We start from the raw sequence: 57,234 nt of genomic DNA, 5'->3' as shown, positions 1-57,234 counted from the left end.
CCTGGTCGTACATGGGGTCTTTTTCACCCCCTTCACCGCCACCGCCCTCCCCTGACAGATCCCCGTCGCCGTCCACAGTTCCGCCTTCGAGCACGCCCTCTATGTAGTCCGGCTCCCCTTGTTCCTTGAGGTAATGGACGACACGGTGCACTTCTTCGTCCGACACGAAGGCGCCGTGCACGCGGATCGGCAGTCCGGTGCCGCTGGCCATGTAGAGCATGTCGCCCATGCCCAGCAGGGCTTCGGCGCCCATCTGGTCGAGGATGGTGCGGCTGTCGATCTTGCTGCTCACCTGGAAGGCGATGCGGGTCGGGATGTTGGCCTTGATCAGGCCGGTGATCACGTCCACGCTGGGGCGCTGGGTGGCCAGGATCAGGTGGATGCCGGCGGCGCGCGCCTTCTGCGCCAGGCGCGCGATCAGCTCTTCGATCTTCTTGCCCACCACCATCATCAGGTCGGCCAGTTCGTCGATGACGACCACGATGTGCGGCAGGCGCTGCAGCGGCTCGGGCTCCTCGGGCGTGAGGCTGAAGGGGTTGTAGAGGAACTCCTCGCGCGCCTTGGCCTCGTCGATCTTGGTGTTGTAGCCAGCCAGGTTGCGCACGCCGAGCTTGCTCATGAGCTTGTAGCGGCGCTCCATCTCGGCCACACACCAGTTCAGGCCGTGGGCGGCCTGTTTCATGTCGGTGACCACGGGCGCCAGCAGGTGCGGAATGCCTTCGTAGACCGACATTTCCAGCATCTTCGGGTCGATCATCAGCAGGCGCACGTCGCGCGCCTCGGCCTTGTAGAGCAGCGAGAGGATCATGGCGTTGATCCCCACCGACTTGCCCGAGCCCGTGGTACCGGCCACCAGCACGTGCGGCATCTTGGCCAGGTCGGCCACCACCGGGTTGCCCACGATGTCCTTGCCCAGGCCCATGGTGAGCATGCTCTTGGCCTCGTGGTAGACCTGCGAGCCGAGGATCTCGGACAACCGGATCGACTGGCGCTTGGCGTTGGGCAACTCCAGCGCCATGAAGTTCTTGCCGGGGATGGTTTCCACCACGCGGATGGAGACCAGGCTCAGCGAGCGCGCCAGGTCCTTGGCCAGGCCCACGATCTGCGAGCCCTTCACGCCCGTGGCGGGCTCGATCTCGTAGCGTGTGATCACCGGGCCGGGCATGGCCGCGACCACGCGCACTTCTACGCCAAAATCCTTGAGCTTCTTCTCGATCAGGCGGCTGGTCATCTCCAGCGTCTCGGGCGCCACGGTCTCCTGGCGCTGCTGCGGGCCGTCGAGCAGGTCCACCAGCGGCAGCTTGCTGTCGGGCATCTCGGTGAACAGGGGCTTTTGCCGCTCCTTGACCACACGGGTGCTCAGCGGCAGGTCGACCAGCACGGGCTCGATGATCTGCACCGGCTGCGGGTGGTGTTCCTCGCTCTCGGTCTTTTCTTCCAGCACCACCACGGCGCGCTCGCGCGCGGCCTTGCGGCCCACGGCCACATCCTTGGCCACCTCGCGCTGCGTACGGCGCGACTGCACCAGCGCATCGATGCGCCCGCCCAGCACCTCGGCCACATGGCCCCAGGAAAAACGGAACACCAGGGCCGCGCCCAGCACGGCGAGCACGATGCACAACAGGGCCGAGCCGGTGAAGCCCAGCCATTTGACGCTGGCCGGCCCCGTGAGGTAGCCGAGCACGCCGCCGGCATGGCCGGGCAGCAGCGATTCGAAGCGGTACAGGCGCGACCATTCGAGCGCGGTGCTGGCACACATCAGCACCACCAGCCCGCCCCAGAACAAGCCGCGACGCGCCATGGGGCTCACGGCACCGGGCAGCACCTCACCGCCGCGCATCCAGCGCGCCAGCGACGACAGCCACGAGCGCACGCCCGCCGCCACGCACCACCAGACCGAGAAACCGAGGGCAAAGTAGCTGCCATCGGCCAGCCAGGCACCCAAGCGCCCGGCCCAGTTGAGCACGGCACGCGAATCCGAGGGGCCGGAGGACGACCAGGCGGCATCCTGCGCGGAGTAGCTGACCAGCGCCAGCAGCCAGAAGACCAGGGCCAGGAGCCCCAGCACCAGGCCGATTTCATGCCCGAAGCGGGCCGCGCCCGAGCGGGGCGGCGACTTCACGGCGGACGATGCGTTCAATGTATTGAGTGAGTAGGTCATAAGCGTGCCGCGACAAGCTTACCCTATGGACACCTGCGCGCCGCTGCGCAGAAGCCGTCTCAGCCCAGCGCGTCCAGACGGTCCTTGAGCACCGTGGCACCGGTGGGCAGCACCTCGATGAAACCGCGCTCCTCCAGGTCCTTCATGACGCGGCTGACCATCTCGCGCGAGGCACCGACCATCTTGGCCAGGTCCTGGCGCGAGATCTTGTCGCGGATGATGCGCTGGCCCTGCGCGTCGGTGGTCGCAAAATCCAGCAGCGCATGGGCCACGCGGCCGTACACATCGAGCAGGGCCAGGGATTCGATCTTGCGGTCGGCATGGCGCAGGCGCTTGACCAGCCCGCGCATGACCACCAGCGACATCGAGGCGTTTTCCGTCAGGCAGCGTGCGAATTCGGTGCGCCCGAGCATCAGCACGTCGGTCTGCACCTCGGCGCGCACGGTGGCCGAATGGGGTTCGTTGTCGATGATGCTCATCTCGCCCAGGTAGTCCCCCTGCGCCAGGTTGGCCAGGATCACCTCGCGGCCCCGGCTGTCGGTCGTGAGCACGCGCGCCCGCCCGGTGAGCAGGATGAACAGCGCGTTGGATTTTTGCCCCTGCTCGACCAGCGCCTCGCCGCGCTTGAAGCGCTTCTTGACCACGGCACCACTGATCACCTCGGCCTGGGCCACGGTGAGCAGCGAAAACAGCGGTACCCGGCGCAGCAGGTCCAGGTTGGACAACATCGTTGACATGGAAACTTCTCCTCTCTAAAGGCGCGGCTCCACCGGTGCCGCAGCGGGTTATTCAGGGCGCATCCTCGCGCGCCCTGATGGGTTCTTACAATCGCCGTGATTGAAATTGGGGCTGCGTGTGGCGACCGAGCGCGGTTGATACTTGGCGCCCCGCCCCCCAGCTTTCCCAACAGCGCCCCGTGTAGCGGGCGCAAAACACAGGCTTTTACCATGTCTACCACCCAACACGCGAAAGTTCTGATCCTCGGCTCCGGTCCTGCCGGCTACACCGCAGCGGTCTATGCAGCCCGCGCCAACCTCAATCCGGTGCTGATCACCGGCATGTCCCAGGGTGGCCAGCTGATGACCACGACGGAAGTCGACAACTGGCCGGCCGACGTGAACGGCGTGCAGGGGCCGGAGCTGATGCAGCGTTTCCTGGAGCACGCCGAGCGCTTCAAGACCCAGGTCATCTTCGACCACATCAACAAGGTCGACTTCAGCAAGCGCCCCTTCACCCTCACCGGTGACAGCGGCACCTACACCTGCGACGCGCTGATCCTGGCGACCGGCGCATCGGCCAAGTACCTGGGCCTGCCCTCCGAGGAGGCCTTCATGGGCCGGGGCGTCTCGGGCTGCGCCACCTGCGACGGTTTCTTCTACCGCGACAAGCCCGTGGCCGTGGTCGGCGGCGGCAACACGGCCGTCGAAGAGGCGTTGTATCTCTCCAACATCGCCAGCAAGGTCACCATGGTGCACCGCCGCGACAAGTTCAAGGCCGAGCCCATCCTGGTGGACAAGCTCAACGAGAAGGTCGCCGCCGGCAAGATCGAGCTCAAGCTGTTCAACACCCTGGACGAGGTACTGGGCGACGCCACCGGCGTGACCGGCATCCGCATCAAGAGCACCAAGGACGGCAGCACCGAGGACATCACGCTGCATGGCTGCTTCATCGCCATCGGCCACTCGCCCAACACCGATATCTTCAAGGGCCAGCTGGAGATGGAAGGCGGCTACCTCATCACCCAGGGCGGGCTCAAGGGCTTTGCCACGCAGACCAGCGTGCCCGGCGTGTTCGCGGCCGGCGACGTGGCGGACCACGTGTACCGCCAGGCCATCACCAGCGCCGGCACGGGCTGCATGGCCGCACTGGACGCCCAGCGCTTCCTCGAGCAGGAGTGAAAACCGCCGCGCCGGGACGCCATTTGACGCCACTGCGCGCGGGCCGCTATAATCCGAGGCTTTCCTGAATTCAGGCGGGTATCTGCTACCCGTTTTCTTGCAGGCAAAAAATCCAAATCGGGCCTCTTTTTCTGGGATGCCCGGGGTTACCGCCACCCTTTCTGGCGAGGTGAGGCCGCAAGCCAGCCCTTGGGAGATCCCCCAGGAGCACCGGGCGAACGGCCGTTGAACAGTATCGGAGTGTCCTCATGGCACGCGTCTGCGACGTAACGGGCAAGAAGCCCATGGTCGGGAACAACGTTTCCCACGCCAACAACAAAACCAAGCGCCGGTTCCTGCCGAACCTGCAATACCGCCGTTTCTGGGTCGAGACCGAAAACCGCTGGGTTCGCCTGCGCGTTTCGAGCGCCGCCCTGCGTTTGATCGACAAGAACGGTATTGACTCTGTGCTCGCAGACCTGCGCGCACGTGGCCAGGCTTAAGGAGAAACACCATGGCAAGCAAAGGCGGACGCGACAAGATCAAGCTGGAATCCACTGCGGGTACCGGTCACTTCTACACGACGACGAAGAACAAGAAGACCATGCCCGAAAAGATGCTGATCATGAAATTTGATCCCAAGGCACGCAAGCATGTGGAATACAAGGAAATCAAGCTGAAGTAATTCAGCCTTGGTTTACCCCAGAAAAAAGCCGCCCGGCACCCGCCGGGCGGCTTTTTCTTTGGCCGCTGCACACGAACGAAGGCAGAGATCACGCGGCCCGCCGCACCGCGCCCGCCTGCTCATGCAGCAGGCGCCCCAGCTCACCATAGGCCCACTCCACCTCGGGCGAGAACGGCAGGCCGCAGCTCAGGCGCAAAAAGCCCTCGTAGCGCCCCGAATTGGAGAAGATCGGCCCTGGCGCCACGCGGATGCCCAAGGCCAGGGCCTGCTCGAACAGCAGGGATGAAGAGACACCGGCCGGCAGCTCGATCCACAGGCTGAGCCCGCCGCGCGGCACCGACAGGCGCGTGCCCTGCGGAAAATGCCGCGCCACCATCTGCACGCTGCGCTCGCGCTGCACCCTGAGCGCACTGCGAAAGCGGCGCAGGTGGCGCTCGTGCGCGGGTGTGCCCACCGTGCGCGCCGCCAGCAACTGGGCCCATACCTGCATGTTGCGGGTGCGGGCAAACTTCAGGATCTGGATGCGCTCGTGCCAGCGCCCGCCGTTCATCCACCCCTGGCGCAGGCCCGGCGCCAGCGTCTTGTTGAAGGACACGCAGTAGATCACCTGCCCCGTCTCGTCCCAGGCCTTGAGCGGGCGCTGCAGCACGGGCGCATCGACCAGCTCGCGGTAGATGTCGTCCTCGATCAGCGCCAGCTGGTGGCGCCGGCAGAAGGCCACCAGCCGCTCCTTGTGGCTGTCGGGCATGAGCGCGCCATTGGGCATCTGCAGGTGCGGCACCACCACCACGGCCTTCAGGCGCGGTTCGCTCTGCACGGCCAGCTCCAGGGCGTCGAGCGAGATGCCGGTGCGCGAGCTGCTGGGGATCTCCAGCGCGCGCAGGTTCTGGGTCTCCACCGCCTGCAGCACGCCATAGAAGGTGGGCGACTCCACGGCCACCACGTCGCCGCGCTCGGTCACTGCGGCGAGCGCCAGGTTCACCGCATCCGAATTGCCCAGGGTGGCCATCACCTCCTGCGGTGCCACGTTCACGCCGACTTCCAGCGCCTGCCGGGCCATGGCGGCCTGGAACAGGGGGTGGGTGCCGGGCCGTGAATTGCCCTGCACCAGCACCTCGGGAAACTCGCGCAGCAGTGCCGCGCCGACCCGGTTGAGGGTGAGGTGGTCGAACAGCTCGGGCGCGGGCATGGCCGCCCCCAGGTCCACGCGCACCTGGGCCCGGCGCCCCTGCTCAAGCCACAGCGAGATGCGCTCGTTGATGCCCGCGAACTGGGCCCCGTCGATCTGCTGCACCGGGCAGCGGGGGTCGGGTTCGCTGCTGTGGTCCAGCAGGTGCACCCGGTGGTCCTGCACGAAATAGCCGACCCGGGGACGCGCCTGCACGCTGCCCTGCTCCTCCAAGGTGCGCAGCGCCTGCAGCGCGGTCGACAGGCTCACGCCATGGCGCTGCATCAGCTCGCGCACCGACGGCATGCGCGCGCCGGGCAGCAGCACGCCCTGGGCCACCGCCTGCTGGTAGTGGTCGGCCAGTTGGCGGTACAGGGGGAGGTTTTCTTCAGAAGATACAGGCATGGCGGGTCGATGATGCGCTCGAACCGGCAACCAGAACAGATACAGGGTTGCCGAAATCCAACCGAAACAGAGCAGAAATCCTTCCGCTGCTTCGCACCGCGCCACGCATCCCTGTGCCTGTTGCGATGCAGTCTACGGTTCTACGCTCAAGGCATGAAACAGCAGCACCCTACCCCATCCTTCACGGCCAGTGGCGCCTCCTGCCCTGAAGCCCCTGTGCAACCTGTCAGAGCCCAGGACGGCGCTGGCCGGACGCTGCGCCTGCAGCCGGGCCAGGGCCAGCTCGTCTGGCTGGATGCGAGCAGCGAGTTGCGCTGCCTCTCGGGCACTGCCGTCCTGAACAGCGCTCCGGCGCACCACCCTGGCGTCCCCTTCCCGATCCACCTGCTGCCCCACATGGCATGGCGCAGCGCACAAGGCGCCTGGGTGGGCATGCAGGCCGGGATGTCTTCGCCCGCCACGCTCCTGCTGACGCCGCCCGAGATGCCGCAGCAAGGCAGCGTCCATGAAACAAGTCGCCCAGGGCACCAGGCCTTGCAGCGGCTTCGCGATGGCCTGCGGCGGCTGTTCACCAAGAGCGCGCACTCTGCGGGCTGACAGCGCCATTGCGACACACGGCCCCAGGGAACGCACCAGCGCCCATCCTGGTACAGGCCAGTCACTCACAGGCCAGGGAGAGGTGGGCAGCTGACACGCATGAAGCGCAAATCCCCTTGCTCGTGGATGAGGTGCAACGAACCTTCGGCCAGGGACGATTCGATCGTGGGCGACAGAATGAAGCGGTGCAGCAGCAGGTAGCGAACCGGCGCGAACCGCGGCGCGATGGCGACCAATTCGCACCAGGGCCGGCCCCGCTCCAACGCTTGATGCAACGCGCGGGGCAGCACGTTGGGATCGCTCGTGAGCATGACCGTATGGCGCCTCAACTCTTCGATGATCAGCATGGATGAATAGGTCCCCATCAGCACCCCGTCGAAGCCTGGGTTGCGCTCGTAGTCGATCAGATAGCGGTTCAGCACTGGATCACCGGTCTCCCGCTGCAACGCCGACTGGCGCAGCCGCAAGTACTCGGTGCTCCAGGGCGCCACCCATGCCAGCATGGCGAAGGCAGCCAGGGCACCGGCGGGCCCCCATCGGCGCAGCCCGGGATGGATCGAAACCACCAAGGCAACGTCGCCCGCAGCGGCCGGTGGCCGCTTTCTGGAGAATGCACCGAGGATATTGCGCACACCAATACCCAAGGCCCAGGCGACCGGCACCACCACGGGCAGGAAGTTGCGGATGTCGTAGGAAAACAGGCTGGCCCACAGCAGCAGGTAGGGCAGGCACAGGCCGAACACCAGCCGCCTGCCGCCCGGACTTTTGCACGCCGCAGCCAGCAGTGCACCGACGGCACTGGCAGCCACGGCAGCCGAGCCAAAACCGGCGAGCGCGCCCATGAGCGGCCCCTGCAGAGCGTGGCCGATGCGCTGGCCCCAGCTCCGACCCGCGTGGATGGAGCCGACAAGGTAGTCGATGTTCGTGACATCGACCCCCGTCCAGATCCACCAGGCTACCCACAGATACCAGGGCGCGGCGAGCAGCAGAAAAAGCGACGCCTTGGCAAGTACCGACGTCCAGGACAGCTGTCGGCGCAGCAACAGGACGGCCGCCATGACCAGCCACAGCAACCATGCGATACCGCCCGGCTGCTTGGTCAGCAGCGCTGCAGCGGCGGAGATGGCTGCCAGGGTGAAGACCATGCCGCCGTCCATGCCGCGGCAGCCCAGCAACAGCAGATAGGCAGTCACCGCAACGAAGCAGGCCACCGGCACATCGGCATAGCCAGAATCGGCCATGCCCCGGAACGCGAAGCGCAGCAAAACAAGCCAGGCCGCACATCCCCAGAGAAAGGCGTCGTCACGCCAGCGCCGGTATCCATCCACGAACAGCAGGCAGGGCAATGCAGGGAACAACAGCAGGAACAGCCGCGCCACCGGCTCTGCGGCCCGCGGGTCGACCCATCGATACAAACCGGCCAAGGCCGTTGGCAGCAGTTGTGGGTAGCCCGAGGTATTCGTCGGCAGGGTCTGGCGATGCCACTCCATCGCCCAGCGGTTCCAGCTGCTGATGGTGTCCCAGGCATCGAAGACGCCCGGATGGGAAAGGGCCACATCCTGGACGTACAGGGTGAGGGCCACGGCGACAGCGGCCATGCCGATGGCGTCCCGATACCAGGGGTTCGTGACAGGAAGAGATTGCACCGCAGGTTGCACGTGCCGAAAACAGCGCACGAGCCCGCCCCAGGCCAGCAGCGTGAGCGCGGCAGCGCCGGCCGGCAGCACCCAGGCAGGCCATCCTCCCTGGCCTGCCGCCACCGCAGCGAAAAAGACCTGGAAGTTTGCCAGCAAGCCAATGCCCACCCCCACACACAGGGTCGGCAGAAAACCCAGTTGCCGCCCGACCGCCGTAGTGGCCAGCCAGGGCCACAACAAGGGTGTGAACCCCACCCACTGGAGCAGTGCGATGAGTGCCGCAAAGGCGGCGTGGGTGTGCAGGGCGTCTACATCCATCGATGGGACCAGGCAGTGGTCACAGGGTGCCGGAGGTCCCCTGCGGAACGCAGACCCTGCATGGCCTTGCCTTGCGCAAGCCCTGCCAAGACACCGTCAGGCGCGCGCGGCCCGCAGGTTGACGGAGAAATCGCGCAGGGCGGCAATGCCGCTCTCTTCGGCGCGGCGGCACCAGGCCTGCAGGTCGGCCGTGAGCTGCTCGCGCGACTGCGTGGTGTTGAGCCACATCTGGCGCAGTTCCTCGCGCATGGTCACCATCTTGTCCAGGGCCGGGTGGGCAGCGCGCGCCTGGGCCAGCTGGGACTGTGCATTCGCGGGCACCTTTTCGGCGTCGCGGTGCAGCCAGCGCTTGGCGGCCTTGAGCACCGAGGCGTCGGCCTGGCGCGCCTGCAGCGCGGCGATCTCGTCCTTGCAGGCCTGGCGCACGCCGCGGGCATAGCCGGCCATGACCTCGTAGCGGTTGGCGATCAGGGCCTCCAGCGTCTTTTCGTCGGCCACGGGTTTCACGTCGCCGCGCAGCAGCTTGGGCGGTACCTTCTTGACCGTGGCCCAGCCAAGCTTCTTCATCAGGCTGATGTAGGCCCAGCCGATGTCGAACTCATAGGGCTTGACCGAGAACTTGGCCGAGGTCGGGTAGGTGTGGTGGTTGTTGTGCAGCTCTTCGCCACCGATGACCAGGCCCCAGGGCGAGAGGTTGGTGCTGGCGTCCGTCGCCTCGAAGTTGCGGTAGCCCCAGTAGTGGCCCACGCCGTTGACCACGCCCGCGGCCCAGAACGGGATCCAGAGCATCTGCACGGCCCAGACGGCCGCGCCTGCAGCACCGAACAGCGCCAGGTCGAGCACCAGCATCAGGCCCACGCCCTGCCAGCCGAAGCGGGTGTAGACATTGCGCTCCATCCAGTCATCGGGCGTGCCGTGGCCGAACTTCTTCATGGTCTCGAGGTTCTTCGATTCCGCGCGGTACAACTCGGCGCCGCGCCACATCACGGTATCCAGGCCACGCGTCTGCGGGCTGTGCGGGTCATCCGCGGTCTCGCACTTGGCGTGGTGCTTGCGGTGGATGGCGACCCACTCCTTGGTCACCATGCCGGTGCCGACCCACAGCCAGAAACGGAAGAAATGCGAAGGAATCGCATGCAGATCCACCGAACGGTGGGCTTGCGAGCGGTGCAAAAAGATGGTGACGGCCGCGATCGTGATGTGGGTCGTCGCCAGCGTGTACAGCACGATCTGCCACCAGGCGAGGTTCCACAGTCCATGGCCCAGCCAGTCGATGGCCGCGTTCAGTACAACCCAGTCGGGTAACAGCATATTCAGAAAAACCTTGTACAAGATACCCGACCACCAGCGATGGCGGGCAGGCCAATTTTAAAGGGCAGACCCCTTTTTCGATTAGAGGTTATCCACAGTATCCAGAGTGAATTGGCTCCTGCGTCGCCTGCATGACAAAGCCATGCAACCCCTGTGCCAGAACGCGCACGCACCGACATCCGCCGCAACTGGCGCGCCCCAAGCCAGCGCCCCCGCGCAAGGGCCGCCCCGCCGCGCTGGGGGCGTCCCCCTCCCAGATTGCGAAGCAATATGAGAGAGGGGGAAGGCGCGAAGCGACTCAGGGGGTGCTTACTTCCTTGTCCAGCCCGCAGCAAAGAACCCGTCGGTCTGGTGGACATGGGGCCACAGGCGCAGATAACCAGTGCCCGAGGCACCGCCGCTGCACAGTTTTTCGGCACCTTCCACCTTGAGCTGGGTGAGCGCTTCGCCTGCATCCAGCGGCACGAAATCGGGGTGGGCGGCCGTGAAGGCGTCCGCAATCGCCTCGTTTTCCTGCGGCAGGATGCTGCAGGTGGCATACACCAGCCGGCCACCCGACTTGAGCAGGCGTGCTGCGCTGGCCAGGATGGCGGTCTGCTTGGCGACCAGTTCCTCGACCGACTGGGGCGACTGGCGCCACTTGAGATCGGGGTTGCGGCGCAGGGTACCGAGGCCCGAGCAGGGCGCATCGACCAGCACCCGGTCGATCTTGCCGGCCAGGCGCTTGATGCGGTCGTCGCGCTCGTGCGCAATGGCGGCCGGGTGCACATTGGACAGCCCGCTGCGCGCCAGGCGCGGCTTCAGGGCGTCGAGCCGGTGGCCCGACACGTCGAAGGCGTACAGGCGCCCGGTGTTGCGCATGGTGGCACCGATGGCCAGGGTCTTGCCGCCCGCGCCGGCGCAGAAGTCGACCACCATCTCACCGCGCTTGGCGTCCAGCAGCAGGGCCAGCAGCTGCGAGCCTTCGTCCTGCACTTCCACGGCCCCGCGCGTGAACACGTCGAGCTTGGCCAGCGCCGGCTTGCCGTCGATGCGCAGACCCCAGGGGGAGTACGGCGTGGGCACGGCCTTGATGCCCGCCTTGGCGAGTTCCTTTTGCACATCGGCGCGCTTGTCCTGCAGGGCATTCACGCGCAGGTCCAGCGGTGCGGCGTTCGACAGGCTTTCCACCAGCGGCCAGAAGCCCGCGCCCAGCTGGTCCTTGAGCGGCTGAACCAGCCACTCGGGCAGGTTGTGGCGGTGGCGCTCCATGAGGTCGTCGGCGGTCACGCCATCGCACTGTTCGAGCCACTTCCTTTCCTGATCGGTCAGGGCGCCCAGAAGGAAATCGCGCGGGCCGTAGAAACCCAGGATGGCCAGGCGGCGCTCCCGGGGACCGGAGCCCGAGGGCGCCATGTGGTCGAACAGCAGCTTCTTGCGCAGCACGGTGTAGACCGTTTCGGCCAGCGTGGCACGCTCGCGCGGCCCCAGGCCCCGGTTGTCACGGAAAAAGCGCGACACCACCGCATCGGCGGGGTGTTCGAAAGTGAGGGTCAGCCTGACGAGTTCGGCACAGGCGTCGAGAAGAACTTTGGGATGCATATCCCCTCTATTGTCCCACTCTGGCCTGTAAACCCTTGATTTTGGCTTTCGCCGGCCCTTTCAACGGGTGAATACCGGATCGAAAGCAGAACGCTGGATCTCTTTCAGCGTGGGCGATTCGCCGGCCCACAGCACCAGGGCCGGGCCGGGCAGGCTGAGCTGGCGCTCCATGGCGCGGCACAGCTGGTAGCGGCTGCCATCGTCCAGGTCGGGCAGGTCCACGAAGACCAGGTAGGCGCGGCGCTGGGGGTGTTCTCGCAGGTTCTTGCGCACCAGCCAGCAACGCTCCACATCGGAATAGCGCACCAGCTCGGCCTGCAATTCCTCGAGCTCGAAGGGGCTCAGGTCGTGGCGCGTGGTCTGGCTGAAGAAAGAGGCGCCCGAGAGTTCCTCCCAGGCACGCTCCTCGGACTCCTGGGCGCGCTCGAGCCGTTTGCGCCACTGCTTGAAGGCGGCGGCATCGTGGTCGTGGCCCAGGCGCGGGGTTTCCAGCTCGGCCAGCGCGGTGCGCGCGGTCCAGTAGCGGTCGCCGCTGCCGGCCTCCCACAGGCGGTGCAGCAGGGCCATCTTGCCCTCGCGGTCCTCGGGCGCCAGGCACTGCACCAGCCCGCGCAGCGCACCTGGGTAGTCGGTGCTGCGCGCCAGCGCGGTCTCGTAAACGCCGCGCACATCGGCCCGCGGGTCCAGGTGGCGTTGCAGGCGCGCCAGCTCCACCAGTTCCGCGGCACTGGCCTGGGGCATGCCGGCCTGCAGGACCTGGGCACGGTCGCGCACCCTGCCCAGCCAGCCGTGGTGGCGCTTCCACTCGCCCGCGTTGTCGCGGCACCATTGCTTGTCGAAATGCGCCACCCAGCGCTTGGCCTCGGAGCCCAGCAGGGCCAGGGCCCCTCCGCGCGACCACTCGGCCGGCAGGGTGGGCACGGCGTCCAGCGCTTCCAGGCGATCGCGCAGGCCCGGGTGCGTGTCGTCCACATTGCTGATGCGCTTGAGCGCCTGGCGCAGCGCATCGTTGGCAAACGCGGCCTCCGGCACTTCGGACAGGCGCTTGCGCATGGCCCGGTAGGGCCCCACGGGCAAGGGATTGCCAGCAGCCTCGCTCCAGTGACCGCCCCAGAAATTGTCGTGCAGCCACTCGCCGCGCACCTCGATCTCGATCAGCGCGGCGGCGGCAACGTCGCGCCCCAGCAGCTTGCCGGCGATGCGGTCGGCCTCGTATTCGTCCTGGCGCGCCAGTGCGAAGGTCTTGGCCACGAAGCGGGGAAAATACCAGCGCATGAAGGCCTGGGTGGCCACGGCCACGGCGCCTTCGTCGTCCTCCAGGCTGCTGTTCAGGCGCATCCAGGACAGCCGGGTGCGGTAGATCCAGGCCGCAAACCGGCCATGGTCGCCGCGCAGGTGACCGTACTCGTGCGCCAGCACGGCCAGAAAGCGCGGCCGGTCCAGCGCCAGCAGCAGCGGCAGGCCGATGGTCAGGTAGTTCACGGCGCCACCCAGCAGCCCATAGCGCGGCAACTGCTGGATGCTGGCGTTGAATTCGTCGTTCAGGTACACATGGTGGATGGGCGGGCCCTTGATCTTGCGGCGCATGCGCTCCAGGGCCTCGAACAGCTCGGGTGCCTCCAGCGCCGTGATCTCCATGCCCTTGGGCTCGTCCACGCGCACCCAGAGGGCGCGGATACTCACCCACAGCAGGCTGGCCGCACCCAGCAGAACGAACACCAGCACCAGCCGGAACCGGCCATTGAGCAGCTGCGGCAGGACCCAGGCGATCAGACCGGCGCCCACGGCCAGGCAACCGAGCACCCAGGCATAGCCCAGCGCGGCGAACGCAGCCACGCCGAGCCGGTACCGGCGGCTGTTGTCTGCGCTGTCATGCTCGCTCATGCGCACCAGGTGCACAAAATCTGCCTGATCCACTGGATTTCCCCCTCAACCTTGTTTTTTGACCACCTGCCATCCTAAATGACCGACGACGACCTGCCCCAATTCACCCCCACCCCGCCCGGTCTGTACCGCCACTACAAGGGCATGCTCTACGAGGTGATCGACACCGTGCGCCACAGCGAGACCCTGGAGCCCATGACGCTGTACCGCGCGCTGTACGGCCAGCGCGGCCTGTGGGTGCGCCCGGCGGCCATGTTCTCCGAAGAGGTGCTGATCGATGGCCGCATGCGCCCGCGCTTCGAAAAATGCGCCGACGAGGACCTTTCCCGGCCCCCGGCCCACCCCTGAACCGGCGACCTGCACCGACCACCGGGGCCAAACCGCCGAACTGGCAGGCATTGGCCTGCCAGTTCGGCCGATCATGCCCTCCATTGTGTCCCCATGGACACAAACCGTACAAACCGCCTTGACCTGGCCTTTGAAGAATGGACCTGGGCCATGGCCGGCGTTGTTCGCCACCCCGGGGAGCACGGGCCGCGGCCCGCAACCCTTGGAAGGAACGACGATGACGAGCATCACAAGCAGCGTCAGCAGTGCCTGGTCCAGTGCAAGTGTGCAGCGGGCGCAACGCCCTGCGCCCTCGCCGGAGCGGCTGCTGGCCAAGATAGACGCAGACGGCAGCGGCGGCGTGAGCGACACCGAACTGCAGGGACTGCTGGACGATGTCGCCAAGAAGACCGGTGTCAGCAGCCAGGCCAGTGCTGCCGACCTGGTCAAGCAGTACGACAGCGACGGCGACGGCAGCCTCAACGCCGACGAACTGGGCAAGACGCTGCAGAGCGCCATGCCCCCGCCCCCCTCGACCATGGCCTTTGCCCAGTCGCGCAGCGACACCGGCGGAACGGGGGCCACGGGCCAGGCGGGGGACGACCTGTTCGGCAAGGTGGACACCGATGGCGACGGCGGCGTGAGTCAGACCGAGCTGCAGGCCTTGCTCGAGAAGATGTCCGGCGGCACGGCCAGCAAGACCGGCGTCAGCAGCGACGAGCTGTTCAGCCAGCTCGATGCGGATGGCGACGGCAGCCTCTCGGAGGCCGAATTCGACGCGGGGCGGCCTCCGGGCGGGCCTGGCGCGGGCGCTGTGGGCGGCATGCCGCCGCCACCGGGCGGCCCTGGGGGGTCTGCCGGGGCCTCCGCCAGCAGCAGCACGACCTACGACCCGCTCGATACCAACGAGGATGGCGTGGTCTCTGCCGCCGAGCAGGCGGCGGGTGCGGCCCAGACGGATGCGGTCGCGGCGCTGTTCAAGGCCATCGACACCGATGGCGACAACAGCATCGGCAGCGAGGAGGCCCAGGCCTTCGTCGACCAGCTGACCCGCCAGTTCAGCAACGCCAGCGCCAGCAGCCAGTCGCCGGAGGGCGGGCAGAAGACGGACCTGGTGAAGCTGGCCCAGCTGGCGCGCAGCCAGTACGAGGCCGCCGCTGGCGCCTGGTCGCCCTCGGGCAGCACGCTGAGCGCACTGGCCTGACGGCAGGCACGGGGGGCGGCTTGCAGGGCCTGCACTTGCGCCGCCACGCCGCACAGTCCTACAGCCCGGGCACCCGCTCAGGGCTATCTTCAAAGCCATGACCCACTTGCCCCATGCCGCCAACGGCTGACCGCGGGACCCTACCGCCAGCCCCGGACAGGGGCATTGCATGCGCCGCATCGCCGTGTGCACACGACCCGGAGCACACCATGGACTATCTTCTGCAAGGAATGTTCGGCGAAAAATCGCTGACCAAGGTCGTCGGGCTGTTTGCCCGCGAAACGGAGGCGGACATCGCCGTTCGTCGGCTGCTGCGGCTGCCCGGCATGCAGCGGGAGCAAATCCGGCTGCTGGGCCCCGAGCATGCCGACCTGCGCGCCCAGGACCTGCTCAGCGAAGCCCTGGAGCCACAGCCCCGTGGCCTGTTCACCACCCTGGTCCGGGCGCACGCCATCGCCGGGCTCACCGGTGCGGTGCTGGGCCTGCTGGCATTTGCCTACCTGGTGGCCACCAACGAACCCGCGGTGCTCAGCAACCCCCTGCTGGCCTTCATGGCCATCGTGGGTTTCGGCAGCACCTTCGGTCTCATGCTGGGCGCACTGGCCGCGCTGCGGCCCGACCGCATCTGGGTCATCGTCCGGGTGCGGTCCGCCCTGCGCAAGCGCCAATGGGTGGTGGTGGCGCACCCGAGCGACTCGCACCAGACGGCTTTGGCCCAGGACCTGCTGGAAAGCAGCGAGGCCCAGGTGGTGCGCACCCTCTGAAACGCGATCAGGCCAGGGCTGCCACGAACGCCCGCACGGCACGCGGGTAGATCACATGCTCCTGCGCCTGCACCCGGGCCGCCAGCACCTCGGCCGTGTCATACGGCAGCACGGGAACCACCGCCTGGTCCAGGATGGGGCCCACGTCCAGCTCATCGGTGACCTGGTGCACGGTGACCCCGGCGACCTTGCAGCCGGCGTCGATGGCCCGCTGGTGGGTGTTCAGCCCTGTGAACGCCGGCAGCAGCGAGGGGTGGATGTTGATCAGCCGGCCGGCATAGCGCGCCACAAAGCCCGGGGTGAGAATGCGCATGAAGCCGGCCAGCACCACCAGGGCGGGTTGGTACTGGTCGATGGCCTGCGCCAGCGCGGCATCGAACGCCTCCCGGCTCTCGAAGGCCTTGTGGTCGAGCGCCTCGGTGGCAATGCCTTCGCCGCGTGCAAACGCCAGCCCCCCGGCATCGGCCTTGTTGCTCAGCACGGCGGCCACGCGGGCGCCGTGGCGCCGGGCCCAGTCTTCCTGTTGCGCGGTACGCACGATGGCAGCCATGTTGGAACCGCTGCCGGAGATCAAAATCACGATGTTCTTCATAAATTGCACGACGACGCTCAACCCCGGATTATCCCTGCCATGCCCTTCGAACCCGCAAACCGCCCCCTGACCGCGAACGAGGCCCGCGTGCTGGCCACGCTGATGGAAAAGGCCCGCACCGTGCCCGACAGCTACCCGATGTCGCTCAACGGCCTGCTCACGGGCTGCAACCAGAAGACCAGCCGCGAGCCGGTGATGAACCTGAGCGACGCCGAGGCGCAGGAGGCGCTCGACTCCCTGCGCCAGCTCACCCTGGCGTTCGAGACCAGCGGCAACCGCACCACGCGCTGGGAGCACAATTTCCAGCGCGGCGTAGGCGTGCCCGAACAATCGGCCGTGCTGCTGGGCCTGCTCATGCTGCGCGGGCCCCAGACGGCGGGCGAGCTGCGCATCAACGCCGAGCGCTGGTACCGGTTTGCCGACATTTCATCGGTCGAGGCCTTCCTGGACGAACTGCAGGAGCGCAGCGCCGAAAAGGGCGGCCCGCTGGTGGTGCTGCTGCCGCGGGCCCCCGGGGCGCGCGAGCAGCGCTGGGCGCACCTGCTGTGCGGGGCGGTGGACACCAGCAGCAGTGCCGGCGCGCCCACCCCAGGCGGCGGCGCAACGACCGCGCTGCAGGCCCGTGTCCAGGCGCTGGAGACCGAGGTAGCGGGCCTGCGCGCCACGGTCGAGCGGCTGTGCGCCGAGCTGGGCATCGCCCCGGCGGCGCAGGCGATGTCGCCACCCGGACAGGAATAAAACGAACGACCGTGCTACAAACAGGACTTCTCAGGAGACAAGCCGCATGGATCTCGCATTCACCCCCGAAGAACAGGCCTTCCGCGACGAAGTTCGCGCATGGGTCCGCAGCAATCTGCCCCCCGCCATTTCCCACAAGGTGCACAACGCCTTGCGCCTGACCCGAGACGACCTGCAGGGCTGGGCCAAGATACTGGGCAAGAAGGGCTGGCTCGGCTTTGGCTGGCCCAAGGAATTCGGCGGCCCCGGCTGGACCGCCGTGCAAAAGCACCTGTTCGAAGAAGAGTGCGCCCTCGCCGGCGCACCGCGCATCATCCCCTTCGGCCCCGTGATGGTGGCCCCGGTGATCATGGCCTTCGGCAATGCCGAGCAGCAAAAGCGCTTTCTGCCCGGTATCGCCAGCGGCGAAGTCTGGTGGAGCCAGGGCTACAGCGAACCGGGCTCGGGCTCGGACCTGGCCTCGGTCAAGACCCGCGCCGAGCGCGTGGGCGACAAGTACATCGTCAACGGCCAGAAGACCTGGACCACGCTGGGCCAGTACGGCGACTGGATGTTCAACCTGGTGCGCACCAGCACCGAGGGCAAGCCGCAGACGGGCATCTCCTTCCTGCTGCTGGACATGAAGTCGCCCGGCGTGACCGTGCGCCCGATCAAGCTGCTGGACGGCGAGTGCGAGGTCAACGAGGTGTTCTTCGACAACGTCGAAGTGCCGGCCGAGAACCTGATCGGCGAAGAAAACAAGGGCTGGACCTACGCCAAGCACCTCTTGAGCCACGAGCGCACCAACATCGCCGACGTGAACCGCAGCAAGCGCGAACTGGAGCGCCTCAAGCGCATCGCCAAGGCCGAAGGCCTGTGGGATGACACGCGCTTTCGCGACCAGGTGGCCCTGCTCGAAGTGGACATCGTGGCCCTCGAAATGCTGGTGCTGCGCGTGCTGTCGGCCGAGAAGTCGGGCAAGAACTCGCTCGACATCGCCGGCCTGCTCAAGATCCGCGGCAGCGAGATCCAGCAGCGCTATGCCGAACTGATGATGCTGGCGGCCGGCCCCTTCGCACTGCCCTTCATCGAGGAAGCCATGGAAGCCGGCTGGCAAGGCGATTTCCCTGGCGGCGAGGTGGCCAATGCGCCCCTGGCATCAACCTACTTCAACCTGCGCAAGACCACCATTTACGGCGGCTCGAACGAAGTGCAGCGCAACATCGTTGCGCAGACGGTTCTGGGCTAAGGAGACAAGAGCATGGATTTCGATTTTTCCGACGACCAGGAACAGCTGCGCGACGCCGTGCGCAAGTGGGTGGACAAGGGCTACAGCTTCGAGCGCCGCCGTGCGGCGGTGGAGGCCGGTGGCTTCTCGCGCGACGCCTGGAATGAACTGGCCGAGCTCGGCTTGACGGCACTGACCGTGCCTGAGGACAACGGCGGCCTGGGCCAGACCGCCATCGATGCGATGGTGGTGGCCGAGGAACTGGGACGCGGCATGGTGCTCGAGCCCCTGGCGCAGGCTTTCATTGCCAGTGCCGTGCTCTCGCAGTACGCACCGGCCGAGGTGCAGGGCGCCTGGCTGCCCCGCGTGGCCAGCGGCGAAGCCCTGGTGGTGCTGGCCCAGCAGGAGCGCAAGGCGCGCTACCGCCTGGATGTGTGCGATGCCAAGGCCACGGCAGCCGCCGGTGGCCACAGCGTGACCGGTACCAAGAGCATCGTCGCCGCGGGCGACCAGGCCGACGCCTTCCTCGTACCGGCCCAGCTGGACGGCAAGATCGCGCTGTTCCTGGTGGAGCGCTCGGCCAGCGGCGTGGCCACGAAGGGCTACGTCACGCAGGACGGCAGCCGCGCCGCCGAAGTGCAACTGGCCAATGCCCCCGCCACCCTGGTCACCACCGACGGCCTGGCCGCGCTGGAACTGGCCGTGGACACCGGCATTGCCGCCACCTGCGCCGAAGCCGTGGGCGTGATGGACAAGACCGTGGCCGCCACGGTCGAGTACATGAACCAGCGCAAGCAGTTCGGCGTGCTGATCTCTAGCTTCCAGGCCCTGCGCCACCGCGTGGCCGACATGAAGATGCAGCTCGAGCTGGCCCGCTCGATGAGCTACTACGCCAGCCTCAAGCTGGGTGCCCCCGCCGCCGAGCGCCGCGCCGCCATGGCCCGCGCCAAGGTGCAGTTGGGCCAGTCCATGCGCTTCGTGGGCCAGCAATCTGTGCAGCTGCACGGCGGCATCGGCGTGACCGACGAGTACATCGGCAGCCACTACTTCAAGAAACTCACGCAGCTGGAAATGGCCTTTGGCGACACGCTGCACCACCTGGGCGAGGTGTCGGCCCGCATGCAGGACACGGCTGGCGTGTTTGCCTGACGCAGGCACGTAACACCCGCATGACATGCTCGTGGATCACCCGGTCCACGGGCATTTTTCATTTCTGGAGAAGAACACGATGACGATGACGACGATGATTTCCCTGCAACGCCGCTCCGCACTGATCGCCGCAGCCACTGCCGCGCTGGCCCTCACGGGCTGCGCCACCTCCGGCTCGTCACAAGAGGCCTTGCCGCCCATCGTTTTCGTGCATGGCAACGGCGACACGGCGGCGTTGTGGCAGACCACGGCGTGGCGCTTCGAGTCCAACGGCTGGCCGCGCGAGCGCCTGCACGCCATCGACGTGCCCTACCCGCTCAACCGTGACGACGACGGCAAAGCCCAGCCCGGCCGCACCTCGGCGGCCGAGCACATGGCCTACCTCAAGGCCGAGGTGGACAAGGTGCGCCAGGCCACGGGCGCCAGCAAGGTGGTGCTGATCGGCAACTCGCGTGGCGGCAATGCGATCCGCAACTACATCCAGAACGGCGGCGGCGACCAGACCGTGAGCCATGCCATTCTGGGCGGCACGCCCAACCATGGCGTCTGGGCGATCCCGGGCTTTCGCGAAGGCAACGAGTTCGCGGGCACCGGCCCCTTCCTCAAGGGCCTGAACGCGCCCAAGAACGCCGCAGGCGATGAGGTCACTGGCCCCGTGCGCTGGTTGACCGTGCGCTCGGACGGCAACGACAAGTTCGCCCAGCCCGACGGCCTGTGGATCGGCCAGAAGGGCACGGCCACGAATGTCACGGCGGCCGGCCCCGAGCTCAAGGGCGCGACCAACGTGGTGCTCCCGCGCATCGACCACCGCGAGACCTCGTACTCGCAGGCCGCGTTTGCAGCCGCCTACCAGTTCATTACCGGCAAGGCACCTGCGGCAGCCGCCATTGCCAATGAGGCGCGTGTGGCCCTGTCGGGCAAGGTCACCGGCCTGGGCGTGGACCCGCTCGATGCCAAGACCGGCAATTTCAGCAACAACCTGCCCCTGCCCGGCGCCCAGCTGGAGGTCTATGCCACCGACCCGGCCACGGGTGCCCGCAGCGGCAACGCCCTGCTGCGCACCACCGTGGCGGCCGATGGCCAGTGGGGCCCCCTGGTGGTACCCACCGGCGCACCGCTCGAGTTCGCCATCACCGCACCCGGCTACGCCACCACCCACATCTACCGCAGCGGCTTTCCGCGCAGCAGCACCATCGTGCACCTGCGCGCCGAACGCATCGCCGATGCCGACAAGACCGCCGCCAGCGTGGTCAGCATGACGCGCCCCCGCGGCTACCTGGACCCGGAGCGCGACCAGATGCTGTTCGACGGTGTGCCCCCCGTGGGCGTGCCGGCCGGCGCCGGCGCGGCCTCGGCCAAGATCAAGCCCGAAGGGGCGGCCCAGCGCAGCGTGGCCGCGCAGTTCAATGGCGAGCGGGTGGTGGGACAGACCTGGCCCGCAGCCAGCGGTCACTTGGTGTTCCTGGAGTTCACCTACTAAGAAAAGCACCTGGGGTTTGCATTTACCCCAAGAGTGGCCAAGACGGCCTCGATGGCTAGGCGCTCCGTCGCAGACAGTACTGAAAGTACGGCAAGACGGCAACGACGCCAGCGGGGTCGTACTGGCCGCTCCGCCAACTAAGCCAACAGACGAGAGGACTTGGGGACGTGTGCCATCAGGAATTCCATCTGGTCTGCAAGAATTCTTCTGTTGCGCAGGATGAAGTCTTCCCACAGGCTGGGCACGTAGGGCGCGTAGAGCAGCGGCATGTGCGCCTGCTCCGGGGTGCGCGGCCCCTTGCGGTGGTTGCAGGGGCGGCAGGCCGTGACCACATTCATCCAGTGGTCCTGTCCGTTGCGCGCGAAGGGCACGATGTGTTCGCGCGTGAGGTTGTCTTCGTGGAAATGCCCGCCGCAGTAGGCGCACACGTTGCGGTCGCGGATGAAGAGCTTGCTGTTGGTCAGGCCCGGCTTGAGGTCGAAGGGGTTGATGCTGGGTACGCCCTTGGTGCCGATGATGCTGTTGACGGCGATCACCGACTGCTCGCCCGTGACGGCGTTGTAGCCGCCGCGAAAAAGCGCGACCTCGCCGCCGGACTCCCAGCGCACTTCGCCGGCTGCGTAATGGGTGACGGCCTGCTCCAGCGATATCCACGACTGGGGCAGCCCCTGGGCTGACAGCTTCAAGACCTTCAAAACACGCCTCCTGGAACAAGAATGAACACAAGGAATCGGAACGCGGATGTCTCGCGGACCCCACTGCGCTGTGAAGTCCGTGGTACACAATATACTCTGTTTTCGTGACAGATTGGCGTCTGGTGCTTTACCCATCGGCCCAAGCTGCTATCAAAAAGATAACAAATCAATGAAGATCTTCCGCGGATTCCACCACCCCGGCATCGCCCCCGCCTGCGCGCTGACCATCGGCAACTTCGATGGCGTGCACCGCGGCCACCAGGCCATGCTGGCCCTGCTCAACAGCGAGGCCGCCCATCGCGGGGTGGAGAGCTGCGTGCTGACCTTCGAGCCCCACCCGCGCGACTACTTTGCCGGGGCCCTGCACAAGCCCGAGCTGGCACCCGCGCGCGTGGGCACCCTGCGCGACAAGCTCACCGAGCTGGCACGCTGTGGCGTGCAGCAGACGGTGGTGCTGCCCTTCGACGCGCGGCTGGCCGCCCAGTCGCCCCAGGCCTTCATCGACGAGGTGCTGGTCCGGGGTCTGGGCGCGCGCTATGTGCTGGTGGGCGACGACTTCCGCTTCGGCGCCCAGCGCGCGGGCGACTACGCGCTGCTGGACGCCACGGGCCAGACCCGGGGCTTCGACGTGGCACGCATGAACAGCTACGAGGTGCACGGGCTGCGCGTGTCGAGTTCGGCCGTGCGCCAGGCGCTGGGCCAGGGCGACATGGAGGCCGCCGCCCGGTTGCTGGGCCGGCCGTACTCCATCTCGGGCCACGTGGTGCATGGCCGCAAGCTCGGGCGCGAACTGGGTGCCACGGCCGAGGGTGCGGGCGACGGTTTTCGCACGCTGAACCTGCGCTTTGCCCACTGGAAACCCGCCGCCAGCGGCATCTTCGCCGTGCTCGTGCACGGCCTGGGCGAGACCCCGCTGCCGGGCGTGGCCAACCTGGGCGTGCGCCCCTCGCTGGACCCCGACGACGTGAACGGCGGGCGCGTGCTGCTGGAGACGCATTGCCTGCAATGGCCCGCCGATCTGGGGGCCGAAGGGGCGTACGGTAAAATCGTGCGGGTGGAACTGCTGCACAAACTGCACGACGAGCTCAAGTACGACGGTCTGGATGCCCTGACGACGGGCATTGCCAAGGACTGTGCGGATGCGCGCGCCTATTTCGCGTCGGCCCACGCACCCACCAACCACACCGAGACCCGGCGCCAGACCACGCGCGACCGAATTTGAGGGGGCTGCCTGCGCAGCGCCTGCCCTGCAGGCCGGATACCTTCCCACACCCCTTCTTTCTTCCCGCTTTTGCTCCGGGCCTGCCCCGGAATGCCCCGTTTTAAGGCTCCCCCATGTCCGACAACGCCAGTACCACCGAATCCACCGCCCCGGATTACCGCAGCACCCTGAACCTGCCCGACACCCCCTTCCCCATGCGCGGCGACCTGCCCAAGCGCGAGCCGGGCTGGGTCAAGGAGTGGGAGGACAAGGGCCTGTACAAGCGCCTGCGCGACGCGCGCTGCGGTGCGCCCAAGTTCATCCTGCACGACGGCCCGCCCTATGCCAACGGCCAGATCCACATGGGCCACGCGGTCAACAAGATCCTCAAGGACATGATCACCAAGGCGCGCCAGCTCGAGGGCTTCGACGCGCTGTACGTGCCCGGCTGGGACTGCCATGGCCTGCCGATCGAGAACGCCATCGAGAAGAAGCACGGCCGCAACCTGAGTCGCGACGACATGCAGGCCAAGAGCCGCGCCTACGCCACGGAACAGATCGCGCAGCAGATGGGCGACTTCCAGCGCCTGGGCGTGCTCGGCGAATGGGACAACCCCTACAAGACCATGAACTTCGCCAACGAAGCGGGCGAGATCCGGGCCTTCAAGCGCGTGATGGAGCGCGGCTTCGTCTACCGCGGCCTCAAGCCCGTGTACTGGTGCTTCGACTGCGGCAGCTCGCTGGCCGAGTTCGAGATCGAATACGCCGACAAGAAGAGCACCACGCTGGACGTGGCCTTCAAGGCGCACGAGCCCGCCAAGCTGGCGGCCGCCTTCGGCCTGCCGGCGCTGGCCAAGGATGCCTTCGTGGTGATCTGGACCACCACCGCCTGGACCATCCCCGCCAACCAGGCGCTGAACCTGAACCCGGCGCTGACCTATGCGCTGGTGGACACCGAGCGCGGCCTGCTGGTGCTGGCCGAGTCGCTGGTGGAAGACTGCATGGCACGCTACGGCCTGACCGGCCAGGTGCTGGCCACGGCCCTGGGTGAAAAGCTCGGAGGCCTGGAGTTCGAGCACCCGCTGTACGACGTCGATGCCGGCTACCGCCGCCTCTCGCCCGTGTACCTGGCCGACTACGCCACGGCCGATGACGGTACCGGTATCGTGCACTCCTCGCCCGCCTATGGGCTGGAGGATTTCAACTCCTGCGTGTCCCACGGGCTGGCGCTCGACGACATCCTGAACCCCGTGCAGGGCAACGGCACCTATGCGCCGGACTTCCCGCTGTTCGGCGGCCAGCACATCTGGAAAGCCGTGCCGGTCGTCATCGAGGCGCTGCGCGACGCCGGCCGCCTGATGGCCACCAAGGACATCACCCACAGCTACCCGCACTGCTGGCGCCACAAGACGCCGGTGATCTACCGCGCGGCCGCGCAGTGGTTCATCCGCATGGACGAAGGCGAAGGCGTGTTCACCAAGGCCGGTGAAAAGCCCGCCAAGACGCTGCGCCAGATCGCGCTGGACGCCATCGAGCACACCAGCTTCTACCCCGAGAACGGCAAGACCCGCCTGCACGACATGATCGCCGGGCGGCCCGACTGGTGCATCTCGCGCCAGCGCAGCTGGGGCGTGCCCATCCCGTTCTTCCTGCACAAGGACTCGGGCGAGCTGCACCCGCGCACCATGGAAATCATGGACCAGGCGGCCGACATCGTCGAGAAGGGCGGCATCGAGGCCTGGAGCCGTGTGACGCCCGAGGAGATCCTGGGCGCCGAGGATGCAGCCTGCTACACCAAGAGCACCGACATCCTGGAGGTGTGGTTCGACTCAGGTTCGACCTTCTTCCACGTGCTGCGCGGCACGCACCCTGGCGTGCACCACGACACCGGCCCCGAGGCCGACCTGTACCTGGAAGGCCATGACCAGCATCGCGGCTGGTTCCACAGCTCGCTGCTGCTGGCCAGCGCGCTCGAAGGCCGCGCGCCCTACCGCGGCCTGCTGACGCACGGTTTCACCGTGGACAGCCAGGGCCGCAAGATGAGCAAGTCGCTGGGCAACGGCATCGATCCGCAGGAGATCAACAAGAAGCTGGGCGCCGAGATCATCCGCCTGTGGGTCGCCGCGAGCGACTACTCGGGCGACATCGCGGGCGATGAGAAGATTCTGGCGCGCGTGGTCGACGCCTACCGCCGCATCCGCAACACGCTGCGCTTCCTCTTGGCCAACGTGAGCGATTTCGACCCGGCCACCGATACCGTGCCGTTCGACCAGATGCTGGAGATCGACCGCTATGCCCTGACGCGCGCGGCCGAGTTCCAGGCCACGGTGCTCGCGCACTACAAGGTCTACGAATTCCACCCCGTGGTTGCCAAGCTGCAGCTGTACTGCTCGGAAGACCTGGGCGGCTTCTACCTGGATGTGCTCAAGGACCGCCTGTACACCACGGCGCCCAAGAGCCTGGCGCGCCGCAGCGCGCAGACCGCGCTCTACCAGATCACGCACGCCATGCTGCGCTGGATGGCGCCGTTCCTGTCGTTCACGGCCGAAGAGGCGTGGAAAGTGTTCGGCGCCTCCGACTCCATCTTCGTGGAGACCTACGGCTCCATCGCTGGTGCCGACGAAGGCCTGCTGGCCAAGTGGGCGCGCCTGCGCGAGATCCGCGATGGGGTGAACAAGCAGATCGAGGTGCTGCGCGCCGACGGCCAGGTGGGCTCGTCGCTGCAGGCCAGCGTGGTGCTCACCGCAGCGCCCGAGGACCACTCCCTGCTGGCCAGCCTGGGCGAGGACCTGCGCTTCGTGTTCATCACCTCGGCCGTCGAACTGGTGGCCGGCGATGCCCTGCAGATCAGCGTCAAGCCCAGCGCCGACGCCAAGTGCGACCGCTGCTGGCACTACCGCGCCGACGTGGGCCAGGATGCCGCCCACCCGACGATCTGCGGCCGCTGCACGAGCAACCTGTATGGCGCCGGCGAAAGCCGGGTGCACGCGTGATGGCAGCAGCAAGCAGCACCCCCACCTCGGCCCTGGGCCGCATGTGGCCCTGGCTGGCCTGGGCGCTGGTGATCCTGGTCGCCGACCAGATCACCAAGTCGCTGATCCTGGATGCCTACCGCCTGGGCGACGCGACCCCCATCACCAGCTTCTTCAATATCGTGCGCGCGCACAACACGGGCGCGGCCTTTTCCTTCCTGGCCGATGCCGGGGGCTGGCAGCGCTGGGCCTTCACCGGCATCGGCGTGGCCGCCACCCTGTTCATCGTGTGGCAGCTGCGTGCGCATCCGGAACAGAAGCTGTTCTGCTTTGCGTTGTCCAGCATCCTGGGCGGTGCCGTGGGCAACGTGGTGGACCGGCTGATGCACGGCTACGTGGTCGACTTCCTGGACTTCTACGCACGCGGCTGGCACTTCCCGGCCTTCAATCTGGCGGACTCGGCCATCACCGTAGGCGCGGTGTGCCTGGTGCTCGACGAGCTGCTGCGGATGAAGAAAGCGAAGTAGCCGCCCCCCTGCTCCCGCATTCCTGAACGGCCCTCTCGAGGGCCGTTTTGCATGGCCCGGCCCTGGCACCCGGTCACACGCGCGTCACACGGCTTCGCTCCAATGTAAACGTTTACATTGCAACGAGGTTCCATGAGCATCCAGGACGTTGCCCGCCAGGCGGGGGTGTCGGTCGCCACCGTGTCGCGGGTCTTCAACCTGCCCGACAAGGTGACGCCGGCCACGCGCGAGCATGTGCAGCAGGTGGCCCAGGCCCTGGGCTACCTGCCCAACGCCAGCGCGCGCACCTTGCGCACCCAGCGCAGCCGCGTGATCGGCGTGGTGCTGCCCACCCTGCTCAACCCGGTGTTCGCCGAATGCCTGCAGGGCCTGGCGCAAGCGGCCGTCGCCGCCGGTTACGCCATCCTGCCGTTTGCCACCGAGTACCAGATCGCCCAGGAAGACCGGGCCGTGCACCTGCTCCTGGCCGGCAACGTGGACGGCATGGTCCTCGTGGTCTCCAACCCGGCCACGTCGAGCGCACTGCAGCGCCTGGCCGAAGCCGGCCTGCCCTACGTGCTGGCCTACAACCGGCACCCGGACCACCCTTGCGTCTCGGTGGATGGCGAGCAGGCCGTGGCCGAACTGGTGGCGCACCTGGCATCGCTCGGGCACCGGCGCATCACCATGGTCAGCGGCCAGCTCGCCGCATCGGACCGGGCGCAGCAGCGCAGCCGGGGCTTTCACCTCGGCATGGCCGCCGCCGGCCTGCCCGCAGGGCTGGTGCGCGAGGTGCCCTTCATCGAAACCGCGGTGCAGGATGTCACGGCCCTGCTGCAAGGCCCTGGTCGCCCCACGGCCCTGGTCTGCTCCAACGACCTGCTGGCCATCCGCAGCATCCGCGCCGCCCACCTGGCCGGCCTGGCCGTGCCGCGCGACCTGAGCGTGGCGGGTTTCGACGGCATCGCCCTGGGCGAAGACCTGACCCCCATGCTGAGCACCGTGGCCCAGCCCAACGCCGATATCGGCCGCTGCAGCGTGCAGCTACTGGTGCAGGCCATGGCCAGCGGCACGCCGCTGGCACCCGACGCCGGGCTGACCCTGGCACACCACTTTCGCACCGGTGAGTCCTGCGCCCCTGCCTGATCCGTCTTTCGTCCACCTCCCCCGCCACCTCTATCCACAGGAGTTCCCGATGACCCTTCCGCTCACCCATTTCATGCGCGCCGCCGCGCTCGCCCTGGGCCTGGCCGCCAGCGGCGCAGCCATGGCCCAGACGGCCATCTGCTACAACTGCCCGCCCGAATGGGCCGACTGGGGCAGCCAGATCAAGGCCATCAAGGCCAAGACCGGCATCACCGTGCCACCGGACAACAAGAACTCGGGCCAGTCGCTCGCGCAGCTCGCGGCCGAGAAGGCCAGCCCCGTGGCCGACGTGACCTACCTGGGCGTGACCTTTGCGATCCAGGCGCACAAGGACGGCCTGATCGCGCCCTACCAGCCGGCCGCATGGAAGGACATCCCCGATGGCCTCAAGGACCCGGCTGGCCACTGGTTCAGCATCCATTCGGGCACCCTCGGCTTCATGGTCAACGTGGATGCGCTCAAGGGCAAGCCCGTGCCGCAATCGTGGGCCGACCTGCTCAAGCCCGACTACAAGGGCCTGATCGGCTACCTGGACCCGGCCTCGGCCTTCGTGGGCTATGTGGGCGCCGTGGCCGCCAACCAGGCGCGCGGCGGCACGCTGGAGAACTTCGCCCCTGGCATCGACTACTTCAAGGCCCTGCAGAAGAACGAGCCCATCGTGCCCAAGCAGACCTCGTATGCGCGCGTGCTCTCGGGCGAGATCGCGATCCTTTTGGACTACGACTTCAACGCCTACCGCGCCAAGTACAAGGACAAGGCCAACGTGCAGTTCGTGATCCCCGCCGAAGGCACGCTGGTGGTGCCCTACGTGATGGGCCTGGTGGCCGGCGCCCCCCATGCCGCCGATGGCAAAAAGGTGCTGGACTTCGTGCTCTCCGACGAAGGCCAGGCCCTGTGGGCCAATGCCTACCTGCGCCCCGTGCGCGCCAGCGCCATGCCCAAGGAAGTGCAGGCGCGCTTCCTGCCCGCCAGCGACTATGCGCGTGCCAAGACGGTGGACTATGGCCGCATGGCTGCCGTGCAGAAGGCCTTCTCCGATCGCTACCTCGCTGAAGTGAAGTAAGCGCCATGCGCCACGGCTTCGCTCCCTCGCGCACGCTGCTGCTCGCCTGCGCCGCGCCGGCCGTGGCCTTCTTCGCGGCCTTCTGGCTGCTGCCCGTGGCCCTGCTGCTGGCCTTGCCGGCCGGCAAGGGCTGGGCCACCTACTTCGCGGTACTCACCAACGCCCGCTACCTGCAGAGCCTGCTGCAGACGCTGGGCCTGTCGCTCACCGTCACGCTGGCCACGCTGGTGCTCGGTGCGCTGGTGGGCATCACGCTGGCGCGCCAGCGCTTTCGCGGGCGGCAACTGCTGCTGTCGCTGCTCACGCTGCCGCTGTCCTTCCCGGGCGTCATCGTGGGCTTCTTCATGATCCTGCTGGGCGGACGCCAGGGGCTGGTGGCCGACCTGTCGGACGCGCTGGGCGCGGGCCGCACCACCTTTGCCTACGGGCTCACGGGCCTGTTACTGGCCTACCTGTATTTCTCGCTGCCACGCGCGATCGCCACCTACACCGCGGCGGCAAGCGCCATGGACGCCGCGCTGGAGGAGGCCGCGCGCTCGCTCGGTGCCTCGCGCTGGCGCGTGGCGCGCGACGTGTGGCTGCCCGAGCTGGCCGCCACCACGCTGGGCTGCGGCGCCATCGTCTTCGCCACCGCCATGGGGGCCTTCGGCACGGCCTTCACCCTGGCCAGCAAGTTCGAGGTGCTGCCCATCACCATCTACAACGAGTTCACCAACTACGCCAACTTCGCGCTGGCGGCCAGCCTGTCGATCACGCTGGGGCTGATCACCTGGCTGGTGCTCTGGGCGGCGCGCCGCGCATCCGGCACCTCGGCCTTCTGAAGCATCCATGATGAGAAACGCACGACAAGCCCCCTGGTCCCTGGTGGCGCTCACCGCGCTGGTGGCCCTGTTCATGCTGGCGCCGATTGCGCTGTCGGTCCTGGCCGGGCTGGTGAACAACTACAGCGCGGGCCTCCAAAGCGGCCTCACGCTGCGCTGGCTCGGCGAGGTCTGGGAGAACTATGGCGGCACCGTGGGCGCCTCGCTGCTGCTGGCGCTGCTGTGCGTGGCGGGCAACCTGCTGATCGGCGTGCCCTGCGCCTATGCCCTGGCGCGCAGCCGCTCGCGCTGGGCACGGCTGCTGGAGGAGCTGCTGACCCTGCCCGTGGCCGTGCCGGGGCTGGCCAGCGCGCTGGCGCTGATCCTGGCCTACGGCACGCTCTCGGGCTTTCGCCAGAGCTTCGCCTTCATCCTCGTCGGGCACATGGTGTTCACCCTGCCCTTCATGGTGCGCACCGTGGGCGCGGCCTTCCAGAAGGACGAACTGCGCTCGCTCGAAGAAGCTGCGCGCTCGCTGGGCGCCAGCTTCACGCAGCGCTCCCTCGGGGTGCTGGTGCCCGCCGTGCTGCCGGCCATCGTGGCGGGCAGCCTGATGGTGTTCACGCTCTCGGTGGGCGAATTCAACCTCACCTGGATGCTGCACACCCCGCTCACGCGCACCCTGCCCGTGGGCCTGGCCGACAGCTATGCCTCCATGCGCATCGAGATCGGCTCGGCCTACACGCTGGTCTTCCTGATCGTCATCCTGCCCGTGCTGTGGGGCCTGCAGGCCCTCGGCAGCCTCATCGAGAAACACCATGGAACTTGAACGCACGCGCGTGGACGTGGTCCACTGCGCCAAGACCTATGCCGACGGCACGCGCGGACTGCAGCCGACGGACCTGACCGTGGAGCCCGGCGAGGTGCTGGCCCTGCTGGGCCCCTCGGGCTGCGGCAAGACCACCCTGCTGCGCCTGATCGCCGGGCTGGAGTCGCCCGACGCGGGCAGCCGCATCGCCTTTGGCGGCACGGACGTGACGCAGCTGCCCATCGAGCAGCGCGGCATCGGCATGGTGTTCCAGCACTACGCACTGTTCCCGCAGATGACGGTGGCCGCCAACATCGGCTACGGCCTGCGCATCCGCGGTGCCGATGCCGCCGAGCAGCGCCGCGTGGTCGGCGAGCTGGTGGACCTGGTGCGCCTGAACGGGCTGGAGGGCAAGCGCCCCGCCGAGCTGTCGGGTGGCCAGCGCCAGCGCGTGGCCCTGGCGCGCGCGGTGGCCGTGCGGCCGCGCGTGCTGCTGCTCGACGAGCCCCTGACAGCGCTGGACGCCAAGCTCAAGGAGTCGCTGCGCGACGAGCTGGCCGAGCTGCTGCGCCGCCTGCACATCACGGCCGTCCACGTCACGCACGACCAGCAGGAAGCGCTGGCCATTGCCGACCGCCTGGCGGTGATGCAGGCCGGCCGCATCGTGCAGGTCGGCGATGGCGAGACGCTGTACCGCACGCCGGCCCACCCCTTCGTGGCGGCCTTCCTGGGCAGGGTGAACCGGCTGCAGCGCGACGAGGCGGCGCGCCAGCGCCAGGTGCTGCCCCTGGGCGGGATCGATATGCCCTGCCCTACGGCCTGCGCCGCCGACACCGTGCTGCTGGTGCGGCACGAGGACATCGAGGTGCAGCCAGGCCCTGCAGAAGGCGATGGCTGGGCCCGCGCCGACGTGGCGCGCCGCAGCTTCCTGGGCGAGCGTGTGCAGCTCACCCTGGCCCTGGCGGGCCAGGCCCCATTGCAGGCCGACGTGCCCCGCGACCACCCGGCCCGCCAGGGCCAGCAGGTGGCCATCCGCATCCGGCCCGAGCACCTCATGCCCAGCCACGGGGCTTCCTGACCACTGCCACGCACTTCCATGACCACCCTGCTGCTGCAACTGTCCGACCTGCATATCCGCGAACCCGGCCGCCTGGCCTATGGCCGCATCAACACCGCGCCCTACCTCGCGCAGGCAGTGCAGACCATGCTGCGCCTGCCGCAGCGGCCCGACGCGCTGGTGATCACCGGCGACCTGACCGACTTCGGCCGCGCGGCCGAGTACGCGCACCTGCGCGCGCTGCTGGCGCCGCTCGGGCCCTTGCCCACCTACCTGCTGCCGGGCAACCACGACGAACGCGCCCAGCTGCGCCAGAGCTTTCCGGAGCACGGCTACCTGGGTACCGATGGCTTCGTGCAGTACTGCGTGCCCGTGGGCGGCCTGACCTTGATCGCGCTGGACACCGTGGTGCCTGGGGCCAGCGAGGGCAGCCTGTGCCGCGAACGCCTGGCCTGGCTGGCCGGTGCGCTCGACGCCCACCGCCACCGCCCCGTGGTGATCGCCATGCACCACCCACCGTTCCAGACCCTGATCGGCCACATGGACGCCATCGGTCTGCTCAGCGGCGCGGCGGAACTCGAAGCGCTGGTGGCACGCCACCCGAACGTGGAACGCATCGTCTGCGGCCACCTGCACCGCAGCATCCAGGTGCGCTTTGGCGGTTCGATCGCCATGACCGTCCCCTCCCCGGCCCACCAGGTCTGCCTGGACCTGGCGCCCGATGCGGCCTCGGCCTGGACGCTGGAGCCGCCCGGCTTCGGCCTGCATGCCCTTCCCGAGGGGGGTCGCCTGGTGAGCCATGCCGTGGCCAGCGGGGTGTACGAGGGGCCCCACCCCTTCCACGACGGTGGGCAACTGATCGATTGAAGCGGTGGCGGTGCGGGGTGCCGCCCGCCTTTTTGCCGGCCCGGCCGGCGCAACACACCTTGCCGTGTCATGGACATGGTTCCTGTGCTATAGATTCAGGAGTATGCTAGAGCGTCCTTAATGTGACAGTTTTGTGACTAAAACGGGCGCTCCCATGGTTTGCGGGCTTCGCAAATCCTTCCCGCGTCCGTTCCGGGCAACACCAGCCTGCCCCGCGGCGCCACCGCTGGCGGGCCCCGGCTGCCCCCAAGGCAGCCTCAGCGGGCATGGCACGTGCTTCACAGTGCAGGTCAAAAATAAGAAAAGTTAGCGTTTACTCATGAAGCATCTCCTAAATCTCCTGGCCGCCGTCGCGCTGCTGATCTGGGGCACGCACCTGGTGCGCACCGGCATCCTGCGCGTGTTTGGCGCCAATTTGCGCCAGCTGATCGCGCACAGCGTCAGCACCCGCATCACCGCCGTGCTGTCGGGCATCGGGGTCACGGCGCTGGTGCAGTCGAGCACGGCCACCGCGCTCATCGTGTCCTCCTTCGTCGGCCAGGGCCTGGTGACACTGCCTGCGGCCCTGGCCGTGATGCTCGGGGCCGATGTGGGCACCAGCGTGATGGCCGTGGTGTTCTCCATGGACCTCTCGTGGCTGTCGCCACTGTTCATCTTCGTCGGGGTGGTGCTGTTCATCACCCGCAAGGACACGGCCGCCGGCCGCGTGGGCCGCGTGCTGATCGGCCTGGGCCTGATGCTGCTGGCGCTGCGGCTGATCACCGAATCCACCACCGTGCTGACGCAGTCACCCACGGTGCGCACCTTGCTGGGCGCGCTCACCAGCGACCTGCTGCTGGAGATCTTCACCGGCGCAGTGCTGGCCGTGGTGGCCTATTCGAGCCTGGCCACGGTGCTGCTGACCGCCACCCTGGCCGGCTCGGGCGGCATCCCGGTGGACGTGGCGCTGGGCCTGGTGATCGGCGCCAACCTGGGCAGCGGCCTGCTGGCCGTGCTGACCACCATGAAGGCCAATGTGCAGACGCGCCAGGTGCCCCTGGGCAACCTGTTCTTCAAGATCATCGGCGTGGCCATCATGACGCCGCTCACCGGCCTGTGGCTGCAGCACGTGCGCCCGCATGTCCCCGACACGGCCACGCTGGTGGTGCTGTTCCACCTGGCCTTCAACCTGGTGGTGGGCATCATCTGCATCGGCCTCACGGGCACCGTGGCGCGTGCCGTGCAGCGGCTGCTGCCGCAGCCCGATGCGCAGGCCTCGTCGGCCGGCACGCGCCCGCGGCACCTGGACCCCTCGGCCCTGGCGACCCCGTCGCTGGCCATCTCCTGCGCGGCACGCGAGGCCCTGCACCAGGCCGACGTGGTCGAATCCATGATGATCGGCCTGCACACCGTGATCCGCACCGACGACCTCAAGCTGGCGCAGGATCTGCGCAAGCTCGACGACGAGGTGGACGGCCTGTACTCGGCCATCAAGTACTACCTGACCAAGATCTCGCGCGAGGCCCTGGACGAGCGCGAAGGCCGGCGCTGGGCCGACATCATCAGCTTCACCATCAACATGGAGCAGATCGGCGACATCATCGAGCGCGTGCTGATCGACATCGAGGACAAGAAGATCAAGAAGGGCCGCCACTTCTCCGAGGCCGGCATGGAAGAGATCAACGAGCTGCACGCCCGCCTGCTGGACAACCTGCGCCTGGCGATGAGCGTGTTCCTCAACGGCAACGTGCGCGACGCGCAGAAGCTGCTCGAGGAAAAGGCGCGCTTTCGCGACCTGGAGCGCGCCTACTCGGCCACCCACCTGGTGCGCCTGTCGGACAACACGGTGCAGAGCATCGAGACCAGCTCGCTGCACATCGACCTGATCAGCGAGCTCAAGCGCATCAACTCGCTGCTGTGCTCGGTGGCCTACCCGATCCTGGAATCGGCGGGCGCGCTGGCGCCGAGCCGGCTGCGCGCCGCCGTGACGACAGAGTAAGGCGCGCCGCTACGCGCCAGCGGTGGTGGAATCCAGGTAGGCGCCAATCACCAGCCCGGCCTCCTGCGTGAACTCGCTGCGGGCCACCCGCTGCTGCACTTCATCCAGGCCGAGCAGCTCGAAGCGCTCGACCTCGCCGTCCTGGTTGGCGGGCTCCATGCCCGCGGGCACCGTGGCGCGGAACCAGTCGATGCGCTCGACCATGTAGCCGATGCCGCCGCCCTCGCGGCTGGGACGCGAGAACAGCACATGGCCGCCCTGCGCGACATCGGCCAGATCCGCCGTGGCGAGGCCCGCTTCTTCCCAGGTCTCGCGCGCCAGGGCCTGGTCGAGCGTGTCCACGGCCGCGACCATGCCGCCCATCAGGGTGTCCCACATGCCCGGGTTGTTGGGCTTGGTGCGCGAGCGCAGCTGCACCCACATGCGCCCGTCGGGCGCCAGGCCCACCAGGTGCACGGCCCGCGTGGCGATGCCCAGCACGCGCACGGCACCACGCTCCACGGTGGCGATCACCTCGCCCTGGGCGTTGGGCACGGCCAATTGCTCATTGCGCCACGGGCCGCACTGGCCCCGGGCGCGCAGCACGGCGGCGATGGCATTGAGGCCGGCGGTGGCCGGGCCATCCAGGTGCCAGCCACCTGCCGCCCTGTGCAGGCGGTGGCCGCCCTCCAGCGCGGGCGCCACCATGTCCAGCACGCCTTCGGCCACCGAGCCCACCACCTGTCCGGCCACCTGCAGCGGCAACCGGGCCTGCGCCGGCGGTTGCCGGGCAGCGACCCGTGCCGCCGCCAGCCACCCGGCAATGGTCTGCGCGGACGTGCTCACAGCGTGAGGATGGTACAGCCGGTGGTTTTGCGGCCTTCGAGGTCGCGGTGCGCCTGCTGCACCTCGGCCAGCGGGTAGCGCTGGTCGATGTGGATCTTCACCTGGCCGCTGGCCACCACGGCGAACAGGTCGTCGGCCATGGCCTGCGTGCTCTCGCGCGTGGCGATGTGGGTGAACAGGGTTTGGCGCGTGACGTACAGCGAGCCCTTGGCACCGAGCGAGCCCGGTGCGAACGGCGGCACGGGACCCGAGGCATTGCCGAAGCTGGCCATGAGGCCGAAGGGACGCAGGCATTCGAGCGACTTGTCCCAGGTGTCCTTGCCCACCGAGTCGTACACCACCTTCACGCCCTGGTCGCCGGTGATTTCCTTGACGCGCGCCGCGAAGTCCTCGGTGTTGTAGTTGATGGCATGGGCCGCGCCATTGGCCAGCGCCAGCTGGCACTTCGCATCGGTGCCGGCGGTGCCGATGAGCTGCAGGCCCAGGGCCTTGGCCCACTGGCTGGCGATCAGGCCCACGCCGCCGGCAGCGGCGTGGAACAGCACATGGTCGCCGGCCACGAGGCCCTGCACGGGCAACGTCTTCTTGAGCAGGTATTGCGCGGTGAGGCCCTTGAGCATCATGGCCGCGCCGGTCTCGAAGCTGATGGCATCGGGCAGCTTGCAGACGCACTTGGCCGGCAGCACGCGCAGCTCGCAGTAGCTGCCGGGCGGCTGGCTGGCGTAGGCGGCGCGGTCGCCCACCTTCAGGTGCGTGACGCCCTCGCCCACGGCCTCGACCACGCCGGCCGCCTCCATGCCGATGGTGGCCGGCATGTTCAGGGGGTACAGGCCCGTGCGGTGGTACACGTCGATGAAGTTCAGCCCGATGGCATGGTGGCGGATGCGGATCTCACCCGGGCCGGGCTCGCCCACGGTGACGTCGACGAGGTGGAGTTCTTCGGGGCCGCCATGCTGGCGGATCTGGACGGCGAGGCTCATGGGATCGGTCTCCTGGTGGCTTGGAACGGCGGCCATCCTGCCATGAATCTGCAAGGCTTGCCCGACGCGGGTCGATACATTAGCGCCATGACGCAAAGACTCTCGCCCGGCACGGCGGCGATGCTGGTGGTGCCGCCGATGCTGTGGGCCGGCAATGCCGTGGTAGGCCGGCTGGTGCACGACCTGATCCCGCCCCTCACCCTGAACTTCATCCGCTGGGTGCTGGCCTTCGGCATCCTGCTGCCGCTGGCGCACCATGTACTGCGCAGGGACAGCCCCCTGTGGCCCCACTGGCGCCGCTATGCGCTGCTGGGCCTCCTGGGCGTGGGCCTGTACAACGCGCTGCAGTACATGGCGCTGCAGACCTCCACCCCGATCAACGCCACGCTGGTGGGATCGAGCATGCCGGTCTGGATGCTGGCCGTGGGGGCCATGTTCTTCAAGGCACCGGTCACGCGCCGCCAGGTGGCAGGTGCCTTCCTGTCGATGTGCGGCGTGCTGCTGGTGCTCTCGCGCGGCGAATGGAGCCAGCTGTTGGCCCTGCGCCTGGTGCCGGGCGACCTGTTCATGGTGCTGGCCACCATCTCCTGGGCGTTCTACAGCTGGATGCTCTCGGGCACGCGCGAGCCGGCCACCATCCGCGGCGACTGGGCGGCCTTCCTGATGGCGCAGATGGTGTTCGGCCTGGCCTGGTCGGGCAGTTTTGCCGGGCTGGAGTGGGCCAGCGGGCGCACGCACATCGAATGGGGCGGGCCCTTGGTTGCCGCGCTGGCCTTCATCGCGGTGGGGCCGGCCGTGCTGGCCTACCGCTTCTGGGGCGTGGGGGTGCAGCGTGCCGGGCCGGCGCTGGCGAGCTTCTTCGTGAACCTCACGCCGCTGTTCGCCGCGATGTTGTCGGCGGCCTTCCTGGGCGATACGCCGCAGCTGTTCCACGGCGTGGCGTTCGCCCTCATCGTCGGCGGGATCGTGGTGTCCTCGCGGCGCTGACGGCCCGCGCTTCAGGCCAGTGCCGCGCTGCTGGCTCCGAGCAGGCTTTCCAGGTCGGCCACGGGCACGGGGCGGCCCATCAGGTAGCCCTGGAAGAACTGGCAGCCGTGCAGGGCCAGGAAGTCCTTCTGCGCCTGGGTCTCCACGCCTTCGGCGATCACGTCGAGCTCCAGGTTGCGCGCCATGCCGATGATGGTCTGCACGATCACGTCGTCGGTGTGCTTGACGCCCAGGTTGCGCACGAAGGACTGGTCGATCTTGAGCTGGTCCAGCGGCAGCCGCGTGAGGTAGGCCAGCGAGGAGTAGCCGGTGCCGAAATCGTCCACCGAGAAGCGCACGCCCTTGGTCTTGAGCAGGCCCATCTTGGCGATGGTGTCGTCCACGTTGTCGAGCACCAGGGACTCGGTGAGCTCGAGCTTGAGCAGGTGCGGCCGGGCCCCGGTCTCGCGCAGCACCTCGACCACCCGGGCCACGAAATCGCGCTGGCGGAACTGCCGCGCACTGACGTTGACCGACAGCTGCACATGCCGGTAGCGCGGGTCGCCCTGCCAGGCCGCCAGCTGCTCGCAGGCCGTGCGCAGCACCCAGTGGCCCATGGGCACGATGAGCTCGCTCTCCTCGGCCACGCCGATGAAGTGGCCCGGCGTGATCAGCCCGCGTTCGGGGTGGCGCCAGCGGATCAGCGCCTCGGCCCCTACGATGCGGCCGTCCAGGTGGAACTGGGGCTGGTAGTGCAGCACGAACTGGCGGCCGGTCAGGGCCGCCTGCAGGTCGCTCTCGAGCTGCGCACGCTGGCTGATCGCGATCTGCATCTGCGGATCGAAGAAGCACAGCGCATTGCGGCCCTGGGACTTGACCTGGTACATCGCGATGTCGGCCTGCTTGAGCAGGTCCACCGAGGGCTGCATGGCACCGCCCATCAAGGTGGCGCCGATGCTCGGGGTGCTGTGGTAGGTGTGGGTCCCGAGCGTGTAGGGCTGGTTGAGCTTGCGCAGGATCTTCTGGCCCACGCGGCGGGCATAGGCTGCGGCCTCGCTGCTGTGCTCCGAGAGGTCGCTGAGCATCACCACGAACTCGTCGCCGCCCAGGCGGGCCACCGTGTCCTCGCGCCGCACGCAGGTCTTCAGGCGCTGCGCCACCTGGCGCAGCAGCATGTCTCCGACCTCGTGGCCCAGGGTGTCGTTCAGGGTCTTGAAGTGGTCCAGGTCCAGGAACAGCAGCGCACCGTGCTGGCCGCTGCGCACGCTGGCGGCCGTGGCCTGCTGCATGCGGTCCATGAGCAGGCGCCGGTTGGGCAGGTTGGTCAGCGGGTCGAAGAAGGCCAGGCTCTCGATCTCGGCACTGGCCTGGCGCAGCTCGGTCACGTCGTGGTAGGTGATCACCAGCCCCGATTCCGGTGTCACCCGCTCGGTGATCTGGATCACGCGGCCATCGGGCAGGGACTGCTCGTGCGGCCCCTGGGGCTGCAGTTGCAGCGCCAGGCGGTGCTCGATCCACAGGGCACGCTCCGAATCGGAGGCGTGCGGCAGGTGGTGCCGGGCCTTTTCCTCGAGCACCCTGCGAAACGGCACCTGGGGCGCCAGGATGGGCTGGAGCCAGGGAAAGATCTCCTCGAAGCGCCGGTTCCATTGCACCACGCGCTGCAGGCCATCGAGCAGCACGAAGCCGCTGACCATGGATTCGAGCGCCTGGTCCAGCGTGGCCTTGCTCTGGGCAATGGCCAGGCGGGCCTGCATCATGCGGTCGATGTAGCGCAGCGCGAACACCCCGGCCGCCAGGATCATGGCCAGGAAGGCCAGCGCGGTGAGGCCCACGGCATTGCGCTCGGTGCGCCAGGAGGCCAGGGCATCGCGCTGCGGGATGCTGGCCGAGATGCGCAGGTCCTGGTACAGGATGGGGCGGTACACCACCAGCGCGACCTCACCGCTCAGGCGCGCCGGGGCGCGCCAGTGCGGGCCGCTTTCGTCCAGGGTATCGAGCGGGGGGGACAGGGTGTGGGTGACGACGTCCTCGCGGCCCGGCACGCTCAGCAGCATCTGCCCGCCCGCGCGCTCCAGTGTGACCTGCAGGCCGCTGATGTCCACGCCCTGCACCAGCACCGAACTGAGCGAGGCCACGGGCAGTTCGGCCAGCGCCACCACGCGCGAGCTGTCGGCCATCTTGAGGTGGCGCGCAAAGTACAGCACCTTCTCGGCGCTGGCGAAGCTCACCACCGGCTGGCTGACCATGAGGGTCGAGACCGACTGGTTCAGCACCTCGTCGAGGAAACCCGCCGGCAGGTCCAGCGCCAGCCGGCTGCCTGCCGCGTCGGAGGAGGCGACCACCTTGCCCTGTGCATCCACCAGCGCCACGTAGCGCACCATGAGGTTCTGGCGGGCCGAGCTGCGCAGGCGCTGGCTGGCGCCGTCGGAGTCGATCCACTCCACCATGGCGGTCGACAGGCCCAGCAGTTCGTCCATGCTGGCCAGCAGCACGTCCACCGACAGCAGCGAGCGGTTGAGCGCCGCCTCGGCACCGGCCACGAAACGCGTGGCCTGCGTGGCGCTGTCGGCCAACGCCACCTGGCGCGCATTCCAGACCAGCGTGGCCGCCACCAGGGCCACCGACGCGAGGAAGAAGGCAACCGCCCCCGAGACGTAGATCTTGATGCGGGCAGGCGAGGATGGGTTCATTTGCCAGGCGCCGCGGCCAGGCCACGCACGGGCCCGATGGTTCGGTTCCAGATATCGGCGCAGCGCGGGCCGCAGCGCTGCACCCAGCGTGGCAGCACCGTGGAGGCCAGGATCTCGCGGCGGCTCTTCTCGTCCTGCTCCGAGACCGGCACGACGACCATGTTGCCCTTGCGCCCACCGGTGCAGTTGGCCGCCCCGCGGTTGCAGGCCATGCCGTCGGCGGTCTCGCGCTCGGCCTCCTCCCAGATGCCGGCTTCCAGCCGGGGCAGCTCGCGGCGCAGCAGCGCCCGCAGGTCGGGCGGCAAGGCCTCCCAGGCGGCCTGGTTGGCGGCAAACACGGCCAGGCCCCAGTTCACCGGCAGCGCATGCAGGTGGGAGGTCATGGTGTGCAGGCCCAGGGTGTTGCCCGACATGGTGCCGGTGATCGCGCACTCGGTGTTGCCGGCCGACAGGCTGGTCACGATCTGCGCAAAGCCCGTGAGCACGGGAATGCCGCCCAGCGCCCCGACGAAATCGGCCTGGCTCGACGAGGAGACGCGGATGCGCCGGCCCGACAGGTCGGCCAGGTTGCGCAAGGGCTTCTTGCAGAAGACCACCTGGGCCGGGTAGACGTAGATGGCCAGGGCCTCGACCCCGTGCTGGTCGCGCAGGGCCTTTTCCAGGTAGGGGCGAAACGCCGCCACCGTGCTCTTGAGGGTGGCGATGTCGGGGTTGAGCCCCGCGAGGTCGGGCGCCGTGTACTCCGGGTACTGGGCCGAGAAGGAGCTCATGAGCGTGGTGCCGAAGGGCACCACCCCGAGCTGCAGCAGGCGCAGCATCTCGCCACCGGGCACGCCGGCACGGTCGAAGGGCACGATCTCGGCATCGAACTTGCCGCCGCTCAGGCGCGCCAGCTCCTTGCTCCAGAAGGGCTCCTCCTGGCGTGTGTACTGGTTGATGCCGGCCAGCCCCCCGACGATGCGCAGCTTGTACGGCGCTGGGGTCTTGGCGCCCGGTCCGGCCCCGGCGGCCTGGGCCCAGGCCGCACCGTTGCCGCACGCCCACACTCCGGCAACCAGCAGGGCCAGCATGGCGAATCGGCTCGTCAGGACACGGGACAGGTTCATGGCGATGGTATCTCCGGCCTTATTGTTCGTCCTAGATTCCCAAAGTATGGGAAAAATGTGCGCAAAACACAACGGACCCCGGCAGGTCCATCAGCCCATTGTGCCTTCGCAACCCCGGCTGGATACCGGGAAAACACGCGGAAAAGCACCCCTTGCAACACCTGGGGTGCCCCTCTTTCCACATGCCTTGACGGACATCAAGGCGCCGCCAGGCCCTGGCACCGCACAAGGCAGCCGTGCCGCACGGCCCTCAGAACGTGCCCTGGTAGGCCCCCCCGTCGGCCAACACGTTCTGGCCCGTCATGTAGCCGGCCTGCACGCTGCACAGGAAGGCGCAGATGGCGCCGAACTCTTCGGCCGTGCCATAGCGGCCCGCCGGGATCTGGGCCTGCTGCACCCGGCGGAACTCTTCCACGCTGGTGCCCGACTTGGCCGCCGCGGTGCCGATGGTGGTGGCCAGCCGGTCGGTGTCGAACTTGCCCGGCAGCAGGTTGTTGATGGTCACGCCGCCTGCCGCGAGCTTGCTGCGCGCGACACCGGCCACAAAGCCCGTGAGCCCGCTGCGCGCGCCATTGGACAGGCCCAGGATGTCGATGGGCGCCTTCACGGCGCTGGAGGTGATGTTGACGATGCGGCCAAAGCCGCGCTCGGCCATGCCGTCCACCGTGGCCTTGATGAGCTCGATGGGAGTGAGCATGTTGGCATCCACGGCCTTGATCCAGGCGTCGCGGTCCCAGTTGCGGAAGTCGCCGGGAGGCGGTCCACCGGCATTCGTGACCACGATGTCGAAGCCCTGCCCGGGGCCGCCGGCCGCCGAGAACACCGCGGCGCGGCCCTCGGGCGTGGTGATGTCGGCTGCCACGGCCAGCACCTGCACCTTGCCGGCCGCGCCCTGCGCCTGCAGGCGCGATGCGGCCTGGGCCAGCACATCGGCATTGCGGGCATTGATGACGACGTGCACGCCCTCGTTCACCAGCGCCTGGGCGCAGCCAAAGCCCAGGCCCTTGCTCGCACCACACACCAACGCCCACTTGCCTGCAATACCCAGATCCATGTCCAACTCCGTGATTCGTCGGAAAGTGCACACCGCACCCCGTTCACCAAATCATAAGTGGACTTGGGCAGCCCTGCCCGCCGCGGGGCACTGCCCGCACCGTGCGCTCAGGAAGCGGGCCTGTGGGCCGGACGGGTGAAGACGAAGATGCCCGCGACCACCAGCGCCGTGCCGCAGGCCACCCACACCGTGAAGGGCTCCCCGAGGATCCAGATGCCCATGAGGATGGTGGACAGCGGCCCCACCATGCCGATCTGCGCGGCCATGCCGGCGCCGATGCGCTCGATGGCCATCATCACCATGAGCACCGGCACCGCTGTGCACAGCGTGGCATTGAGCACCGACAGCCAGACCACCTCGGGCGCGACCACGGCGGCGGAGAGCGGCCGCAGCACCACGAACTGCAGCAGGCAGCACAGGCAGGCCACGGTGGTCGCCAGGCCCACCAGCCGCAGCGCGCCGATGCGCTGGACCATCTCGCCGCTGTAGACCAGGTAGATGGCATAGCTCACTGCACTCAGGAACACCAGCAGCGCGCCCAGGGCCGTGTTGCTGCCCTGCAGGTTGGCCTCGTGGCCGAAGACCAGCACCACGCCGCAGTAGCTCACGAGCATGCCCAGGGCCTGGCCCCAGCGGATGCCGCGGCGGTACAGCAGCCAGCCGAGCATCATCACCAGCGTGGGGTTGAGGTACAGGATGAGGCGCTCCAGGCTGGCGCTGATGTAGGCCAGCCCGGCGAAGTCCAGGAAGCTGGCCAGGTAGTAGCCGGTGATGCCCAGGCCGACGATGCCCAGCCAGTCCTTGCCCGAGAGCGGCGGCTTGCCGCGGCTGGCCCACCAGCCCATGGCGGCGAAGATGGGCAGCGCGAACAGCATGCGGTACATGATCAGCGTGACCGCATCCACCCCGTGGCGGTAGGCCAGCTTGACGATGATGGCCTTGCCGCTGAAGGCGATCGAGCCGAACAGGGCCAGCAGGAAGCCCGAGGCGAGGTGTTGGCTGCCGGCCTTGGCGGCCGAGGGGGGCTGGGGGTTCGACAAAGGCTTCTCTCGCGTCAACGGTCGGGCGCCTGCGGTCTGCAGGCGCCTTCGAGCAGCCTGCCAGTGTGGCACGGGAGCAATAACCCGCGCCATCGGCCCTGCGTGCGTGGGCCAGCGCCATCGGCGATGGCCGCCCTCCGCCGGGCAGGCTCCGGGATCAGTGCTTGCGGAAGATGGTGTGGTGCAGCCGGCGCAGCGACCACCACACGCCCACGGCCACCAGCGGGATCGCCAGGGCCGCCGTGGTCTCGGCCGACAGCGGCCAGCCGATCTTCTGCGCGCCCTTGGCCAGATAGCTCACCAGGCCCACGATGTAGTAGGTGATGGCCGCCACCGACAGTCCTTCCACGGTGGACTGCATCTTGAGCTGCAGGTCCTGGCGGTGGTTCATGGTGGCCAGCAGGGCCTGGCTGCTTTGCTGCTGCTCGATCTCCACGCGCGTGCGCAGCAGGTTGCTCATGCGCGAGACGCGCTGCGACAGCGCGTCCTGGCGCCGGGCGGCCCACTCGCAGGTGCTGCGGGCGGGGGTCAGGCGCCGGTCCATGAACTCGCGGATGGTCTGCATGCCCGCCAGGCGCGACTCGGCCACGTCCTGGATGCGCTTGTCCAGCAACTCGAAGTAGGCGCTGCTGGCCGAAAACCGCGAATGCGTGGCCGCGTACTGGCTCTCCACCTGGCCGGCCAGCCGCGTCAGGCGATCGAGCAGCGCGGGCTCGGCATCGCGGTTGGCGGTGCGGATGGCATCGGCCAGCTCGGCCAGCTCGCGCTCGGCAAAGGCCAGCACGCTGGCGGCCTCGCGCGCAGCGGGCAGGCCCAGCAGCGCGGCCATGCGGTAGGTCTCGATCTCCAGCAGGCGCTGCACCAGCCGGCCCAGGCGGCGCGGCGTCATGCCGCCGGCCAGCAGCACCATGCGCGAGAAGCCGTCGGCGTGGATCGCAAAGTCGGTGTACACCTCGCCATGGCCATCGGCCACGGTGGAGGCGACCAGCGTGTCCTCGTGCAGCACATGCTTGACCAGCGAGCCCGAGCCGAAGGTGTGCGTGGGCAGCACCCACAGGTTCAGGCTGCACAGACACTGGCCGGGCAGGGCCGCCAGCCATTCGTGGGGCACGGCCTCGGTGGCGCCCACGGGGTCACGGTCGCCGAAGGCGTCCACCTGCGCCGGCACCATGAAGGTCCAGGTGACGAACTCCGTGTGCATTTCCCAGCGCATGCGAAACGCACCCAGGTCCATGCGCAGGTGGGTGGTGTGCGCATCGGGCAGGGCCAGGTGGTGGTTGCGCAGCAGCGCGGCCACATGGGCCCGGCTGGCCTCGCGCCCGGCAGCGTCGGCCAGCATCACGATGTGGGCAATCGCCAGCGGCGCCGCCATGGCCTCGGGCGGGCGGGCATGGATCTCGTTGTGCAGCAGGGCCCGGTGCGGGTGCTGCTGGAGGCTGGTAGGGGCAGGCATGCAGGGCTCTGGGAAGGTGTTCACGCCATTGTCCACGGGGTGCCCCGGGCCCCATGGGGTGGACTCGCCAAAAAACAACGGCGCCCGAAGGCGCCGTTGCGTTGGCTGTCGAAGCAGGCCGGGGAGATCAGTCCTCGACGAAAGCCTCTTCGCGCTTGCTCTTCACTGCAGGCAGCAGCACGATCACCAGCAGCAGGGCAGCAGCCGCCAGCAGGCCGGCCGACAGCGGACGCGTGACGAACACGCTCCAGTCGCCGCGCGACAGCAGCAGGGCACGGCGCAGGTTTTCTTCCATCATCGGGCCCAGGATGAAGCCCAGCAGCAGGGGCGCAGGTTCCGTGCCCAGCTTGTGGAAGATGTAGCCCACCAGACCGAAGGCACCCACCATCCAGATGTCGAAGGTGTTGTTGTTCGTGGAGTACACGCCGACCGCGCAGAACAGCACGATGGAAGGGTACAGCCAGCGGTAAGGCACGGTCAGCAGCTTGATCCAGATGCCGATCAGCGGCAGGTTCAGGATCACCAGCATCGCATTGCCGATCCACATCGAGGCGATCAGGCCCCAGAACAGCTCGGGGTTGCTGGTCATCACCTGGGGACCAGGCTGGATGTTGTGGATGGTCATGGCACCGACCATCAGCGCCATCACGGCGTTGGGAGGGATGCCCAGCGTCAGCAGCGGGATGAAGGAGGTCTGCGAACCGGCGTTGTTGGCCGACTCGGGCGATGCCACGCCGCGGATGTTGCCCTGGCCGAACGGCACTTCACCGGGCTTGAGCTTGGTTTTCTTCTCGATCGTGTAGGCAGCGAAGGCAGCCAGCAGCGCACCGCCACCGGGCAGGATACCGAGGGCAGCGCCCAGGGCCGTACCGCGCAGCACGGCGGGGATCATGCGCTTGAAGTCTTCCTTGGTGGGGAACAGGCCCTCGACCTTGGCAGTGAACACTTCTCGTTCGTCGTCGGGACGCGAGAGGTTGGCAATGATTTCACCGTAGCCGAACACGCCCATGGCGATGGTCACGAAGCCGATGCCGTCGGTCAGTTCCGGGATGTCGAAGCTGAAGCGGGCCACGCCCGAGTTCACGTCGGTACCCACCAGGCCCATCAACAGGCCCAGCACGATCATGGCTACGGCCTTGAGCAGCGAGCCCGAGGCCAGCACCACGGCACCGATCAGGCCCAGCACCATCAGCGAGAAGTATTCGGCAGGACCGAACTTGAAGGCCACTTCGGTCAGCGGAGGCGCGAAGGCCGCCAGGATCAGCGTACCCACGCAGCCTGCAAAGAACGAGCCCAGCCCGGCCGCCGCTAGCGCCGGCCCCGCTCGACCCTTGCGCGCCATCTGGTAGCCATCGATCACGGTCACCACCGAGGACGATTCACCGGGCAGGTTGACCAGGATGGCGGTGGTGGAACCACCGTACTGCGCACCGTAGTAGATACCGGCCAGCATGATCAGCGCTGCCACGGGAGGCAGAGCATAGGTGGCGGGCAGCAGCATGGCGATGGTGGCCACGGGGCCGATGCCAGGCAGCACGCCGATCAGCGTGCCCAACAGGCAGCCGATGAAGCAGTAGATGAGGTTCTGGAACGTGAACGCTACGCCGAAGCCCAGCGACAGGTTGTTGATCAATTCCATGGTGTGGATGCTCCTGGCTTAACCGGAAATGAAACTGGGCCACACCGGGAACTGAAGCTTCAGCGCCCAGACGAATGCCACGTAGCTGCCCACGGCCAGCACGGTGGCGAGCACGAACACGTCGCGCGCCTTGAACTCGTTGCCGGCCAGGCTGGAGATGAAGGTCAGCGCATAGATGCCGACGATCAGGCCCATCGCCGGGATCCCCAGGCTGGGCAGGCCGCCCAGCAGGATGCCGAAGGCGAAGTTGGCAGCCAGGATGAAGAACAGCGGCTTCCAGGCCCACTTGCCGATCTTGTCACCGTCCACCGTCTCGACCGTGGTGGCCTTGAAGGTGATCACGGCGCCGATGATGGCCAGCAGGATACCGAGCAGCAGGGGGAAGTAGCCGGGGCCCATGCGGGCGCCGTTGCCGACGTTGTACGTGGTGGCTCCCCACGCAAACGCGACCCCGACACCCATGAACATGAGGCCGGAAAAAAAGTCTTTCTGACTTTTGATTTGCACGATTTGTCTCCTATGCGGATTTCACAACCGTGCGATTGTGCTGGCAACAGGAGGCTCGCCGGATGTGGATTCCACCTACACCCGGTAACACTCGGGACTGCGCGTTTTCCCTATGTACGCAGCATGCAAATCAGTCCATGGGCGGCGTTGCGGACATCACCTCTTCGAGGGTGGTGACGCCCTCGGCCACGCGCAGCGCACCGGCCAGGCGCAGGGGCCGCATGCCGTCGGCGATGGCCTGCCGGCGCAGCGCCTCCATCGATGGCGCGGTGGTGATCTTGTCCTTGAGCGCCTCGCTCACGGTGAGCAGTTCATAGAGCCCCATGCGGCCCTGGAAACCGGTCATGCGGCAGTCCACGCAGCCCACGGCCTTGTAGGGCTGGTAGGCGCCACTGAGCTTCCAGGGCTTGATGAAGGCGCTGAGCGCCTCGCGGTCGGCCGACTCGTCCTTTTGCTTGCACTGCTTGCAGAAGGTGCGCACCAGGCGCTGCGCGAGCACGCCCAGCAGCGTGGCGTTGATGAGGTAGGACGGCACCCCGAGCTCCATCATGCGGGTGATGGCCGAGGGCGCGTCGTTGGTGTGCAGCGTGGAGAACACCAGGTGGCCCGTGAGCGCCGCCTGGATGGCCATCTCGGCCGTCTCCAGGTCGCGGATTTCGCCGACCATGATGATGTCCGGGTCCTGGCGCATAAGCGCGCGCAGGCCCTCGGCGAAGTTGAAGTCGAGCTGCGGCTGCACCTGCGTCTGGTTGAAGCTCGGCTCGATCATTTCGATCGGATCCTCCACCGTGCTCACGTTGACCTCTTCGGTGGCCACGCGCTTGAGCGTGGAATACAGCGTGGTGGTCTTGCCCGAGCCCGTGGGCCCGGTCACCAGGATGATGCCGTGCGGGCGCTTGACCAGCGTCTCCCAGCGCGTCGCGTCGTGCTGCGCAAAGCCCAGTGCGTCGAGGTCCTTGACGGTGTTGTCAGGATCGAAGATGCGCATCACCATCTTCTCGCCGAAGGCGGTGGGCAGCGTGGACAGGCGCATTTCGACCTCGTCGCCGCGCTGGTTGCGGGTCTTGATGCGGCCGTCCTGCGGGCGGCGCTTTTCCACCACGTCGATGCGACCGAGCAGCTTGATGCGCGAGATCATCGCGTTGTGCACGCCCATGGGCATCTGGTAGACCGGGTGCAGCACGCCGTCGATGCGAAAGCGGATCACGCCCTGCTCGCGCCGCGGCTCCAGGTGGATGTCGCTCGCACGCTGGTCGAAGGCGTATTGCCAGAGCCAGTCCACCACCTTGACCACCCCCTGGTCATTGGCGTCGAGCTGCTTGTTGCTGCGCCCGAGCTCGACCAGTTGCTCGAAGCTGCTGCCGCCCGATGCGCCACCGGCCTTCTGCGCCGCGCGCACGGATTTGGCGAGGGCGAAGAACTCGGCTGTGAAGCGGTGGATGTCCTGTGGGTTGGCCACCACGCGGCGCACCGTGCGGCGCGCCTGGCGCTCGACCTCGGCCACCCAGTCGTCGACGAAGGGCTCGGCCGTGGCCACCACCACCTCCTTGGCCGTCACCTGCACCGGCAGCACCTTGTGGCGCTCGGCATAGGTGGCGCTCATGGTGTCGGCCACGCGGCCCACGTCGACCCTGAGCGGGTCGATGCGCATGTACGGCAGGCCGGAGCGCTGCGCCAGGTACTCGGTGAGCAGCTCGATGTCCAGTGGCTTGCCATCGGAGGCGCGCGTCATGGCCACCGCGGCCAGGCGGACCAGGGCCGGCTGCGAGCTTTCGGCCTGCGAGCAGCGGGCAATGGTGCGCTGCGCCTCCTCCTGGGAGATCACGCCATCGGCGCTCAGCCACTCGACCATGCGGCGCCAGTCCACGGGCCCGATGTGGCTGATCGGTTTGATGGCCGCCTTGGCAACGGGGACGGGAGGGGTGAGGGTGGTGCTCATGTCTGCGGGCCTCTCAGAGGGGATGGACGGGGCAGGACGAAGAAATGGGGAATCGCATGTTCAGGCCACCGGCTTGAAAACGCGCATCCACTTCGCCGTGTGCAGGTCCCAGCGGGCCTGGATGGCCTCGGCCCGGGCGGCCAGTTCGGCGCGCTTGGGGCGAGTGGGCGTGCGCTGGGCCAGCACCACGGTATTGCCTTCGCGCGTGGGCTTGAAGGCCCACAGCGCGTCTTCGCCAAAGGCGCTGGCCATGCTCTTAAGGCTCTTCTCGTAGCTGGAGGAGCGGCCGAACAGGTTCACGGTCATGCTGCCATCCTCGGACAGCAGGGCCCGGCAGTCGGCGTAGAAGTCGGGGCTGTCGAGCACGGGCGCGGCCGCGTCGTGGTCGTACAGGTCCACGGCGAGTGCATCGACGGTGCCCAGCCACATGGGGTTCTGGATCTCCCTGGCCGCATCGGCCAGCACCACGCGCAGCTTGGGGCCGTCGGGCGGCAGCTTGAACCACTGGCGGCACACGGCCACCACCTGCGGGTTGAGCTCGATGGCCGTGGCGCACAGGCGCAGCTTCTTGTGGCAGAACTTGGTGATGGCGCCCGCTCCCAGGCCCAGCTGCATGGCGTGGCGTTTGCTCACCGAGGCCGGCTCGACGAAGAGCAGCCAGGCCATCATGCGCTGCACGTATTCGAGCTCCAGCGCAAAGGGTTCATCCACGCGCATGGAGCCCTGGATCCAGGGCGTGCCCAGGTGCAGGTGGCGCACTTCGCCATCGTCGGAGACGCTGACTTCGGGCAGTTCGGCGGTGCTGGTCTTCTTGCGGGTCATTCAGGTCAGTCGGTAGCGGGCCATCAGTTCGGCCCACGCGTTCAGTTTGCGCTCAAAGCTCCAGGAGGCGTTGGCCGGGCTGGTGGAGGGCAGTTTGTGCACCGGCACGCCCAGGGCCGCGGTGCGCGCTGCATGCTTGTAGCTTTCGCCCCCATTGTGGGCGATGGCGGCCAGGCGCGGCGCCACGGCGCGCAGCGCAGCAAAATCGTTCACCACGGCATGGCGGATGTCGGCGTCCAGGCTGCCCTCGCGCTCGCAGCTGGCATACACGTCCCACAAACCCAGGCCCCGCGCCAGCAGCCATTCGCAGCGCTCGGCATAGCTGGCAGGCCCAGCAGGCCCCGGCAGGGGGTGCTGCGGCCAGAGGGCCTGCAGGATGCGCCAGAAGTGGTTCTGCGGGTGCCCATAGTACTGCTGCGCACGCAGCGAGGCCGCGCCGGGGAAGCTGCCCAGCACCAGCACGACGGTGCTGGCGGATACCACTGCGGGCAGTCCGGCCAGGCGGGGGGCGGCATCGTTGGGCGAAAACATGGTGGAGGGGGAAGGCATGCGACGTGGAGGGCCGGACGCACGGGCATCCGATCACTATCAAATATATAGCTAAAACCCCCAACCGACTGTCAAGAATCGGTAAAAGACGGTGACGCTTGCGGCCGGCTTTGGAGCAGGGCTGCCAGGCGTGGCAGGGCCGCCAGCGCGTTGGCGGTGGAGGCCTCGGCCAGTGCCTGCACGGGCATGCCGCGCAGTTCGGCCACCTCCTCGCCGATGCGCGGCAGCTCGCCCGGGGTGTTGCGCCCCTGGGGCCGGCCTGCCTCGCGCTCGGCAGCGGTGGTGTAGAGCCAGTGCGGCGGGATGTCGGGGGCATCGGTCTCCATCACCAGGCTGCCGAGCGGCAACTCGGTGGCCAGGCGGCGCAGCTGCAGGGCCCGGTCGTAGGTGACCGCCCCGCCAAAGCCGAGCTTGAACCCCAGCCCCACGAAGGCCTGGGCCTGCTGCGCGCTGCCATTGAAGGCGTGGGCGATGCCCGACAGGCCCTTCACCTCGCGCAGGCCCTTGAGCAGCCGATCGGCCGAGCGGCGCACGTGCAGGATCACGGGCAGTTCGAAACGCCGCGCCAGCTTGAGCTGCTCGCGGTAGAAGTGCTCCTGCCGGTCCGGGTCGAGCCCCGGCACGAAGTAATCCAGCCCGATCTCGCCCACGGCGACCAGGCGCGGGTCGTTCCGATGCTGCGCCAACGCCTGCGCCAGCCATTCCAGGTCTTCATCCGCGGCACTGCCGGTGCACAGGGGGTGGATTCCCAGGGCATAGCTGTCCCCATGCTGGTGCGCGAGCGTGCGCACATCGTCCCAGTTGGAGCGCTGCACCGCCGGCAGTACGCAGTGCGCCACGCCCGCCGCACGGGCCCGTGCACGCACGGCATCCACATCGGGCGCCAGCTCGGGGGCATCGAGATGGCAATGGGTATCTATCCAGAAGCTCATGGAAACATGATGCACCATGAAACCCCGGGGGATGCACAAGGGCGCGATCCGTGCTACTGTGAAACCATGCACCGCGCCCAGGTGTACCGGAAGGTGACAGGATGCCCAGACCCACTGTCTACAGCAGCTCCCGCCCCGCCCGCCGCCCTTCCGGGGCCGCGGCCCCGAGCAGCGCTGTGCCCGAGCCGGCGGCTTCTGCTGCGGCGCCCGCCCCCGGCCAGCCCGCTGGCAGGCCCCAGGCGGTCACCCTGTCGCGCCGCAACCTCTACGCCCTGTGGGCGGCCGTTCTGCTGTTGGCCGCCCTGCTGCTCACCAGCGTCTGGCAGAGCCAGCGCACCGTGCCCCGCAAGCTCACCCAGGAAGACATCGACAAGGCGGTGCTGCGCACGCTGGAAACCACCACCCTGCCCTCGGCAGCGGCCCGCGCCGTGGAGACCATCGCCCCCTCGGTGGTGCGCGTGGTGGGCTTCGGGCGCAGCAAGAACGGCAAGGACGAGGTCGAGCGCGGAGTGGGCACGGGCGTGGTGATCGTCGACAAGGGCGTCATCCTCACCAACCTGCACGTGGTGCAGGGGTCCGACCGCATCCAGTTGACCTTCCACGACGGGCTGCAGACCACGGCCACCATCACCGGCGTGCAGCCCGAGAACGACCTGGCCGTGCTCCAGGCCCACAAGGTGCCCGACGATCTGGAGGCTGCCTCCCTGCGCTCCACCAACGACCTGCGCCCAGGTGACCAGGTTGCCGTGGTGGGATTTCCCTTCGGCATCGGGCCCTCGGCCTCGGCGGGCGTGATTTCGGGCCTGGGGCGCCAGTTCACCTCGCCCGAGGGCAAGCGCGAGCTCGGCAACCTGATCCAGTTCGACGCAGCGGCCAACCCCGGCAACTCGGGCGGCCCGCTGGTCACCATGGACGGCGAGGTGGTGGGCATCGTCACCGCCATCCTCAACCCCACGCCGGCGCGCACCTTCATCGGCATCGGCTTTGCCGTGCCCATCGAGAACGCGGCCTCGGCCGTGGGCATGTCGCCTTTCTGAGCTGTACTTTCACCCATCGCAAGGAGTCCCATGGAATCGACCCCGCTGCCCTCTGCCTCGAATGCCGCCACCGCCACGCTGATGGAGCAGGTGCTCTACGAAGTCAAGCGCGTCGTGGTGGGGCAGGACCGCTTCCTGGAACGGGTGATGGTGGCCATGCTGGCCCAGGGCCACCTGCTGGTCGAGGGTGTGCCGGGCCTGGCCAAGACGCTCACGGTGAAGACCCTTGCGAGCACCATCCAGGGCAGCTTCAAGCGCATCCAGTTCACGCCCGACCTGGTGCCCGCCGACCTGATCGGCACGCGCATGTACAACCAGAGGACGGGCGAGTTCAGCACCTCGCTGGGCCCGGTGTTCACGCACCTGCTGCTGGCCGACGAGATCAACCGCGCGCCCGCCAAGGTGCAGAGTGCCCTGCTCGAGGTGATGCAGGAGCGCCAGGTGACCATCGCCGGCGAGACCCACAAGGTGCCCTCGCCCTTCCTGGTGATGGCCACGCAGAACCCGATCGAGACCGAGGGCACCTACGCGCTGCCCGAGGCCCAGGTAGACCGCTTCATGATGAAGGTGCTGATCGACTACCCCACCGAGGAAGAGGAATTCGTGATCGCCCAGCGCGCCCTGGACAAGCCCGTGCAGGTGCTGCCCGTGGCCACCACGGCCCAACTGGCCACGCTGCAGGCCGAGTGCCGCGAGGTCTACGTCGACCCCTCGCTGCTGCAGTACGCCGTGAAGCTGGTGGCCGCCACGCGCGCACCGGCGCGCCACGACCTCAAGGACCTGGCCGGCTTCATTGCCTGCGGCGCCAGCCCGCGCGCCACCATCTGCCTGGCCGAAGGCGCCCAGGCCCTGGCCATGCTGCGCGGTCGCAGCTACGTGCTGCCCGAGGACATGACCGACCTGGCGGCCGACGTGCTGCGCCACCGGCTGTCCCTGTCCTACGAAGCCCTGGCCGAAGGCCTGGATGCCGACGCGCTGATCGCGCGCATCATGGCCAAGGTGCCCGCCCCTGCCAAGCCATTGCACCATGAGCAAAAAGCCGCCTGACACCAGCGCAGCCACCGCGCCGCGCGCGCTGCCCACCCTGCCCGGCCAGGCCGACCGCCTGCTGCGGCAGCTGGAGTGGAGCGTCATCCGCCGGCTCGACGGGCTGCTGCAGGGCGACTACCGCACGCTGATGCGCGGGACCGGGTTGGACCTGGCGGACCTGCGCGAATACCAGCCCCACGACGACGTGCGCCACATCGACTGGAACGTGACGGCCCGGCTGAACCTGCCCCATGTGCGCGTGTACACCGAGGACCGCGAGATGTCGGCCTGGTTCCTGCTGGACCTGAGCCCCTCGGTCAACTTCGGGCCCCAGGGCAATGCCAAGCGCGACATCCTGACCGGCTTCGTGGCCGTGCTCTCGCGCCTGCTCACGCGCCACGGCAACCGCGTGGGCGCCATGCTCTACGGCGCCGGCGGCGCGCCCGCACGGGCCGTGGACACGGTGCTGCCCCCGCGCAGCAGCCGCGTCCATGTGCTGCACCTGGTGCACCAGTTGCTCCAGCCGGCCCCCAGGCTGCAATCGGGCAGTACCGAGCTGCACCTGCTGCTGCAGGGCGCCTTGGGCACCCTGCGCCGGCGCTCCACGGTGTTCGTGGTGTCGGACTTCATCAGCGCCCCCGGCTGGGAAAAGCCGCTGGCCCAGCTGGCCCGCCGGCACGACGTGGTGAGCGTGCGCCTGCTCGACCCGCTGGAGCTGGAACTGCCCGACGTGGGCCTGGTGACCCTGCGCGATGCCGAAAGCGGCGAGCAGCTGCAGGTGGACACGCACGACAGCGGTTTCCGCCACCGTTTCGCGCGCCTGGCGGCCCAGCGCGAAGCCGTGCTGCGCGAGGGCCTGGCCAAGGCCGGGGCCGACACGCTGGAGCTGCGCACCGACGATGACCTGGTGGACGCGCTGCTGCGCTTCATGGACCTGCGCCAGCACCGCGTGCGCCCGGCCACGCACCCCTCGTTCCAATGGACGGCCCCGCAGGCCGCCGCCTGACAACCACAGGACACGCCACCATGGTCTTTCTCTGGCCCACCCTGCTCTGGCTGCTGCTGGTCGTGCCGCTCCTGGTACTGCTGTACTGGTGGCTGCTGCACCGGCGCAAGAAAACGGCGCTGAGCTACTCCAGCCTGGCGCTGGTGCGCGAGGCCATGGGCCCGGCCCAGCACCTGCGCCGGCACATCCCGCCCTTTCTTTTCCTGCTGGCGCTGGTGGCCCTGCTGCTGGCAGCGGCCCGGCCGCTGGCGGTGATCACCCTGCCCTCGCAGGACCAGACCATCATGCTGGCCATGGACGTCTCGGGCAGCATGCGCGCCACCGACGTGCAGCCCGACCGAATCACCGCCGCGCAGGACGCGGCCAAGGCCTTCATCGCCGAGCTGCCGCGCCATGTGCGCGTGGGCATCGTGGCCTTTGCCGGCAGCGCCCAGCTGGCGCAACTGCCCACGCAGAGCCGCGAGGACCTGGTCAAGGCCATCGACAGCTTCCAGCTGCAGCGCGGCACGGCCACGGGCAACGGCATCATGCTGTCGCTGGCCACCATCTTCCCCGATGCCGGCATCGACATCTCGGCCCTGGGCGGGCGCCAGGCGATGAAGCCGCGCCCCCTGGACGAGCTCAACAAGCAGGACCCCGCCAAGCCGTTCACGCCGGTGGCGCCGGGCTCCTACAACTCGGCCGCCATCATCATGCTGACCGACGGCCAGCGCACCACGGGCGTGGACCCGCTCGAAGCGGCCAAATGGGCCGCCGACCGCGGCGTGCGCGTCTACACCGTGGGCGTGGGCACGCTGCAGGGCGAGACCATCGGCTTCGAGGGCTGGTCCATGCGCGTGCGCCTGGATGAGGAGACCCTGAAGGCCGTGGCCACCCGCACCGCGGCCGAATACTTCCACGCCGCCACGGCGGCGGACCTCAAGAAGGTCTACGAGACGCTGAGCTCGCGCCTCACGGTGGAGAAGAAGGAAACCGAGATCTCGGCGCTGTTCGCGCTGGTCGGGGCAGCACTGGCGCTGCTCGCGGCCGGCCTGTCGGTCTGGTGGTACGGGCGGGTGATGTAGGGCATCAGCCGCCCTGGAACTGGCCCCGGCCAGAGCGCTTGGCCAGGTAGAGCTTTTCATCGGCGCGGGCCATGAGATCGGCCCAGCCTTTGGCGACGTCCGTGCCCAGCGCCAATCCCGCACTGGCCCCGACCGACAGCCGCAGTTCGCCGATCTCGAACGGCGCGTGCGCCGCCTCCAGGATCTTGCCGGCCACGGCCTCGGCATGGGCCGGCTCGCGCACGCCGGCCAGCACCACGGCGAACTCGTCTCCGCCCAGCCGGGCCACCGCGTCGCTGGGCCGCACCAGGGCCAGCAGGCGCTGGGCGAAGGCCTGCAACAGCAGGTCCCCCACGGGATGGCCGTGCTCGTCGTTCACCGGCTTGAAGTGGTCCAGGTCAATGTAGAGCAGGGCCAGCTGCGCGCCTTCCGCCGCCAGGTCCTTCTGGCCCACGTAGGCCTGCAGGCCCGCCCGGTTGAGCAGGCCGGTGAGCGGGTCGTGCTGCGCCAGCTCCAGCAGCCGGCCGGCCTCCTGGTGGTAGCTGGTGACGTCCTGCGCCATCGAGACGAAGCCGTCGACCGCGCCTGGCTCGGACCACAGCGGAATGAAGTGAATGGTGACGTGGCTGGCCGGCACGCGCTGGGGATGGTCCTGGTCGAAGGTCAGGGTCTCGCCACCGAGCACCTTCTGCACCAGGGGCCGGGTGCGCGCGTACTCTGCCGCACCCAGGAATTCCTCCATGCTGCGGCCCAGGATCTGCTCGCGCGGCACGCGGTGCCAGCGCTCGAAGGCGCTGTTGACGAACTGGTAGCGCTCGTCCGGCCCGACCACCGCCACCAGCGAGGGCAGCGCCTCGGTGATGGAGCGCAGGGTGGCCGTCTGCTTGAGCAGGGCCGCGCGCGCCTGCGCCGCCTCCGAGATGTCGCGCATGATGGCCGAGAAGTGCTGGATGCGCCCCTCCCCATCGCGGTGGGCAATCACCATGTGGCTCACCGGCACCACGCGCTGCCGGGCGGCGTACACCGTGGTCTCCCCGACCCACATGCCGTGGGCCCGGACGGCCGGGAGGATGGCCTGCACGTACAGCGCATTGGTCTCGGGGGTGTTGAACTCCGTGAACATGTGGGCGCCCACGTCCTCGTCGGGTGCAAAGCCGAGCGCCCTCCGCGCCGCGGGGTTCATGTAGCTGACCCGGCCCTTGAGGTCGGTCTGCACCACGAAATCGGAGGTGTGCTCGAGGATGGCCGTGAGCACGCGCAGGCCACGCTCGGCCGCAGCGCGCTGGGTGATGTCCACACCCGTGGAAAAGAAGCCCCGCACCCGGCCATCGTCGGAGATGTCGGGCACCAGCTGGCTCTCGATGCGGTACACGACACCGTCGCGCACTTCATCGCGCTCGTAGCTCTGTGCGGTGCCCGACAGCACCCGCTGAACCCGCTGCACCGATTCGGGCGATGCGGGTTCCCCGAGCAGTTCTTCGCGCGTGCGGCCAATGACTTCCTCGCGGTCCAGGCCAAAGCGCTGGCACTGCGCCTGGTTGGCAAAGCGAAAGCGTAGCTCCCGGTCCACGTAGCCGATGCGGATCGGCAGCCCGTCGGTGACCAGGCGCACGAAGCGCTCGCTGTTGGCCAGCTGCTGCGCCATGCGCCGGCGCTCGGTCACGTCCTGGAACGCGCCGAACAGGCGCACCACAGCGCTGCCTTCGTACTCGGCCTCACCGACCGAGCGCACCCAGATGCGGCGCCCGGTGGCCGTCACCAGGGGCACCTCCAGGTCCCACGAGACGCCTGTCATGGTGGCCTGGCGCACGGCGGCCGACATGGTGCGCTGCGCATCGGGCGTGTAGAAATCGAGGGCGTTGTCCACACTGGGCGTGAAGTCCGCGGGCACCTCGTGGATGCGCCGCGTCTCGGCAGACCAGGAGACGCGGCGGCTGCGCAGGTCGAGCTCCCAGCCGCCCACGCGGGCTACATGGCCCGTGCGCTCCAGCAATTGCTGGCTGGCCAGCAGCGCCCGTTCGGCCGCCTTCTGGGCCGTGATGTCACGCCCGACGGAGTGCAGGTAAGGCCGGTGCTCGCTGTCGCGCAGGAAGCTGTTGGTCCAGGCCATCCAGCGCTCGACCCCGTCGGCGCTGAGCATGCGGTTCTCACCCTGGGTGGTGCCCTCGGTGCGAAAGACCTCGGCTATGCGCGAGCGCACCGCCTCCCGGTCGGCCAGATCGACATACGAGAACAGGTCCTTGCCCACCATGTCGCGCGGCGCGAGGCCGAAATGGCGCGCATAGGCCGGGTTGACGTAGAACACCTCGCCATGCGGCCAGGCCAGCGACACCATCTCGGTCTGCGCCTCGACCATGGTGCGGTAGCGCAGCTCGCTTTCGGACAGGGCTTTCTCGTACTCCTGGCGCACCGAGAAGGCGCGCGCGATCAGGTCGC

49 protein-coding genes (2 of these 49 running past the window's edge) are annotated in these 57,234 nt (G+C 68.2%); 26 read left to right on the top strand and 23 right to left on the bottom strand.

The annotated features are described in order from the left end of the window. On the bottom strand, positions 1-2,161 hold the 5' portion of the coding sequence (locus AC07PF_RS19765) for a DNA translocase FtsK (RefSeq protein WP_007859767.1). It extends 176 nt beyond the left edge of the window; 2,161 of the gene's 2,337 nt are visible here — the first part of the coding sequence; it begins with the start codon at positions 2,159-2,161; the stop codon falls past the left edge of the window. A 59-nt stretch (positions 2,162-2,220) separates the two neighbouring features. After that, entirely contained in the window at positions 2,221-2,898 is a 678-nt protein-coding gene (locus tag AC07PF_RS19760; protein ID WP_007859765.1) for a Crp/Fnr family transcriptional regulator, read from the bottom strand. Between the two features lie 210 nt (positions 2,899-3,108). On the opposite strand from AC07PF_RS19760, the gene trxB reads away from it, so the two are divergent. The 3 genes from trxB to rpmG all read left to right on the top strand — a co-directional run bounded on the left by trxB (position 3,109) and on the right by rpmG (position 4,723). Next, the gene (gene trxB / locus AC07PF_RS19755; protein WP_007859764.1) at positions 3,109-4,059 is read left to right on the top strand and encodes a thioredoxin-disulfide reductase; all 951 of its coding nucleotides are present in this window, start codon (positions 3,109-3,111) and stop codon (positions 4,057-4,059) included. A gap of 248 nt (positions 4,060-4,307) precedes the next feature. Next, positions 4,308-4,541, top strand: coding sequence for a 50S ribosomal protein L28 (gene rpmB, locus AC07PF_RS19750; protein WP_007859763.1), 234 nt, complete (start codon positions 4,308-4,310; stop codon positions 4,539-4,541). Between the two features lie 11 nt (positions 4,542-4,552). Further along, positions 4,553-4,723, top strand: coding sequence for a 50S ribosomal protein L33 (gene rpmG / locus AC07PF_RS19745; RefSeq protein WP_007859760.1), 171 nt, complete (start codon positions 4,553-4,555; stop codon positions 4,721-4,723). Positions 4,724-4,811: 88 nt separating this feature from the next. Here the strand turns inward: rpmG and AC07PF_RS19740 are convergent, their stop codons facing one another. Next, a complete protein-coding gene (locus tag AC07PF_RS19740; protein WP_494612958.1) occupies positions 4,812-6,296 on the bottom strand; it encodes an aminotransferase-like domain-containing protein in 1,485 nt (494 codons plus the stop codon). 216 nt (positions 6,297-6,512) lie between these two features. On the opposite strand from AC07PF_RS19740, the gene AC07PF_RS19735 reads away from it, so the two are divergent. After that, the gene (locus AC07PF_RS19735; RefSeq protein ID WP_494612957.1) at positions 6,513-6,893 is read left to right on the top strand and encodes a hypothetical protein; all 381 of its coding nucleotides are present in this window, start codon (positions 6,513-6,515) and stop codon (positions 6,891-6,893) included. Between the two features lie 65 nt (positions 6,894-6,958). On the opposite strand, the gene AC07PF_RS19730 is transcribed toward AC07PF_RS19735, so the two are convergent. The 4 genes from AC07PF_RS19730 to AC07PF_RS19715 all read right to left on the bottom strand — a co-directional run bounded on the left by AC07PF_RS19730 (position 6,959) and on the right by AC07PF_RS19715 (position 13,657). Next, complete coding sequence (locus AC07PF_RS19730) at positions 6,959-8,848, bottom strand: hypothetical protein (RefSeq protein ID WP_494612956.1); 1,890 nt, start codon at positions 8,846-8,848, stop codon at positions 6,959-6,961. Between the two features lie 96 nt (positions 8,849-8,944). Next, on the bottom strand, positions 8,945-10,159 hold the full coding sequence (locus AC07PF_RS19725; protein ID WP_007859753.1) for a DesA family fatty acid desaturase: 1,215 nt from the start codon (positions 10,157-10,159) through the stop codon (positions 8,945-8,947). Positions 10,160-10,468: 309 nt separating this feature from the next. Beyond that, the gene (locus AC07PF_RS19720; RefSeq protein ID WP_494612955.1) at positions 10,469-11,740 is read right to left on the bottom strand and encodes an RsmB/NOP family class I SAM-dependent RNA methyltransferase; all 1,272 of its coding nucleotides are present in this window, start codon (positions 11,738-11,740) and stop codon (positions 10,469-10,471) included. A 60-nt stretch (positions 11,741-11,800) separates the two neighbouring features. Beyond that, positions 11,801-13,657, bottom strand: coding sequence for a M48 family metallopeptidase (locus AC07PF_RS19715; RefSeq protein WP_494604425.1), 1,857 nt, complete (start codon positions 13,655-13,657; stop codon positions 11,801-11,803). A gap of 45 nt (positions 13,658-13,702) precedes the next feature. Here AC07PF_RS19715 and AC07PF_RS19710 point away from each other — a divergent pair, with 45 nt between their 5' ends. From AC07PF_RS19710 to AC07PF_RS19700, 3 genes are all read left to right on the top strand, one after another. Beyond that, on the top strand, positions 13,703-13,972 hold the full coding sequence (locus AC07PF_RS19710) for a DUF1653 domain-containing protein (RefSeq protein ID WP_494612954.1): 270 nt from the start codon (positions 13,703-13,705) through the stop codon (positions 13,970-13,972). 217 nt (positions 13,973-14,189) lie between these two features. Beyond that, positions 14,190-15,155, top strand: a complete 966-nt coding sequence (xopAW, locus tag AC07PF_RS19705) for a XopAW family type III secretion system calcium-binding effector (RefSeq protein WP_494612953.1) — start codon at positions 14,190-14,192, stop codon at positions 15,153-15,155. A gap of 209 nt (positions 15,156-15,364) precedes the next feature. Then, complete coding sequence (locus tag AC07PF_RS19700; RefSeq protein ID WP_494612952.1) at positions 15,365-15,919, top strand: hypothetical protein; 555 nt, start codon at positions 15,365-15,367, stop codon at positions 15,917-15,919. A gap of 7 nt (positions 15,920-15,926) precedes the next feature. Here the strand turns inward: AC07PF_RS19700 and purN are convergent, their stop codons facing one another. Next, a complete protein-coding gene (purN, locus tag AC07PF_RS19695; protein WP_494613008.1) occupies positions 15,927-16,511 on the bottom strand; it encodes a phosphoribosylglycinamide formyltransferase in 585 nt (194 codons plus the stop codon). Positions 16,512-16,550: 39 nt separating this feature from the next. Between purN and AC07PF_RS19690 the strand changes: the two genes are divergently transcribed. The 4 genes from AC07PF_RS19690 (at position 16,551) to AC07PF_RS19675 (ending at position 21,085) form a co-directional block, all read left to right on the top strand. Further along, positions 16,551-17,249, top strand: coding sequence for a YceH family protein (locus AC07PF_RS19690; protein WP_007852900.1), 699 nt, complete (start codon positions 16,551-16,553; stop codon positions 17,247-17,249). Between the two features lie 46 nt (positions 17,250-17,295). Then, complete coding sequence (locus tag AC07PF_RS19685; protein WP_007852898.1) at positions 17,296-18,477, top strand: acyl-CoA dehydrogenase family protein; 1,182 nt, start codon at positions 17,296-17,298, stop codon at positions 18,475-18,477. A gap of 12 nt (positions 18,478-18,489) precedes the next feature. After that, entirely contained in the window at positions 18,490-19,605 is a 1,116-nt protein-coding gene (locus AC07PF_RS19680) for an acyl-CoA dehydrogenase family protein (protein WP_007852896.1), read from the top strand. 79 nt (positions 19,606-19,684) lie between these two features. Continuing rightward, positions 19,685-21,085 (top strand): alpha/beta fold hydrolase, encoded by a 1,401-nt coding sequence (locus AC07PF_RS19675; protein ID WP_494612951.1) that lies wholly within the window; start codon positions 19,685-19,687, stop codon positions 21,083-21,085. Positions 21,086-21,222: 137 nt separating this feature from the next. Here AC07PF_RS19675 and AC07PF_RS19670 read toward each other — a convergent pair whose 3' ends face one another. Continuing rightward, entirely contained in the window at positions 21,223-21,780 is a 558-nt protein-coding gene (locus tag AC07PF_RS19670; RefSeq protein ID WP_007852885.1) for an HNH endonuclease, read from the bottom strand. Positions 21,781-21,949: 169 nt separating this feature from the next. Here AC07PF_RS19670 and AC07PF_RS19665 point away from each other — a divergent pair, with 169 nt between their 5' ends. The 10 genes from AC07PF_RS19665 to AC07PF_RS19620 all read left to right on the top strand — a co-directional run bounded on the left by AC07PF_RS19665 (position 21,950) and on the right by AC07PF_RS19620 (position 34,178). Continuing rightward, the gene (locus tag AC07PF_RS19665) at positions 21,950-23,002 is read left to right on the top strand and encodes a bifunctional riboflavin kinase/FAD synthetase (RefSeq protein WP_494604415.1); all 1,053 of its coding nucleotides are present in this window, start codon (positions 21,950-21,952) and stop codon (positions 23,000-23,002) included. A gap of 113 nt (positions 23,003-23,115) precedes the next feature. After that, positions 23,116-25,974 (top strand): isoleucine--tRNA ligase, encoded by a 2,859-nt coding sequence (gene ileS / locus AC07PF_RS19660; protein WP_494604413.1) that lies wholly within the window; start codon positions 23,116-23,118, stop codon positions 25,972-25,974. Beyond that, entirely contained in the window at positions 25,974-26,480 is a 507-nt protein-coding gene (gene lspA, locus AC07PF_RS19655; protein WP_007852878.1) for a signal peptidase II, read from the top strand. The genes ileS and lspA overlap by 1 nt, the downstream gene beginning before the upstream one ends. A 132-nt stretch (positions 26,481-26,612) precedes the next feature. Continuing rightward, positions 26,613-27,605, top strand: a complete 993-nt coding sequence (locus AC07PF_RS19650; RefSeq protein WP_494612950.1) for a LacI family DNA-binding transcriptional regulator — start codon at positions 26,613-26,615, stop codon at positions 27,603-27,605. Positions 27,606-27,654: 49 nt separating this feature from the next. Next, positions 27,655-28,668 carry an ABC transporter substrate-binding protein gene (locus AC07PF_RS19645; protein WP_494612949.1) on the top strand — a complete coding sequence of 338 codons (1,014 nt, stop codon included), beginning with the start codon at positions 27,655-27,657 and terminating at the stop codon, positions 28,666-28,668. 5 nt (positions 28,669-28,673) lie between these two features. After that, on the top strand, positions 28,674-29,489 hold the full coding sequence (locus AC07PF_RS19640) for an ABC transporter permease (protein WP_494612948.1): 816 nt from the start codon (positions 28,674-28,676) through the stop codon (positions 29,487-29,489). Between the two features lie 7 nt (positions 29,490-29,496). Then, positions 29,497-30,297, top strand: coding sequence for an ABC transporter permease (locus AC07PF_RS19635; RefSeq protein ID WP_494612947.1), 801 nt, complete (start codon positions 29,497-29,499; stop codon positions 30,295-30,297). Continuing rightward, positions 30,287-31,354, top strand: a complete 1,068-nt coding sequence (locus AC07PF_RS19630) for an ABC transporter ATP-binding protein (protein WP_494612946.1) — start codon at positions 30,287-30,289, stop codon at positions 31,352-31,354. Before AC07PF_RS19635 ends, AC07PF_RS19630 begins: the two co-directional genes overlap by 11 nt. A gap of 18 nt (positions 31,355-31,372) precedes the next feature. Continuing rightward, positions 31,373-32,200 carry a phosphodiesterase gene (locus AC07PF_RS19625; protein ID WP_494612945.1) on the top strand — a complete coding sequence of 276 codons (828 nt, stop codon included), beginning with the start codon at positions 31,373-31,375 and terminating at the stop codon, positions 32,198-32,200. 319 nt (positions 32,201-32,519) lie between these two features. Further along, positions 32,520-34,178, top strand: coding sequence for a Na/Pi cotransporter family protein (locus AC07PF_RS19620; protein ID WP_007852862.1), 1,659 nt, complete (start codon positions 32,520-32,522; stop codon positions 34,176-34,178). Positions 34,179-34,187: 9 nt separating this feature from the next. Here AC07PF_RS19620 and AC07PF_RS19615 read toward each other — a convergent pair whose 3' ends face one another. Both AC07PF_RS19615 and AC07PF_RS19610 read right to left on the bottom strand, forming a co-directional pair. Beyond that, positions 34,188-35,003 (bottom strand): NUDIX hydrolase, encoded by an 816-nt coding sequence (locus AC07PF_RS19615; RefSeq protein ID WP_494604404.1) that lies wholly within the window; start codon positions 35,001-35,003, stop codon positions 34,188-34,190. Next, positions 35,000-35,983 carry a quinone oxidoreductase family protein gene (locus AC07PF_RS19610; protein ID WP_494612944.1) on the bottom strand — a complete coding sequence of 328 codons (984 nt, stop codon included), beginning with the start codon at positions 35,981-35,983 and terminating at the stop codon, positions 35,000-35,002. The genes AC07PF_RS19615 and AC07PF_RS19610 overlap by 4 nt, the downstream gene beginning before the upstream one ends. Positions 35,984-36,070: 87 nt before the next feature. Here AC07PF_RS19610 and AC07PF_RS19605 point away from each other — a divergent pair, with 87 nt between their 5' ends. Further along, positions 36,071-36,970 carry a DMT family transporter gene (locus AC07PF_RS19605; protein WP_035202930.1) on the top strand — a complete coding sequence of 300 codons (900 nt, stop codon included), beginning with the start codon at positions 36,071-36,073 and terminating at the stop codon, positions 36,968-36,970. 11 nt (positions 36,971-36,981) lie between these two features. Here the strand turns inward: AC07PF_RS19605 and AC07PF_RS19600 are convergent, their stop codons facing one another. The 11 genes from AC07PF_RS19600 to AC07PF_RS19550 form a co-directional block, all read right to left on the bottom strand. Then, the gene (locus tag AC07PF_RS19600; protein WP_007852854.1) at positions 36,982-39,642 is read right to left on the bottom strand and encodes a bifunctional diguanylate cyclase/phosphodiesterase; all 2,661 of its coding nucleotides are present in this window, start codon (positions 39,640-39,642) and stop codon (positions 36,982-36,984) included. Beyond that, positions 39,639-40,748: a TRAP transporter substrate-binding protein gene (locus AC07PF_RS19595; protein WP_494612943.1), complete on the bottom strand. Its 1,110-nt coding sequence runs from the start codon at positions 40,746-40,748 to the stop codon at positions 39,639-39,641. The genes AC07PF_RS19600 and AC07PF_RS19595 overlap by 4 nt, the downstream gene beginning before the upstream one ends. 250 nt (positions 40,749-40,998) lie before the next feature. Then, complete coding sequence (locus AC07PF_RS19590) at positions 40,999-41,802, bottom strand: SDR family oxidoreductase (protein ID WP_494612942.1); 804 nt, start codon at positions 41,800-41,802, stop codon at positions 40,999-41,001. Between the two features lie 107 nt (positions 41,803-41,909). Beyond that, positions 41,910-42,842 carry a DMT family transporter gene (locus tag AC07PF_RS19585; RefSeq protein ID WP_494612941.1) on the bottom strand — a complete coding sequence of 311 codons (933 nt, stop codon included), beginning with the start codon at positions 42,840-42,842 and terminating at the stop codon, positions 41,910-41,912. Positions 42,843-42,999: 157 nt separating this feature from the next. Then, entirely contained in the window at positions 43,000-44,295 is a 1,296-nt protein-coding gene (locus AC07PF_RS19580) for a DUF3422 family protein (RefSeq protein ID WP_494604393.1), read from the bottom strand. A 127-nt stretch (positions 44,296-44,422) separates the two neighbouring features. Continuing rightward, the gene (locus tag AC07PF_RS19575; protein ID WP_494612940.1) at positions 44,423-45,934 is read right to left on the bottom strand and encodes a tripartite tricarboxylate transporter permease; all 1,512 of its coding nucleotides are present in this window, start codon (positions 45,932-45,934) and stop codon (positions 44,423-44,425) included. An 18-nt stretch (positions 45,935-45,952) separates the two neighbouring features. Next, positions 45,953-46,441 (bottom strand): tripartite tricarboxylate transporter TctB family protein, encoded by a 489-nt coding sequence (locus AC07PF_RS19570; protein WP_145695535.1) that lies wholly within the window; start codon positions 46,439-46,441, stop codon positions 45,953-45,955. A 130-nt stretch (positions 46,442-46,571) separates the two neighbouring features. Then, positions 46,572-48,380: a type IV pilus assembly ATPase TfpB gene (tfpB, locus tag AC07PF_RS19565; protein ID WP_494612939.1), complete on the bottom strand. Its 1,809-nt coding sequence runs from the start codon at positions 48,378-48,380 to the stop codon at positions 46,572-46,574. Between the two features lie 60 nt (positions 48,381-48,440). After that, a complete protein-coding gene (locus AC07PF_RS19560; RefSeq protein ID WP_494612938.1) occupies positions 48,441-49,202 on the bottom strand; it encodes a class I SAM-dependent methyltransferase in 762 nt (253 codons plus the stop codon). Then, positions 49,203-49,733 (bottom strand): DNA-deoxyinosine glycosylase, encoded by a 531-nt coding sequence (locus AC07PF_RS19555; RefSeq protein ID WP_494612937.1) that lies wholly within the window; start codon positions 49,731-49,733, stop codon positions 49,203-49,205. A gap of 89 nt (positions 49,734-49,822) precedes the next feature. Continuing rightward, positions 49,823-50,683: a TatD family hydrolase gene (locus AC07PF_RS19550; RefSeq protein ID WP_494612936.1), complete on the bottom strand. Its 861-nt coding sequence runs from the start codon at positions 50,681-50,683 to the stop codon at positions 49,823-49,825. Between the two features lie 101 nt (positions 50,684-50,784). Here AC07PF_RS19550 and AC07PF_RS19545 point away from each other — a divergent pair, with 101 nt between their 5' ends. The 4 genes from AC07PF_RS19545 to AC07PF_RS19530 are packed head-to-tail and all read left to right on the top strand — an operon-like array spanning position 50,785 to position 54,819. Further along, positions 50,785-51,720: a S1C family serine protease gene (locus tag AC07PF_RS19545; protein ID WP_007852828.1), complete on the top strand. Its 936-nt coding sequence runs from the start codon at positions 50,785-50,787 to the stop codon at positions 51,718-51,720. Positions 51,721-51,750: 30 nt separating this feature from the next. After that, positions 51,751-52,767, top strand: coding sequence for an AAA family ATPase (locus AC07PF_RS19540; RefSeq protein WP_145695540.1), 1,017 nt, complete (start codon positions 51,751-51,753; stop codon positions 52,765-52,767). After that, on the top strand, positions 52,748-53,755 hold the full coding sequence (locus AC07PF_RS19535) for a DUF58 domain-containing protein (RefSeq protein ID WP_494612935.1): 1,008 nt from the start codon (positions 52,748-52,750) through the stop codon (positions 53,753-53,755). The genes AC07PF_RS19540 and AC07PF_RS19535 overlap by 20 nt, the downstream gene beginning before the upstream one ends. Positions 53,756-53,775: 20 nt before the next feature. Next, a complete protein-coding gene (locus tag AC07PF_RS19530) occupies positions 53,776-54,819 on the top strand; it encodes a VWA domain-containing protein (RefSeq protein WP_007852822.1) in 1,044 nt (347 codons plus the stop codon). A 4-nt stretch (positions 54,820-54,823) separates the two neighbouring features. On the opposite strand, the gene AC07PF_RS19525 is transcribed toward AC07PF_RS19530, so the two are convergent. Continuing rightward, a protein-coding gene (locus tag AC07PF_RS19525; RefSeq protein ID WP_494612934.1) for a sensor domain-containing diguanylate cyclase crosses the window boundary here: on the bottom strand, positions 54,824-57,234 show its 3' portion. It continues 493 nt past the right edge of the window; only the last 2,411 of its 2,904 coding nucleotides appear in the window; the start codon falls outside the window, past its right edge; it ends in the stop codon at positions 54,824-54,826.

The organism is Acidovorax sp. GW821-FHT10A04, assembly GCF_059415825.1.
The sequence above is the reverse complement of the archived record's forward strand: the minus strand, read 5'-3'. Positions and strand labels throughout refer to the sequence as shown.

Bases quoted from the DNA above. Each gene is read 5' to 3' on its own strand.
- AC07PF_RS19690 (WP_007852900.1), top strand. From the start codon at position 16,551: ATGCCCTTCGAACCCGCAAACCGCCCCCTGACCGCGAACGAGGCCCGC.
- AC07PF_RS19640 (WP_494612948.1), top strand. From the start codon at position 28,674: ATGCGCCACGGCTTCGCTCCCTCGCGCACGCTGCTGCTCGCCTGCGCC.
- AC07PF_RS19700 (WP_494612952.1), top strand. From the start codon at position 15,365: ATGGACTATCTTCTGCAAGGAATGTTCGGCGAAAAATCGCTGACCAAG.
- purN (WP_494613008.1), bottom strand. From the start codon at position 16,511: ATGAAGAACATCGTGATTTTGATCTCCGGCAGCGGTTCCAACATGGCT.
- AC07PF_RS19575 (WP_494612940.1), bottom strand. From the start codon at position 45,934: ATGGAATTGATCAACAACCTGTCGCTGGGCTTCGGCGTAGCGTTCACG.
- AC07PF_RS19645 (WP_494612949.1), top strand. From the start codon at position 27,655: ATGACCCTTCCGCTCACCCATTTCATGCGCGCCGCCGCGCTCGCCCTG.
- tfpB (WP_494612939.1), bottom strand. From the start codon at position 48,380: ATGAGCACCACCCTCACCCCTCCCGTCCCCGTTGCCAAGGCGGCCATC.
- rpmG (WP_007859760.1), top strand. From the start codon at position 4,553: ATGGCAAGCAAAGGCGGACGCGACAAGATCAAGCTGGAATCCACTGCG.
- AC07PF_RS19530 (WP_007852822.1), top strand. From the start codon at position 53,776: ATGGTCTTTCTCTGGCCCACCCTGCTCTGGCTGCTGCTGGTCGTGCCG.
- AC07PF_RS19545 (WP_007852828.1), top strand. From the start codon at position 50,785: ATGCCCAGACCCACTGTCTACAGCAGCTCCCGCCCCGCCCGCCGCCCT.
- rpmB (WP_007859763.1), top strand. From the start codon at position 4,308: ATGGCACGCGTCTGCGACGTAACGGGCAAGAAGCCCATGGTCGGGAAC.
- AC07PF_RS19540 (WP_145695540.1), top strand. From the start codon at position 51,751: ATGGAATCGACCCCGCTGCCCTCTGCCTCGAATGCCGCCACCGCCACG.
- AC07PF_RS19740 (WP_494612958.1), bottom strand. From the start codon at position 6,296: ATGCCTGTATCTTCTGAAGAAAACCTCCCCCTGTACCGCCAACTGGCC.
- AC07PF_RS19550 (WP_494612936.1), bottom strand. From the start codon at position 50,683: ATGAGCTTCTGGATAGATACCCATTGCCATCTCGATGCCCCCGAGCTG.
- AC07PF_RS19600 (WP_007852854.1), bottom strand. From the start codon at position 39,642: ATGAACCCATCCTCGCCTGCCCGCATCAAGATCTACGTCTCGGGGGCG.
- AC07PF_RS19680 (WP_007852896.1), top strand. From the start codon at position 18,490: ATGGATTTCGATTTTTCCGACGACCAGGAACAGCTGCGCGACGCCGTG.
- AC07PF_RS19730 (WP_494612956.1), bottom strand. From the start codon at position 8,848: ATGGATGTAGACGCCCTGCACACCCACGCCGCCTTTGCGGCACTCATC.
- AC07PF_RS19720 (WP_494612955.1), bottom strand. From the start codon at position 11,740: ATGCATCCCAAAGTTCTTCTCGACGCCTGTGCCGAACTCGTCAGGCTG.
- AC07PF_RS19685 (WP_007852898.1), top strand. From the start codon at position 17,296: ATGGATCTCGCATTCACCCCCGAAGAACAGGCCTTCCGCGACGAAGTT.
- AC07PF_RS19605 (WP_035202930.1), top strand. From the start codon at position 36,071: ATGACGCAAAGACTCTCGCCCGGCACGGCGGCGATGCTGGTGGTGCCG.
- AC07PF_RS19595 (WP_494612943.1), bottom strand. From the start codon at position 40,748: ATGAACCTGTCCCGTGTCCTGACGAGCCGATTCGCCATGCTGGCCCTG.
- AC07PF_RS19625 (WP_494612945.1), top strand. From the start codon at position 31,373: ATGACCACCCTGCTGCTGCAACTGTCCGACCTGCATATCCGCGAACCC.
- AC07PF_RS19675 (WP_494612951.1), top strand. From the start codon at position 19,685: ATGACGATGACGACGATGATTTCCCTGCAACGCCGCTCCGCACTGATC.
- xopAW (WP_494612953.1), top strand. From the start codon at position 14,190: ATGACGAGCATCACAAGCAGCGTCAGCAGTGCCTGGTCCAGTGCAAGT.
- AC07PF_RS19620 (WP_007852862.1), top strand. From the start codon at position 32,520: ATGAAGCATCTCCTAAATCTCCTGGCCGCCGTCGCGCTGCTGATCTGG.
- AC07PF_RS19590 (WP_494612942.1), bottom strand. From the start codon at position 41,802: ATGGATCTGGGTATTGCAGGCAAGTGGGCGTTGGTGTGTGGTGCGAGC.
- AC07PF_RS19535 (WP_494612935.1), top strand. From the start codon at position 52,748: ATGAGCAAAAAGCCGCCTGACACCAGCGCAGCCACCGCGCCGCGCGCG.
- AC07PF_RS19560 (WP_494612938.1), bottom strand. From the start codon at position 49,202: ATGACCCGCAAGAAGACCAGCACCGCCGAACTGCCCGAAGTCAGCGTC.
- AC07PF_RS19555 (WP_494612937.1), bottom strand. From the start codon at position 49,733: ATGTTTTCGCCCAACGATGCCGCCCCCCGCCTGGCCGGACTGCCCGCA.
- AC07PF_RS19580 (WP_494604393.1), bottom strand. From the start codon at position 44,295: ATGCCTGCCCCTACCAGCCTCCAGCAGCACCCGCACCGGGCCCTGCTG.
- AC07PF_RS19760 (WP_007859765.1), bottom strand. From the start codon at position 2,898: ATGTCAACGATGTTGTCCAACCTGGACCTGCTGCGCCGGGTACCGCTG.
- ileS (WP_494604413.1), top strand. From the start codon at position 23,116: ATGTCCGACAACGCCAGTACCACCGAATCCACCGCCCCGGATTACCGC.
- lspA (WP_007852878.1), top strand. From the start codon at position 25,974: ATGGCAGCAGCAAGCAGCACCCCCACCTCGGCCCTGGGCCGCATGTGG.
- AC07PF_RS19710 (WP_494612954.1), top strand. From the start codon at position 13,703: ATGACCGACGACGACCTGCCCCAATTCACCCCCACCCCGCCCGGTCTG.
- trxB (WP_007859764.1), top strand. From the start codon at position 3,109: ATGTCTACCACCCAACACGCGAAAGTTCTGATCCTCGGCTCCGGTCCT.
- AC07PF_RS19635 (WP_494612947.1), top strand. From the start codon at position 29,497: ATGATGAGAAACGCACGACAAGCCCCCTGGTCCCTGGTGGCGCTCACC.
- AC07PF_RS19665 (WP_494604415.1), top strand. From the start codon at position 21,950: ATGAAGATCTTCCGCGGATTCCACCACCCCGGCATCGCCCCCGCCTGC.
- AC07PF_RS19630 (WP_494612946.1), top strand. From the start codon at position 30,287: ATGGAACTTGAACGCACGCGCGTGGACGTGGTCCACTGCGCCAAGACC.
- AC07PF_RS19610 (WP_494612944.1), bottom strand. From the start codon at position 35,983: ATGAGCCTCGCCGTCCAGATCCGCCAGCATGGCGGCCCCGAAGAACTC.
- AC07PF_RS19650 (WP_494612950.1), top strand. From the start codon at position 26,613: ATGAGCATCCAGGACGTTGCCCGCCAGGCGGGGGTGTCGGTCGCCACC.
- AC07PF_RS19725 (WP_007859753.1), bottom strand. From the start codon at position 10,159: ATGCTGTTACCCGACTGGGTTGTACTGAACGCGGCCATCGACTGGCTG.